Source organism: Flavobacterium sp. IB48 (assembly GCF_016405855.1).
Taxonomy (GTDB): Bacteria; Bacteroidota; Bacteroidia; order Flavobacteriales; family Flavobacteriaceae; genus Flavobacterium; species Flavobacterium ginsengisoli.
In genome coordinates, this window is sequence record NZ_JAEFCA010000006.1 from 173015 (window position 1) to 230685 (window position 57671).

The 57671-nt window shown below is 36.1% G+C and carries 50 protein-coding genes (2 of these 50 running past the window's edge); 13 read left to right on the forward strand and 37 right to left on the reverse strand.

Features of this window, described 5'->3' with window-relative positions; all coding sequences use genetic code 11:
• The 9 genes from JC605_RS18480 to JC605_RS18520 all read right to left on the reverse strand — a co-directional run.
• On the reverse strand, positions 1-1771 hold the 5' portion of the coding sequence (locus tag JC605_RS18480; RefSeq protein ID WP_198857604.1) for a type I restriction endonuclease subunit R. Its footprint begins 1454 nt before the window's first position; 1771 of the gene's 3225 nt are visible here — the first part of the coding sequence; the start codon lies at positions 1769-1771; its stop codon lies off the left edge, out of view.
• Positions 1771-3045, reverse strand: coding sequence for a phospholipase D family protein (locus JC605_RS18485; RefSeq protein WP_198857605.1), 1275 nt, complete (start codon positions 3043-3045; stop codon positions 1771-1773). Before JC605_RS18485 ends, JC605_RS18480 begins: the two co-directional genes overlap by 1 nt.
• Positions 3046-3158: 113 nt before the next feature.
• On the reverse strand, positions 3159-4763 hold the full coding sequence (locus JC605_RS18490; protein ID WP_198857606.1) for a DUF6119 family protein: 1605 nt from the start codon (positions 4761-4763) through the stop codon (positions 3159-3161).
• A 148-nt stretch (positions 4764-4911) separates the two neighbouring features.
• Positions 4912-6240 (reverse strand): hypothetical protein, encoded by a 1329-nt coding sequence (locus tag JC605_RS18495; protein ID WP_198857607.1) that lies wholly within the window; start codon positions 6238-6240, stop codon positions 4912-4914.
• Positions 6227-6742 (reverse strand): hypothetical protein, encoded by a 516-nt coding sequence (locus JC605_RS18500; protein WP_198857608.1) that lies wholly within the window; start codon positions 6740-6742, stop codon positions 6227-6229. Before JC605_RS18500 ends, JC605_RS18495 begins: the two co-directional genes overlap by 14 nt.
• A gap of 8 nt (positions 6743-6750) precedes the next feature.
• Positions 6751-7914: a restriction endonuclease subunit S gene (locus tag JC605_RS18505; RefSeq protein WP_198857609.1), complete on the reverse strand. Its 1164-nt coding sequence runs from the start codon at positions 7912-7914 to the stop codon at positions 6751-6753.
• A gap of 1 nt (position 7915) precedes the next feature.
• Positions 7916-9448 (reverse strand): class I SAM-dependent DNA methyltransferase, encoded by a 1533-nt coding sequence (locus JC605_RS18510; protein WP_198857610.1) that lies wholly within the window; start codon positions 9446-9448, stop codon positions 7916-7918.
• Between the two features lie 21 nt (positions 9449-9469).
• The gene (locus JC605_RS18515; RefSeq protein WP_198857611.1) at positions 9470-9688 is read right to left on the reverse strand and encodes a hypothetical protein; all 219 of its coding nucleotides are present in this window, start codon (positions 9686-9688) and stop codon (positions 9470-9472) included.
• A 7-nt stretch (positions 9689-9695) separates the two neighbouring features.
• The gene (locus JC605_RS18520) at positions 9696-10253 is read right to left on the reverse strand and encodes a restriction endonuclease subunit S (protein WP_198857612.1); all 558 of its coding nucleotides are present in this window, start codon (positions 10251-10253) and stop codon (positions 9696-9698) included.
• A 519-nt stretch (positions 10254-10772) separates the two neighbouring features.
• Here JC605_RS18520 and JC605_RS18525 point away from each other — a divergent pair.
• The 8 genes from JC605_RS18525 to JC605_RS18560 are packed head-to-tail and all read left to right on the forward strand — an operon-like array spanning position 10773 to position 16252.
• A complete protein-coding gene (locus JC605_RS18525) occupies positions 10773-11150 on the forward strand; it encodes a single-stranded DNA-binding protein (protein ID WP_198857613.1) in 378 nt (125 codons plus the stop codon).
• A 45-nt stretch (positions 11151-11195) separates the two neighbouring features.
• A complete protein-coding gene (locus JC605_RS18530; RefSeq protein ID WP_198857614.1) occupies positions 11196-12269 on the forward strand; it encodes a DUF932 domain-containing protein in 1074 nt (357 codons plus the stop codon).
• 51 nt (positions 12270-12320) lie between these two features.
• A complete protein-coding gene (locus JC605_RS18535; protein ID WP_198857615.1) occupies positions 12321-12719 on the forward strand; it encodes a hypothetical protein in 399 nt (132 codons plus the stop codon).
• A 44-nt stretch (positions 12720-12763) separates the two neighbouring features.
• A complete protein-coding gene (locus JC605_RS18540; RefSeq protein ID WP_198857616.1) occupies positions 12764-13291 on the forward strand; it encodes a PRTRC system protein E in 528 nt (175 codons plus the stop codon).
• A 25-nt stretch (positions 13292-13316) separates the two neighbouring features.
• Positions 13317-13535: a PRTRC system protein C gene (locus JC605_RS18545; RefSeq protein ID WP_198857617.1), complete on the forward strand. Its 219-nt coding sequence runs from the start codon at positions 13317-13319 to the stop codon at positions 13533-13535.
• Positions 13536-13551: 16 nt separating this feature from the next.
• The gene (locus JC605_RS18550; RefSeq protein ID WP_198857618.1) at positions 13552-14724 is read left to right on the forward strand and encodes a hypothetical protein; all 1173 of its coding nucleotides are present in this window, start codon (positions 13552-13554) and stop codon (positions 14722-14724) included.
• Positions 14721-15449, forward strand: coding sequence for a PRTRC system protein B (locus tag JC605_RS18555; protein WP_198857619.1), 729 nt, complete (start codon positions 14721-14723; stop codon positions 15447-15449). Before JC605_RS18550 ends, JC605_RS18555 begins: the two co-directional genes overlap by 4 nt.
• Complete coding sequence (locus tag JC605_RS18560; RefSeq protein WP_198857620.1) at positions 15446-16252, forward strand: PRTRC system ThiF family protein; 807 nt, start codon at positions 15446-15448, stop codon at positions 16250-16252. The genes JC605_RS18555 and JC605_RS18560 overlap by 4 nt, the downstream gene beginning before the upstream one ends.
• 246 nt (positions 16253-16498) lie before the next feature.
• Here the strand turns inward: JC605_RS18560 and JC605_RS18565 are convergent, their stop codons facing one another.
• The 12 genes from JC605_RS18565 to JC605_RS18620 all read right to left on the reverse strand — a co-directional run bounded on the left by JC605_RS18565 (position 16499) and on the right by JC605_RS18620 (position 26755).
• Positions 16499-17065 (reverse strand): sigma factor-like helix-turn-helix DNA-binding protein, encoded by a 567-nt coding sequence (locus tag JC605_RS18565; RefSeq protein WP_198857621.1) that lies wholly within the window; start codon positions 17063-17065, stop codon positions 16499-16501.
• A gap of 215 nt (positions 17066-17280) precedes the next feature.
• Positions 17281-17721, reverse strand: a complete 441-nt coding sequence (locus tag JC605_RS18570) for a DUF3872 domain-containing protein (RefSeq protein WP_198857622.1) — start codon at positions 17719-17721, stop codon at positions 17281-17283.
• A gap of 11 nt (positions 17722-17732) precedes the next feature.
• A complete protein-coding gene (locus tag JC605_RS18575; RefSeq protein ID WP_198857623.1) occupies positions 17733-18293 on the reverse strand; it encodes a conjugal transfer protein TraO in 561 nt (186 codons plus the stop codon).
• 27 nt (positions 18294-18320) lie between these two features.
• On the reverse strand, positions 18321-19214 hold the full coding sequence (traN, locus tag JC605_RS18580; protein ID WP_198857624.1) for a conjugative transposon protein TraN: 894 nt from the start codon (positions 19212-19214) through the stop codon (positions 18321-18323).
• A 21-nt stretch (positions 19215-19235) separates the two neighbouring features.
• On the reverse strand, positions 19236-20561 hold the full coding sequence (gene traM, locus JC605_RS18585; protein ID WP_198857625.1) for a conjugative transposon protein TraM: 1326 nt from the start codon (positions 20559-20561) through the stop codon (positions 19236-19238).
• A 291-nt stretch (positions 20562-20852) separates the two neighbouring features.
• Complete coding sequence (locus JC605_RS18590; protein WP_198857626.1) at positions 20853-21290, reverse strand: hypothetical protein; 438 nt, start codon at positions 21288-21290, stop codon at positions 20853-20855.
• Between the two features lie 12 nt (positions 21291-21302).
• Entirely contained in the window at positions 21303-21926 is a 624-nt protein-coding gene (gene traK / locus JC605_RS18595; protein ID WP_198857627.1) for a conjugative transposon protein TraK, read from the reverse strand.
• 23 nt (positions 21927-21949) lie between these two features.
• Entirely contained in the window at positions 21950-22945 is a 996-nt protein-coding gene (traJ, locus tag JC605_RS18600; RefSeq protein ID WP_198857628.1) for a conjugative transposon protein TraJ, read from the reverse strand.
• A 3-nt stretch (positions 22946-22948) separates the two neighbouring features.
• Entirely contained in the window at positions 22949-23578 is a 630-nt protein-coding gene (locus tag JC605_RS18605) for a DUF4141 domain-containing protein (RefSeq protein WP_198857629.1), read from the reverse strand.
• A gap of 29 nt (positions 23579-23607) precedes the next feature.
• Positions 23608-26112 carry a TraG family conjugative transposon ATPase gene (locus JC605_RS18610; RefSeq protein WP_198857630.1) on the reverse strand — a complete coding sequence of 835 codons (2505 nt, stop codon included), beginning with the start codon at positions 26110-26112 and terminating at the stop codon, positions 23608-23610.
• On the reverse strand, positions 26109-26438 hold the full coding sequence (locus JC605_RS18615; RefSeq protein ID WP_198857631.1) for a DUF4133 domain-containing protein: 330 nt from the start codon (positions 26436-26438) through the stop codon (positions 26109-26111). The genes JC605_RS18610 and JC605_RS18615 overlap by 4 nt, the downstream gene beginning before the upstream one ends.
• A gap of 11 nt (positions 26439-26449) precedes the next feature.
• A complete protein-coding gene (locus JC605_RS18620) occupies positions 26450-26755 on the reverse strand; it encodes a DUF4134 domain-containing protein (protein ID WP_198857632.1) in 306 nt (101 codons plus the stop codon).
• Positions 26756-27029: 274 nt separating this feature from the next.
• Here JC605_RS18620 and JC605_RS18625 point away from each other — a divergent pair, with 274 nt between their 5' ends.
• Positions 27030-30188, forward strand: a complete 3159-nt coding sequence (locus JC605_RS18625; protein WP_198857633.1) for an SIR2 family protein — start codon at positions 27030-27032, stop codon at positions 30186-30188.
• Positions 30189-30485: 297 nt separating this feature from the next.
• On the opposite strand, the gene qatD is transcribed toward JC605_RS18625, so the two are convergent.
• The 8 genes from qatD to JC605_RS18665 form a co-directional block, all read right to left on the reverse strand.
• Positions 30486-31220 carry a Qat anti-phage system TatD family nuclease QatD gene (qatD, locus tag JC605_RS18630; protein ID WP_198857634.1) on the reverse strand — a complete coding sequence of 245 codons (735 nt, stop codon included), beginning with the start codon at positions 31218-31220 and terminating at the stop codon, positions 30486-30488.
• The gene (qatC, locus tag JC605_RS18635) at positions 31221-32543 is read right to left on the reverse strand and encodes a Qat anti-phage system QueC-like protein QatC (RefSeq protein ID WP_198857635.1); all 1323 of its coding nucleotides are present in this window, start codon (positions 32541-32543) and stop codon (positions 31221-31223) included. It abuts the gene before it with no gap.
• Positions 32530-33402 (reverse strand): hypothetical protein, encoded by an 873-nt coding sequence (locus tag JC605_RS18640; protein WP_198857636.1) that lies wholly within the window; start codon positions 33400-33402, stop codon positions 32530-32532. Before JC605_RS18640 ends, qatC begins: the two co-directional genes overlap by 14 nt.
• Positions 33402-35282: a P-loop NTPase fold protein gene (locus JC605_RS18645; protein ID WP_198857637.1), complete on the reverse strand. Its 1881-nt coding sequence runs from the start codon at positions 35280-35282 to the stop codon at positions 33402-33404. Before JC605_RS18645 ends, JC605_RS18640 begins: the two co-directional genes overlap by 1 nt.
• A gap of 293 nt (positions 35283-35575) precedes the next feature.
• Positions 35576-36211, reverse strand: a complete 636-nt coding sequence (locus JC605_RS18650) for a conjugal transfer protein TraD (RefSeq protein WP_198857638.1) — start codon at positions 36209-36211, stop codon at positions 35576-35578.
• A gap of 2 nt (positions 36212-36213) precedes the next feature.
• Positions 36214-36567: a DUF3408 domain-containing protein gene (locus JC605_RS23775; protein WP_198857639.1), complete on the reverse strand. Its 354-nt coding sequence runs from the start codon at positions 36565-36567 to the stop codon at positions 36214-36216.
• A complete protein-coding gene (locus JC605_RS18660) occupies positions 36488-36901 on the reverse strand; it encodes a DUF3408 domain-containing protein (RefSeq protein WP_198857640.1) in 414 nt (137 codons plus the stop codon). The genes JC605_RS23775 and JC605_RS18660 overlap by 80 nt, the downstream gene beginning before the upstream one ends.
• Positions 36902-36905: 4 nt before the next feature.
• Positions 36906-37673 (reverse strand): ParA family protein, encoded by a 768-nt coding sequence (locus tag JC605_RS18665; RefSeq protein ID WP_198857641.1) that lies wholly within the window; start codon positions 37671-37673, stop codon positions 36906-36908.
• 754 nt (positions 37674-38427) lie between these two features.
• On the opposite strand from JC605_RS18665, the gene mobA reads away from it, so the two are divergent.
• The 4 genes from mobA to JC605_RS18685 all read left to right on the forward strand — a co-directional run bounded on the left by mobA (position 38428) and on the right by JC605_RS18685 (position 42677).
• Positions 38428-38865 (forward strand): conjugal transfer protein MobA, encoded by a 438-nt coding sequence (mobA, locus tag JC605_RS18670; protein WP_198857689.1) that lies wholly within the window; start codon positions 38428-38430, stop codon positions 38863-38865.
• A gap of 1 nt (position 38866) precedes the next feature.
• Positions 38867-40156 carry a conjugal transfer protein MobB gene (mobB, locus tag JC605_RS18675; protein WP_198857642.1) on the forward strand — a complete coding sequence of 430 codons (1290 nt, stop codon included), beginning with the start codon at positions 38867-38869 and terminating at the stop codon, positions 40154-40156.
• Positions 40157-40257: 101 nt separating this feature from the next.
• Complete coding sequence (gene mobC, locus JC605_RS18680; protein ID WP_198857643.1) at positions 40258-42276, forward strand: conjugal transfer protein MobC; 2019 nt, start codon at positions 40258-40260, stop codon at positions 42274-42276.
• Between the two features lie 116 nt (positions 42277-42392).
• The gene (locus JC605_RS18685; RefSeq protein ID WP_198857644.1) at positions 42393-42677 is read left to right on the forward strand and encodes a hypothetical protein; all 285 of its coding nucleotides are present in this window, start codon (positions 42393-42395) and stop codon (positions 42675-42677) included.
• A gap of 131 nt (positions 42678-42808) precedes the next feature.
• On the opposite strand, the gene JC605_RS18690 is transcribed toward JC605_RS18685, so the two are convergent.
• From JC605_RS18690 to JC605_RS18725, 8 genes are all read right to left on the reverse strand, one after another.
• Positions 42809-45868: an ATP-binding protein gene (locus JC605_RS18690; protein ID WP_198857645.1), complete on the reverse strand. Its 3060-nt coding sequence runs from the start codon at positions 45866-45868 to the stop codon at positions 42809-42811.
• Between the two features lie 274 nt (positions 45869-46142).
• Positions 46143-51536: a helicase-related protein gene (locus JC605_RS18695; protein WP_198857646.1), complete on the reverse strand. Its 5394-nt coding sequence runs from the start codon at positions 51534-51536 to the stop codon at positions 46143-46145.
• Entirely contained in the window at positions 51523-51960 is a 438-nt protein-coding gene (locus tag JC605_RS18700; RefSeq protein ID WP_198857647.1) for a DUF1896 domain-containing protein, read from the reverse strand. Before JC605_RS18700 ends, JC605_RS18695 begins: the two co-directional genes overlap by 14 nt.
• A 155-nt stretch (positions 51961-52115) precedes the next feature.
• On the reverse strand, positions 52116-54188 hold the full coding sequence (locus JC605_RS18705) for a type IA DNA topoisomerase (protein WP_198857648.1): 2073 nt from the start codon (positions 54186-54188) through the stop codon (positions 52116-52118).
• A gap of 6 nt (positions 54189-54194) precedes the next feature.
• Positions 54195-55649 carry a DUF3945 domain-containing protein gene (locus tag JC605_RS18710; RefSeq protein ID WP_198857649.1) on the reverse strand — a complete coding sequence of 485 codons (1455 nt, stop codon included), beginning with the start codon at positions 55647-55649 and terminating at the stop codon, positions 54195-54197.
• A gap of 82 nt (positions 55650-55731) precedes the next feature.
• Positions 55732-56040: a helix-turn-helix domain-containing protein gene (locus JC605_RS18715; protein ID WP_198857650.1), complete on the reverse strand. Its 309-nt coding sequence runs from the start codon at positions 56038-56040 to the stop codon at positions 55732-55734.
• 246 nt (positions 56041-56286) lie between these two features.
• Positions 56287-57129, reverse strand: a complete 843-nt coding sequence (locus tag JC605_RS18720; protein WP_198857651.1) for an RteC domain-containing protein — start codon at positions 57127-57129, stop codon at positions 56287-56289.
• A gap of 174 nt (positions 57130-57303) precedes the next feature.
• A protein-coding gene (locus JC605_RS18725) for an AraC family transcriptional regulator (protein WP_198857652.1) crosses the window boundary here: on the reverse strand, positions 57304-57671 show its final stretch. Its footprint extends 484 nt past the window's final position; only the last 368 of its 852 coding nucleotides appear in the window; its start codon lies off the right edge, out of view; the stop codon is at positions 57304-57306.

The following is a 57671-nucleotide window of genomic DNA, read 5'->3' on the forward strand; positions in this document are numbered from 1 at the left end:
TGTTGGGTGCTACTAATTGTCCTTTGAAACCAGTCCCTTGAATGTTTGCTTCAAAATGCTCGCTAATATCCCAAGCTCTTGCATAAATCACTTGGTCGGCTTTATTAATTTGATTGGTTGAACTGAATTTTCTTTTTAATGCAACCTTTCCATAAGTTGTAGCAGGTTCCGAAATTTTATCGAAATAAGTGTCTAATGGTTTATCATTTACCTCAATTAGATTGTGTCTTCCCTCATAAAGCAACGGTACTACAGCCTTGTCTTCAACAGCATCCGTTATAGAATAAACATCAATTAGACCTCCAAATTTATTGGCAGTACTTTTTTCTTTTTTCATTAATGGAGTTCCTGTAAATGCGACAAAACAGGCATTAGGGAAAACCTTTTGCATTTTTACATTAAATGTACCATACTGGCTTCGATGTCCTTCGTCAATCAATACAAAAATATTAGGCGAAGTAAAACCTTCTTTTGATTGGTTTATAGCGGCTTCAAATTTGTGTATCAATGTTGTAATTACTGCATCGGTTGGGCTATTGATTAGTTCTACTAAATGTTTTCCGGTTTGTGCTTCTTCTACATCAACGTGACATTTTTGAAATGTTTCTGTAATTTGGGTATTTAAATCTATTCTATCGGTAACGAGAATTATTTTTGGATTTTTTAGCTTTTTTTGGGTTGCAATTAATTGCGCCAACATTACCATTGTCAACGATTTTCCACTTCCTTGTGTATGCCAAATCACACCACCAGTTCGCTTTCCATTAGCATCTGCAATACTGATTTTTTTTAGTGTTTCTTTGATTGCAAAATATTGCTGGTATCGGGTTATTTTCTTAATGCCATCATCATAAATTATGTAATTAAAAATCAAATCCAATATTCTTGATTTCTGACATAAACTGAATATTAATTTATCTTGTTCGGTTACAATTACTTCTTCTTTTTCCAGTTGATTGAAATAATGTAATACACTACTAAATCGCTGTTTGAAAATGGCTGTTCGTTCCGTATTAGGTAATTCGCTGTTTTTTAGTTGTCTAATTGCATCACCATACTGTATTCCTTCTTCCTTGGTACGGAATACTTCTTTCCATACACTCCAAAACTCTTTTTGTGTAGCTGTTGTAGCATATCTTGCCTCGTTTACGGCTAATGACAACACCATATTAGTGTATTGGTATAATCCTCTTATTCCGTCATCTAATTGGTTTCTTAAATGTTGCGATATACCTTGTGTTACGGGGTCTTTTATCACATTGCTTTTGCATTCAATTACTATCATTGGAATTCCATTTATGAACAAAACAATATCTGGGCGATAAGTGTCGTTTCTTTCGCTGCGTAATACTGCATATTCTTCGGTAACGTGGAATACATTATTCTCTATGTTTTTCCAATCGATATATTGAAAAGAGAAACTTTTTTTATCGTTTAGAATAGTTTGTTCCAAACTTTTTCCCAAAGTTATTAAGTCGTAAAATGCTTGATTTGCCTTTATAAAGCCATCTTGTATTGGTAATTCTCGCAAAGCGATAATTGCTGCATTGATATTACTCTCTGAAAAAGAAAACTCTTTGTCTTTGTATTGAATACTATTTATTTTTTCGAGTTGTTTTTTCAAAATTGGTTCCAGCAATACATTACTGGTTCTACCGCCACGTAATTCCATTGCTTCGTCTGGCGACACATATTGATATCCCATTTTTATGAGTAACTGCAATGCTGGAATTTGACTAATATGGTCTTCTATATATGATGGTAGCTGCATTAAATAACTGTTTTTATAAGTTCATAAATTGGATACAATAATTCATATTCTTTAATTACAGTATCCACTATATTGATTTCCGATAGAAATTCAGAATTGGGTAAGTATTCCTTTCCAATAATAAAATAGTGTTTACTTATGTTGTCTTTCTTTACAAAATCTGAAAGTTCTTCACTATCATTAAATGTTGTTACACCTCTTCTTTCATTATTTATAGAGATAAAATAATCATCTGATAATTTATTGATTAGTGTGTAAAACTTATTTTGATAATTTTTTTCTTTTATTCTACTTTTAAAATTTTCTCTATCAACAACACTTCCATTGTTTTTTCCGACACGCAACCAAATTGAAACATCGTAAAGATGCACCAGAACCTGTAAACGCATTTGATACATACTTGTTTGATTATCACCGTACAGCTGCTTAAATCTTAATAAATCTTTTTCGCTTCTACCATAATGTAGCCACAAGGCTCCTAAATCAGTACTAGTAAACTCCCCATGTTGGTGTGAAGATACAATGTGATTGTTCATGTGGTGCGGATGAATATCCCAGCCCTTATTTATAATTAAGGGATATACTAATTCATGTAAATCCTCTAGTCTTTTTTTAACTTTTAATCGTTCTTTATCATATTGAGGAAAACTTTTTTTAACTTTATTATCCTCAAAAGCTATGTGATGATACAGTTTGAAAAATTGATTTGTAAAATCAATTTGGTTTATATCTATAACTGTTTTATTTACTGTTAACTGTTTTTTAAATTCTTTTATTTTTACTCTTTCTGTTGCATCTTGTACTTCTCTTTCCGAAAAAAATGTGGCATATTGAGTTAACCATTCTTCTCTGATTTCAGTGCCTAACTTGAAATAAGTATCAAACCACGATTTGTATTCACTATACATTTCATCTTCTGAAATTTTATGAAATAATTCTATATGATTTTCTAAACCACCTATAGTACAGTTGCCAGAACCAATGAATCCTACCTTCTTTTTACCATTTGTCAAATAGAGCTTTGGATGAAAAAAAGATGCCTTTAAAAACACTTTTGCTTCAATATTTTCATTATTTAATTCAAAAAGTCTTTGAAATACAGATATTGGTGTTGGTAAATCAATGCCTATAAGTAATTTTAATTTACAGCTTGGCGGGATATTATCTAACAGTATTTGTAATCCGCTATCAGAAACTATTGCGGAAGCAACATAAACTTCATTTGCTTTGTTGAGTTCATTTATTAAATGTGATTGAAGTTTTAGTATTTTCATCTTTCTTTATTCTTCAGTTTGATTACCCTCTCTTTGATTGTATAACTCTCCTAATTCGTGCAATTTGGCTTGGAGTAGTTTTTTATCAATTAATTTTGTGGTTATTCATTGTCTTAATCTTCTTCTTGATTTAAGTTTTTTCTATCAACATTATCCAAAATATAATATACTGAAACTGGTATATTCATTGTTTTTAGCTCGTTTACAGTCCTCAACAAACTTATACGAGAGAAAATAGGTAAGCTTTTAGATTTCTTTGCTTTGTCGTTTTTGGTAATAATTCCATAAGTTACACTATATTTTCCCTCGTCAATGAAAGGTAATATTATTGCTTCATCTGCTATCAACTCTTTTAACTTATCTTTTGCCTGATCATTACTTCTTAATAGCTGTACTGAATTTACACCTTGATTAAAGAGATGACTCAAAGTAGAAGAACGTGTTGATATTTTAATGTGGGCAAGTTCTAGATAATTGTTATTTAAATAAATTAAATCACAAGGTTCTACCTGATATTGACCGTTAGGTGATATACTTTTTTTATCTAAACAAATAATATTGGCATTTGAATTTTTAACGGAAACATTGTAATCATCTTCTCTTTTATCCTCACATTGATGTAAAAAGGAATGATTGTCAATGAAAATTGGATCTAATTCCGTGGATAAATTTATAATAAAATCTGTTTCTATTAAATACCATTCACCTTCACATAAATGATATGTTTTTCCTTGTATTTCACAATCGAACAAAAAACTTTTATAGATAGAATATTCTTTGATGAGGATTTCATTATCATCTAATATTCTTAATTTATGAGTATTAAATTCTTCAACATCTTCTACTTCTTCAATACCTTTATCTAATAAATATTCTCTATATCCTTTAATATAGACATCAGTAAATTCTAAATTTGATCTGCCCTCTCCAGAAAACTTTATTTTATAATCAGTAGAATAATCAAATAAATCAGGAATAGCTAACACTAATTCTACAGGAGCAGGATTACGATTAAAAGCTTCTTTAAGATTATTTTTCAATAAGTCTAAAAGTGCAGGATCCTTAACAGGTACGATATTTTGCAACTCAGGAAAAGTGGTTTTGTAATCATCTTTTTCATAAATCTCAACTAAATTTATACAAAGATCTGATATTTCATCAGCTTGCAGGTTTGAAGAAACTTTTAAGCTATTTCCTCCTGTGATATTTTTAAATAAATCTGCATATTCATCTTTTACCGCACCTGTCATTTTTTTTAATATTGTTTCATCACTTCTAAGATCGAAGAAATTTAACTCTGATGCTGTCGGACTTTGAACTCTTTGTCTTTTAGCATTTTCTGGTTGCAGAATATCTGTAGATTTTATTTTTTTAGGATCTAGGGCGTTTAATGTAGTTCTCAATCCAAAATCATATTCATAACAATTATCATTTAATTGATGATAAGTCATTCCAAAAGTCAACACAACCCAGCGGTTATTTATTGGCAAAAATACTAAAGCTCCTTTTTGCATTTGATACAAATCTTTTTGTACTCCCCAATAATTTTTCCACCAAGGAACACTACTGGGCCTATCTGCTATATACATAAAAGCTCCATCAGGCAAATTGATTACTCCTTCAGATAACAATTCTAAACTATGATCTTCCTTAAGTGCATTTTCATTTGAAAATGTACTCTTCAATAAATAGATTGAAAACCCTCTGCTTTTTGCCATAATCGTCTAAATTAGTTATTTGTTTTAACTCTAGTTTTCAGGCTAATAACTATTGCATTATCCATTTTTCTGTAGCTCTGTTTTTTATTTATCAACTAATCAACATCTTAGTCTTAATTTTACTTATCAAAGTATCTGTTAGCGAATATTATTGTCTAACAATCACCTCTATATTATCTTTTGCAACACAAACATTACCTTTAATTGAATAACATTCAACAAAGTGTTTTCCTACGTAAGCAGTGCTCTCTGGACGGCAGTATGTATGATAATCTGTAATTTCACCTCTAAGGTCTTTCGAAAGATTATCATTTTTAACTTTCCATTTTAGAATATCGTGATTTGTTGTGTTTGTAATTACTTTAAAATCAATTTTGTTTTTTGTATCAACAACTCCTCTAACAAGTTTTAAATTTGCCTTGTAATCTCTAAATCCACTTAAATCTTTTACAAAACCATCAATTTTCAATTGTACCGTATCATCAATTAAAACAGGTATTTTCTGGTCGAATAAGAATTTTTCAGATACTGAAACTCTTTTGTAAAAACCGCTTTTAACAATTAGATTTACATTATTTGTTGCATCAATATTTTCAAATGAGATTAAAATAGCATCTACAGCTTCGTGAATTGAATTCCTTTCTTCATCAGTTAATTCAGAAACATAACTGTCGATAAATTTACTATTATCACCTCTGTCTCTCAAAATAGGCATTTCAATTTTTTCTTTCAACTCGGATAGACATTTAAAAATACTATCAAAAACATCTAAATGAATATTTTGATTATAGTTTTCTGTTATCAATTGTTCTAAATGAAAAGATTTAAGTTTAAAATTTTCATTTTTCTCTTTGCAGTCATGCTTCCATCCTTTGATAAATTTAACACTTCTTCTAAAGTCTTTATTTTGCTTATTAATACCAGACGCGACTTCTATATAACCTAATGGATCCGTTTTTATCCATATTATATTTTCTTTACTTTGGCTTTTTCTTTCATAATACTCAGTTCTTTTCTTTCCTCTATGTATTTTTATAATTTCGGGTACACGAAATGTATTTCTTCCAAATTCATTCTTCCCATCAGTTAAAGAAGGAACTAAATCAACAGCAAATACTTCGTTATCCTTATCTAAATATCTAAATGAAATAGAGTGTGTTTGGACAACGATCTCTATCTTGAAGCGGGTTGGGTTTTTATATTCTTTTGAAAATTTTTCAGCGATAGTTTTCAAATCAAATTTTGGATCATTATAATTTGGATTCCAATCACCCATAATATATAAAATATCTAAATCGTGAAATGGCTTTATAGCTGTATATCTAGGATAAGAGCCTATTTGAACACAATTATTTATACCTAGTAAATCATTAAAAGATTGATAAATATTAGATACAAACTGAATATCCTCCATAGTTGGAGTAAGATTTTCCTTTATATAACTTCTAAGAAGTGAATTTATATTACTTTTTTTCATATGCAGTTGTAATTAGTGATGTAACAATATCATTCAATAATCGTCCTCTAAAGGTTACTACAATAGAATTTCTATGATTATTTATACCATCCATGGTATTTTGAGGTACTCTAACACCATTTGAAACATAAACAATCAAAGCATCACTATCTTTTTTAAACCTGAGTATGTCTTCAATTCTATCAGCAAACTCATTAAAATTAACTAACATCATAGTGTGTGTTTCACCTTTACTGAGAGATGACTTTGTTATTTTTTCAATATTTTTTTCTTTGAAAAGTCCTGAATCAATTAATAAATTTTTAAAATCATCAAATTCACTTTCTGCGTAAACTGCAATTTTTTTATTTGACAATCCTTTTCCTAGTCTTATCCATACTGGAAGAACACCTCTTATGATTGTAAGTATACCATATCCAAAACCTACTATCGCTACAACAGTACTAATACCTCCCACAATAACGAAAAAGGGATGGTTAAAAAAATTAATTAATTCATTCATATTTTCATTTAGTTTAAATTTTTTACTCTAATTTTTCCAGTTAATAACTGTTGCATCAATCCTTTTTTCTGCAACTGTAAGGTTTGTAGTTTTTGTTGATATTGATTTAGTTCTTCAGTGGCTGTATCTAATATTTTAACGATTTCATTTTGCTTATCAATAGTAGATGGTATTTTTATATAAATTTTATAAAGCTCTCGAGGTTGTATTCTTTTTGAACCAGTACCAGTAGAGATACTTTCAAGTTTTTCAAAAAAATGCACTCTTGAAAAATAATAAAAAATATAGTTTATATTGAAATTTTCATTTACATCAAAAGCAGGTATATCTGAACTACTTTCAAATCCATCCAACTCATTTGGAACAATTCCAAATGCTCCTTTATGCAAATTTTGTTTACCATAAATAAATTGCCCAGCTTTTCTTAAATAATATGCAGTTGCTTCATCCATTTCACTTCCTCTTACACCTCTTTTCTCAATTCCTTTTAGATTCAACTTTACTGTAATTCTTTTATTTACATTTGGATTTATGGCAGGAATTTTACTTTCAATAAATATGTTTCCTAGTTTTACTTTTAATTCTTCATTTTCTATTATCAATTTATTTAAAAGTCCTTTATTTCTAACTTTTAAATTATGAATAATCGCTTTGCAATTATCAATAGCATTATCCCAAGTGGAAAGAATTTCTACTATTTTTTGTTGTTCTTTAATTGGAGGTAATAAACAAGGGATTTTACTCAAAGAATCCTTTGTAAGTTTATACCTACCTACACCTTGTCTAGTTAAGTGAGGCGTTAATTCTTTATGATTGAAATAATAGAAAAACCATTCTGTTAAATTATCAACACCTTGTATTATATGAGCATGGTTATTTACATTAAATTTACCTTCAACTAATAAAGTCATTTGGAGGTCTTTCCATTTTAAAAAGTGATCCCCATCTTCTCCAATAAGTGCATATTTTCCGTTAATTCTGTAATTATCTATGTACCCTTGAATCTTTGTAGGTCCATAATATGGATACTCACCTTTTATTTTATTTCTTTCATCCTGACTAATGGGTAATCTAAGATTATTACAAATCCTAAATGCTTCTCCTACAGGTTTTATATCCCAAGAACTTGGAATTAAGCCAATAGAAGTATTCTTATATTTAGTAATATCCATATTATATAAGATTTAACTCTTTCAAGTAGTTTTCCATTTGATTTTCCACTTCGGTCAGTTGTTTTTTAAGTTCAATGATGTTGGAATGCGTGGCTTTAATATCTACTTCTTCCTCTTCTTCAAATGTATCTACATAGCGAGGAATATTAAGGTTGTAATCGTTTTCTATAATGTCAGCAATAGTAGCACGGTAACTGTATTTGTCTTCTACAATAGCCCCTTTTTCGGTTGTTAGTGGTGTAGCAGTTTTAAATGTCTTAAATGCCGTTACTATATGGGCGATATCAATTTCTCTTAACTTATTTTGGTTTTTACCATTTTCGAATTCACGGCTGGCATCAATAAATAAAATATCTTTGTTGCTTCCTTTTCCTCTATTAAAAATTAATATTGCTGCTGGAATTCCTGTGCCAAAAAATAAGTTAGCAGGTAAACCAATTACAGCTTCTAATAAATTTTCGTCAATTAGTTTTTTACGAATTTGTCCTTCGCTACTGCTACGAAACAATACACCGTGTGGGACAATTACACCCACTTTACCAACATCTTCGTATGTAGTTTCTATCATGTGACTGATAAAAGCATAATCTCCTTTGCTCTTTGGAGGAACACCTCTGTGAAAACGGTTGAACTGGTCGGAAGCTGCTGTGTCGGCTCCCCATTTGTCAAGTGAAAATGGTGGATTAGCTCCCACAATATGGAATTTCATCAATTTGTCATTTTCCAACAATTTTGGATTATTGATAGTATCTCCCCATTCTATGGTAGCACTGTCTTGTTCGTGCAAAAACATATTCATACGACATAATGCCCAAGTACTACCGTTGTTTTCTTGTCCGTATAAGGAATAATTTTTACCCTCAATTTCATCGGCCATTTTAATCAACAGTGAGCCCGACCCTGCGGTGGGATCACACATTCTGTTACCGGGTTGTGGATCTAGTAGTTTCGCTAATAGTGTACTGACTTCACTAGGAGTATAAAATTCTCCCGATTTTTTTCCACTTTCTCCAGCAAATTTTGATATTAGAAATTCATAACTATCTCCAATGACATCGTTGTCTTTTAAATGTGATGGTTGTAAATCTAATTCTGAAAAATCAACCAATAAGTTTTTCATAATAGCATTACGCTGTTTGGTTTGACCAAAAACCGTTTCAGAATTGAAAGAAATACTACGGAAAACCATCGCTAATTTGGAACGGTTGGCATCCTCTAACGCGGTTAGTCCTATATCAATAATTTCGCCAATGTTTGGTTCGTTTCGATTTTGGAATAGGTAATCAAAATTGCTTGTTTCGGGTAATATAAAACGTTCTCTTTGTAATTGACGTTTTACCATTTCTTCATTATCTGGATACTTAATACGATATTGTTCTACCTTATCTTTCCAAACATCAGATAGATATTTTATAAACAATAGTGTAAGTATATAATCTTTGTATTGTTCACTTCCCATTACTGGACGTAAAGTATCACAAGCTTTCCAAACAATATTATTGATTTCCTTTTGAGTGATTTTATTCTCTGCCATAGTGGTTATTTTTTGGAGCAATTATTTTTTATTGTTATTTACTAAATCATTTAAAGAAGCAATATCGTTTTTTTCTAAATATGCACCTAAATGCATATCGCTTCTTACATTCAGATCAATGTTATACTTTTGTTCGATAGTTCCTATGTGTGTGTCACTTCTTTTTTGTCTTAATTCTCCGTTATCATTTCTGCTTCTGTCGCCTCTCATTCCTGGAGCATCATTTTTTATTTTTGCCATCTTGTGATTATTTTATAATTGTTGAAATTGTTGTTTGAAATAATTTTTGTTTCTCTTTGATTAAGGAATTTGTTAGCTCAATATCTTTTAGATACAGTTCTTGTAATGCTACAATTTTTTGTTGTTCTTCTAATGGTATTAAATTAAAGGTAAAATCTGCCAACTCGTTTTTACGAATAGAAGGAATAGTACTTCCTGCACCTGACTGCTGAAAGTGCAGTAAATTTTTTGGAAGATTGAGTACTGAAACCAAATAAGCCGGAATAATTCTAGTTTTATCAGTGCGTAAAATAAAGAATATTGAAGAGGCCACGGCTTTGCCATGTTCTTCTTTATATAATGTTGCGAAAAATCGAAATCCTTTTGCTACAAAAAGAATATCCTCATTTTGTAATAGATTTTCTATTGATTTTAAGTCTTCTTCTAAAAAAGTATCATTCTCTCCAATATATAGACCAAATTCATTGAAATGTTTGGCTTGTAAATAGGAAAGAGTACCTTTTACGCTAGGCTTCCCATAATATCCAAACTGAATATTTGCTATATCTTTTACTTTAACTTCCATACATTTTTTTTGTAATGTTATTCGTTTACAGTACAAAGATACAAAAATAAACGAAATAAGCAAATTTATTTTATTGTACAAATATTCAAAAACAACATGATTACTGTTTTTTATCACTATGACGGTTATGTTGTATTGATTTATAAAACCTTTTCTCTATCATTTAGCTCATTCTTCCCATTACTTTTTTACCCAATAACCAGCATGCTTTTGTCTCATTTCAGCAGCAAAGGTATTTCCGTGTCCTTAACGCAAAAGCAAGGCCAAGCCTTTCAGATTTTACAAAAAATCTCCACCCATTCGGGTCGTATTTTTTGTAAAAGCCTTGCTATTGCTAAACACTAACCTTTTTATGCTCCTGAAACGAAACATAGCATACTCCGGCTCTTTAGACGAATAAAAAAAATGTCAGCAATGAGAAATAAAATATTAAAAATGGATTTGATGAAACAAAACAGCACCTCCTCTCATTGCCAAATAAAATTTCAAAAAAAATAAATCAAAAAAATCGTAGGAATTATGAACATCACAGGAAGACTGACAGCGGATGCGCAGGTACGCAACGTGTCAAACAGTAAAACAGTAGTAAACTTTTCGGTAGCCATCAACGACAGCTACAGAAACAAAGCGGGTGAACGCATAGAGCAGACAACGTATTTCGACTGCGCCTACTGGCTTAGTCCTAAAGTAGCGCAGATACTCACAAAAGGTACGGTGGTAGAACTGACAGGTAAAGTGAGCGCAAGAGCGTGGACAGGCAGTGACGGACAAGCACATGCAGGACTGAACTTCAATACATCGCAAATCAAACTGCACGGGGGCGGTAAAAAATCGGAAACGGTACAAGCTCCTACAGTAAACAATAATGACAAAACAGGAGATGACCTCCCATTTTAACAACGAACATCTAAACAATTTTTAACAATTTAAAATTTCAAAATCATGGCACATAATATCAATTTTAACAGCGAAACAGGACGTTATTCATTCTTTAGCGTAAAGGAAAAAGCATGGCACGGCTTAGGACAAATCGTGGAGCAATATCCAACTAGTGAAGAAGCTATAAAGCATGCAGGATTAGACTACGAAGTCTCTAAAAGTCCATTATACACAAGAGGATCAGGCATTATCCAAACTTCTAACAGTATTGAAATAGGCAGTAGCGAATTGGAAGTACCTAACTATTACGCCAATATCCGTACAGATAACAATGTAGTATTGGGCGTTGTGGGCAAAGACTATCACATTGTACAAAATCGTGAAGCGTTCAATTTCTTTGATGAGATTGTAGGCGGTGACCAGGGAATTTTGTACGAAACCGCAGGAGCACTTGGACAGGGAGAACGCATCTTTATCACAGCTAAACTGCCCGATTATATACGAGTAGGTAATGGCGACGATGTTACGGAAAAGTACATTTTCCTAACCACTTCGCACGATGGCAGTGGAAGTATTACAGCTGCTTTCACACCTATCCGCATCGTTTGCCAAAATACCCTTAACGCTTCACTCCGCTCTATGAGCAACGTGGTACGTATCAAACATACTTCGGGAGCAAAACAGCGTTTAGATGATGCTCACAAGGTTATGGGATTGGCGAATACATTAAGCAGTCAGTTAGAGGACATATTTAACCATTGGGCTAAAGTAAAGGTAACTGACCGAGAAGTAAAAAAACTAATTCAATTGGCACTCTGCCCGAATAAAGAAACATTGGATTTAATCAAAAAAGGTGCAGAAGATGAAGTGTCGACCCTATTCAAAAACACCGTGGACGATGCTTTTGCCTATGCTATGGCAAGCGACTCGCAACAGATGAATACTACAAAAGGCACATTATTCGGAGCCTACAATGCTGTGACAGGCTACTATCAGAATGTACGCAGTTACAAAGATAATGAAGCCAAGCTACAGAGTATTGTAATGGGCGGTACAGCACAGCTAAAGTCCCAAAAGGCTTTTGAACTGTGTACCTCTTTTGCAACAGATGGGGCGGAAATCTTAAACCTAAATTAAACAATCAAAGGCTACTGCCTTAAATGGTGGTAGCCTTTAAAAACAACAGCCATGAATATCGGAATTATAACATACAGGGAATACGAAGTAAAAAACATAGGGCTTAATTGGAATTTCAATTTATCAGAACTGCTCAACATTATGTTGAATAACAAAGATTTTGTCCGCTTTGAAATCTTTGACCCAAATAATAACCTCTTACTGTCAACATACTATCCGAATGTTGAACAAAAGGGTATATATATCGAAGTTGTCAAGATTAAAAAAGAGACTGAAATTACAGGAATTACCTATGATGCACTTAGAACACCATCCACTATTCGCAGGATGAAGGTGCGTTGGAACGTAAACGGCAGAAAATTCCGAACAAAGAAAAGAGCACTTGAGTATGTCTATTGGGAAAACAGAAGAGTAAGCTTAAAAATTGAGAGCTTCGTTGACCGTAGATAGCCTGAAAAAAGAACAATTAAACAACACTTTAAAATCTTAGAACGATGAATACAAATTTTTTCAATCAGATAGCACAATTGGGAGTTGCAGGTGATTTACATCTTACCATAGCAAAAGGAGCAGAAAACAACCTTATTGTTTCGATTATGCTTCAAAACGAACAATGCGGAGATAATGCAAAAAATATCATACCGCCCCTTAATCTTCGAGGAACAGCCGAAGAACTCGACAACGGTTTTTTCGAGAAGATAACCACTCCTATTCAAACCGCTTCGGGCTTAATGGTGGATATGGAAGTCTTTATGAAGCAGTTGGAAGAAACCAAAAAGCAGTCCGCTATGGAAAAAGATAAAGCCGACAGTCAGAAAAAAGAACAGGAAGCCAAAGACAAGAAGTTTAAGGATAGCATGACAAAAGCAGAGGAATTGGAAAAAGAAGGCAAATTCCGTGAAGCGTGGATAAAAGTCCCCGAAATAGCAGAGTTCCCCGAAAAGGCTGACGAGATACGCAAACGCAAAACGGAACTTTCAGACAAATTTTCTGCTCCAAGTCTTTTTGGAACAGAACAATAATGTATAACATCAAATTTCAGAAATTATGTTATTAGCAACACAATTAAAGCGAGTATTTGTACTTAAAGACAAGGGACAGGTCATTATGCTGACCGATCCGGAACCACATTGGAGCGTTGAAGCAGTACTTAATTTTTATGCCAACACCTACCCTATTTTAACTACCGCCAAAATCTCTGCGCCCGCCATCAAAGATGATGCAGTCGAATATCGATTTGAAAGTGTTATGGGCACTAAAGGTTAACCTAATTTTTAAAGCTATGAACTATGCGAACAACTATTATATCGGGAACAATCAAACCACCCAAAGAAAAACAACAAAAGCAGTTACACAAACAACTCAGCGAGTTCGCCCATTGGATGCAAAGCCCCAAAGATGCAAACGAAGTTCAGAAAGACAAACGCAAATCAGTACCTGCGGAGATGTTGCCAATGGTTTTCTAAAAACTTCTTTCTTACCTAGATTGCAAGAAACCAAAACGGTACTGGCTTGTCAGAAAACAGCAAAAATGGAAAAGGATTTTTATTGTTCCCTTTCCAGACTTGCCAAGCATTACGACATAGTGCCAATGCAAACAAGCCACTATGACTATCCCTACAATATGGCATTGGCTCTATGGGATGTCGAAGAAAAGCTAAAGGAACGTGTTTTGAATTGGCAGGAAATACGTTTGGTACAGGACAGAAAGAAAACTTACTTAATCAGCGAGGAGAAATACGACACAGGGACAACCCTGTATTATATTCCTATTGAACCGCTATATCAGATGTTGCACGACCGCAAGCGCAAAAAAAATGCTCAACTGCTTTTATCGGTGTGCTCTTACCTGTACCATATTGCAAACATTCCATATTTCAGACAGGAAGAAAGCTATCTGTATTGGATGTACCAAATGCACGAGGACTGGCTTGAGCAGGATGACGTAACAGACGAAACCGAGGTGTACAAACGTGAATTTGAAAAAGCAGAATTAATTGGAGACTGCATAGAACAAAAGATTTTTAATAACATTAATTTACAGGTATTTGAACAGCGTTTAAATTCTTTTAAAAACCGTGATGTATTTGATAACGATTGTTGGTACATAGCTTGTTCTGCTTTTTCCTTATATACAGAATACCCACATGCAACCATTTTCCGAAATGCGCCTGTAAAGGATGACCCCGAAAACGAGCAGGACGAAAACGAGACCATTGGTATGGAAAAGTATATTTCCTTTATATCGCACACCAAAGGATGTTTATATGAAAGTATTTCCGAGAGTATCAACAATGAGTTTAACGAGTACGGTTCAATGGAAGAACCAACCATTTATAAATGCTTTGACGGAAATGATATAATACAATCCAATCTCGATTTTGAAAGCAGGTTATTTCTCCTTTTAGACAATATATGCAGTCTATTGTATAACTATAAAACAACAAGGAAATGAATATTACAAACGATATGACGACAAGTTTTGGAACATTGTATCATCCAAAATCCGCCTTGGTTTTCTATAAAACCAAAGGAGTGGATACCGATATATATGTGGAACATTTTGATATGGATAAAAATGGGAACCCTATAAATGCTCATCCACTCACAGTAAGGGAAGCCGATGCACTGGCAAAGGCATTACAAATTGAAAAGAACAAGGATACAGCGTTTTTAAAATCCAATGGGATTCTACCGCCCAACATCCTGCATATTAATCCGAGTACTGATAAAGGAGGGGTATTATGGTACACTAAAGCGCAAAAACGACAGCTGTATTTTGTAAATAGTTTAGACATTCCAAGCGGTACGGCTTATGTACCTTCAATGATTTGGTATGCGAGCAAAAATAGCCTTACGGTATTTGCACTTTCAAGCGACAGAAGACCGACAGAGAAAACGTCTTTGTATTTCACTCCCTTTTTTAATATTTATAAAGACGGTAAAGTATGTATGGGTTCTGTTAGTATTGACATCAAAAATTCCGCTTCGGTAGAAGAATTTACAAGTGCATGGGAAGACTATTTTTTTAACAGTTATTTCAGTCATTTACTCGGAAGTAACAGCCCCGTAAAAGTGAATTGTGCAAATCTTTGGAAAGACCTTATCCAAACAGGAAAACCCTTTCCTAAAGAAGTATTAAAAAAAAATAATACAACAATTAAAAATCTACTGCGATGAACAACGAGAAAACAAAAATACATTTTACGGATAACTATTTAATGAATCCGACTAATCCTATTAGCGTAAACCTAATCGGTGCAGGCGGTACAGGTTCCAAAGTATTTACTGCCCTTATGGAAATGAACCACAGTTTAATTGAACTCGGACACGCAGGGCTGTCCGTACGTCTTTGGGACGATGATATTATAACGAGCGCTAATTTGGGCAGACAGCGTTTTGCAGAGTGTGAGGTCGGGTTGCACAAATCCATTGCACTAATAAATCGGGCAAATCGTTTTTCGGGAACAAATTGGAAAGCGGAAACTAGAAAATTTGAAAAAAAACCTTTGGGTGGATTGCCCGATAATGCACAGGCAACTATTTATATTTCCTGCGTAGATAGTGTAAAAGCCCGTTTTAATATTGCGGATATTCTAAACCTGCAAAAAAACCGAAGACACCATCGGGATGACCCAAAATATTGGTTCGACTTCGGCAACAGTCAACACACGGGACAGGTTATATTGTCCACCATCGGAGAGATCAAACAGCCTAATTCTGAAAAGTACAAAACAGTGGCAAGCCTGCCATTTGTTACTGAAGAATTTGGAGATTTATTAAAACAGTCCGAAGAGCATGACAACACACCAAGTTGTTCCTTAGCAGAAGCACTGGAAAAACAGGAATTATTTATCAATTCTACACTTGCTCAAATGGGATGTTCGCTTTTATGGAGCTTGTTCCGCTATGGGATGACGGAAAACAGAGGTTTTTTTCTTAATCTGAAAGATTTCCGTACCCATCCTCTAAAAGTTGCCTGACCCGAAAACCGGGCGGCAAAAAGACACTCCCTTCCGATGGTCGGGACAGTCTTTTTGCATTTAAGCGGTACAGCCAGTTTAATAAAGAGGCACAACTGCGCCACTTTATTAAACTGGCTGTGAAAATTTTGTGAGGGATATTCATCATCCCTTTCTTTATTTCACGCAACTTCTTTTCTTTCCGGTTAAGCGGTCAAAGAAAAGAAGCAAAAGAAGACCGCAATATTACAAGTGAATTTTCTGCAATTACTCTATTGGCTCTGTTTTCCAAACAGAAAAGCCTTCAAAAAGGTATTCAATGTTTTCAAACTCTATAAATGTGATCAATTCTTTTTTGCACTGGTTTCCAAATCCCCTGTAACGATGAAAATCTTTCAAAGGTATCTCACAGAGCTGGCCTATGGTATGAACATCCAAAATCTCGAACATGCTGTACATTCTTTTGCTAAACGGAAAATGGCTTTCATACAATGTTTTCTGAAGACAGGAATCAGGGGCAAATTCAGGTTCAGGTTTCTTTTTTCTTTTTTTGATTTGCCGGGTCTCAAATTTACAGTCGGACTTTAACTGTTTCAATTTATGCTTATAGTTATCAATTTCACCAAGCAGATCTGTTACGCTCTTTACTTTCTTATAAGTTCTTTCGTAAATTTGGCGAACACTTTCACTTGTGACCCCATAAATAACTGCCGCTTCCCGCAATGTCATTTTTTCTATCAGCAGTTTCTGCAATACATCATATTCTTTTTCAGAGAGTACTTTTCGGGACATTTCGATATAAAATCTATTGGTACGTGCGATAACATCTTTCATAAGAATGCAGTTAAAGTTTCATTACTAAAATATTTTTGGGTACAGTTAATTTGAACATTTAAAGAGTTCTATATTTTATTTAAAGATAGTAAGGTTTAGGAAGTTATCCAATGTTTCTATCGAAGATCAGTATTTTAAACACAAAACAACCCGAATCTTCGGGTTGTCATAAAATGCGAATTTTCTAACGGAAACTTAAACTAATTAATTGCTTATTAATCGCTGCTGTTAAACTCAAAGCTTAATTTTTTTTCATTTCCTAAATTATCCGAAATCCATACGTCAAAAGTTTGGGAAACCGTAGAATGTGAAGTATAATACAACCGGAATTGTTCTGCTGGCAATGAGTACAAGTCATTGGGCTGATAAGGCAGCTGATCATAATACTGCAAGGTTCCAAAGCCGTCAAATTGAAAATATCGAATGAAATATCTAGTACCTTTATAATGGCCCTCCGGTAGTATTGTCAACCTTATTTCTACGGTTTTGCCACTGGCAACTTCTTTTGGCACAGGCATTACTTTTACCTCAAAAGGAAAATCATTCTGTATTTCCAGTTCATCTTTACTACAAGATACCAAAGTAATGGAAAATAACAGGACTGCCACGAGTACCGGCAGTACTCCTATTCTGAATTTATTTAAAATTGCTGTCATTATTTTACGTTTTAAAAATTAAACCTTAATCCTACACCTGCCGATGGTCGGAACTGTTCCAGATCTGTACCCCACAAAGCTTTTATGCGCCCTTGAAGGAGCAGCACAAAACGGTCGGACAGATATGTTTCGATAGACAGCCATGCACCCCCGCCATAGATAAAGTTATCTTCACTTACTATTTTTGCCCCGTCATACAGCAAAACTTCTCCGCGGTCGATGCTTTCATATCCGACCACTCCTGTTATAACTGTATTCAGCGTAATGTTCTTACGGGCATCACCCAGGAGAAAAAAACTGTACCCGCCTTCGGCTGTATAGGTTTCCTGCGGAATGCGCAGATCCTTATACTGGGAATACTGGCGAGAGTATTCCAAAGCCCAAAGCTGGTAATTGCCCTTTTTACCGTTTACAGTCATACCGATATTAAGGTAATAGTTTCTGCCTGGGTTTTCATCTGACAAGGTTCCTGTGCTTATTTGCAGTCCTTTTTGTTTAGGCAGCATGCGTTGTGCCTGTGCCATTGCGATGCCCACCAAAATAAGCATCGCGGTATAGATATACTTTTTCATTTCTGTATTGCTATTTTTAAAAGGTTACTAGAATTTTAGGTTCATATCGGTGATCAGGCGGGCTTTTATCAAATCCGAATTTTCTACCTGAAGCGTTTGATGCCTGCCGCCATTCTTCTCGAAAATCTCAATCAGCAGTACCTTGTCATCGGCAATGGTAAACTGATCTAACAGGAAAACATTCTGGTCTGCTGTTGTCCCGCCAATCTCATCCAGCGGCTTGTAAGTTCGCAGCGGTATCATTGGTCTTTCTTGTACTACAGTACGCTTGGCCAGCTTTTTGTCCACAACCTTGAAACTCATAAAATCAATCCCGAAAGGAACATTGGTGCGGTTTGTAAGCTGTGTATGAAAATAGTATTTGCCATTATGGATGTAAATGCCTTTCAGGGTAAACTCTATGCCGAAACTTTTAGCCCCGATATGCTTTACAATGCGTTTGTCCGTTTTGTAAATGGTTTCCAGCAGTAGGCCCGCCAGTGATGGCAGGGTGTTTCCCAACTCTTCAAAAAGCACATCGTTTCCTTTTTCTTTATCTACCGATTTCTGCATTGTCTGAAGATCGTAGCTAAGTGCCTCTGGAAAAGGACTATATAATACATTGAAGCTGTAAAAGCGGCCGTCATCGGTAATCACCGAAAAATTGGTTTCCAGTTCAAACTCCTTTACCGATGCTTTTACTCGCAGTACATTTTCCGCATCTTCTGCCTTTGCGGCAATCAGGTACGAACTTCCCAGATCTACATAACGTATAGCGGTCGGGAAAATAAGGTGGGAAGTTTTGTCGTAAGTAACTTCCATTTCGTACGGTTCTATCTTACCCAAAGCTAGGCGTGTTTTTACACTATCCTGTGCAAAAGATGCAGTGGCAGAGCCGATCATAATGGCAATTGTCCAAAAGGTTTTTATATGATTTTTCATTGTTAATTTATTTTTAGTTTACTATAATTTGTTAGAGACAAGAAGTACCTGAAGCCCTGCTTTTAGGGTAACTTTCGGTGTCCTTACTTTTTTGGAGAAATAGCCTGAAATGCCCTGAACTACTCCTTTACTCAAATCTGCTGCAACCTGCTGTCCTGCTGATTGGGTTAACATCAAGCTCGTTCCTGAAGTCTGGCTCATATTACCGGCCATCTCCGTAAGGGCATTCATTTCAGGAGAATACGGGACGTACAAACCCTGTTGCCCATCAAGGTCATAAATGGTTATGTCCACCTGGATAATATTGCCATCGAGTTCTATGGAAGTAACTTTCAACTGCAGGCGACCACCCTGAAATTTAGCAATTGCCGTTAAGAGCGTCCCCTGCGGGATGGTACCGTTAGGTGTTTGGGCAGATTCCAATAAACGCAAGCGTATTTCGCTTTCACCAATAATGGTCTGGGTTTCCTGTATGCAGGCTTTTACACTGTTTTTGGGCTGTGCAATATTCTGTACAGATCCCGCAGTATAAAAGCTCCTGTTCCTCTTTGCGTTCCAATCCGCTAAAAAAGCACTATCCAAAGGTTCTCTGTACAAAGCCGAAACGGCGCTCTTTGCTGCAGGGGCGAATGCCACAAAATATTCCTTTTGTGTACTGGCAGAAGCTGTACTAACTTTGTTGCTGGACGGATCACCGGTATTTGTGGCTGTCGGAAGATATTTTGCCACCATCTGATAGGACTTTTCCATAAGTGCCAGCTGATCATCAACTGTCACGATTTTGGGAACATCTTTATCAGCCAGCTTTTCTTTCAGCTCGTCAAGCTGTCTGCGGAGCTCGCGAGTTTCACTATTGTCATCCTTATAAAAGGAACCAATCGCACTTTGAGAATTGCGGTAACTGTTTAGTGCCGGATTACCTGATCTTCCCGGATTATTGGCGTAGCCCATGCTTTGCTCTTCGTGGTCAGCGAGTGTATCCTGTTTGTCACTGAACGATTTGTCCTCATTCCAGTAATCGGACAGCGTGGTCAGGGCATTGCTCTTTTCCTGGTCTTTCTGCTCCTGCATTTCCTGCTCATACGCCTTCTGCTTATCCGATTGCATCGCAGCTTCGCTGGCCTGTGGAACAGTATCGTTCAGCCCGATATTTTCGATTCCTTTTTTACCCGAAGAAGGTTTAAATATCAAGCACATACATCCGAGAAACACGATTCCCATAAGTATGAATATTACCGGTTTTTTAAGCCGTTCTTTACTGCTCTTTTTATCATCAAGCAGATTGGATGCTCTGGACCCGTCAGCTTCTTCAACCCGAACGCTGACCCTTTTTTCATTTTCTTTCATAAATCTTTTCTTTTAATATTGTTCATAATGTGTCCAATTAGGAGGCAGGACTTTCTTATTTACTGACAGGATTGTCAATATGCTCGATGACCATCCTGTTATCGGATTTTGCCATGTCGTACCACATTTTAAAAATTACCCCAGCGGTCAACAACAGATACCCCACAAAAAAATACAGCATGAACTTGTGTTGTTTATGTACTGGTAAAGACCGCCAGCGCTTGTCCATCTTATCAAACCACTTGTCTATATTTGTTCTTAATTTTTTCATACTTTAATGAATATGGGTTATCACATTCTAAACCCTCTTTTTCGGGGAGCAATCTCAACATTGGGTTTTTCTGACACTTGGGCAATAGCCTGCATTATTGACGGAACCGAACTTGCTGTAAGGTTTGTCAGTTTAGATTGCTTCATTAATTGCCCGTAGCGGTCTGTTCTTGTTATATGCATTTCTATATCCCTTAAATCGAATTTCCCGTTCTCATATCTTACCCACATATCGCACTCAACCTTTGGTTTGTCTTGGTCATTCCATTCGAGGTAGGTAGATAAATGGAGATAATTTGCTACTAATGGAGCATCATTACCATTTTCCCAAGTCTGTAAAAATTCACTAATGCTGTCCTTTAGTTTGCCTGCACAACAGCTCTCCGTATGGAAATAACCGTCATATCCCTTATCTGTTAGGGTTTTTACCAGTGCGTCTAAATCAAGTAAAAGTTTCATAGCCTTTAATTTTTAGCGTTCAATGACTTCTATATCCTTATTCTCCACTACGGAGAACTTTTCGATATTGAAACCCTGCGGGTTATTGTCCGAACGGACGGAGTTAACAAGGAAACAGGAGGTAACAAGGTTACGTTTTGTAACATTGCTCGAACGGATGATAAACTGCTTAGCATAGGTGCGCACGGCATACGGATAATTCTCGAAATTGCAGGTCACACTGTCTATTTCAATGCGCTGCTGTACATTACCGGATATGATTCGGTTGTAATATCCTTTTTCCGAAAGATCTTTGTAATAATCAAAGGCACTTTTATCGGCAAGATTAAATGCCCTTTTCATGTTGCTTTCAATAGCGTTCTTGTCGGGGGCGAGCGTAAAGAAGAGTTCGTGGAACCGTCTTACGTGTTCCCTTGCTTCCACAGGACGGTTAATCGACGCATCCTGAGCGAGTGCCAGCATCAGTGATTTGCCATTGTCCAGTACATAAATTTTCTCTCGTTGTTGCTGCACAAAACTGTATGATTTCCATACAGCATATCCTGCAACACCTGTACAGAGTACAGCAAACACAATTGCGTAAAGTCTTATCTGGCGGAAACTATTTTCGATATTTCTTAGTGTTTTAAATTCCATTTTCTTAAATGATTAATTATTTTTTACTTGTTCATTAGCCTGCCACCAATATTTCCTACTGTAGAACCTGCTCCAGCTCCGGCTATATTTCCTGATTTCATTGCTGTTTGGTTGATATTTCGGGTAAAATTTCCTGCCCCGCCAGCCTGAATAATCCACCCTGTTACCGTTGGAATGGTAAAATACCCTACAATGCCTATAATCATAAAAATGATATACACGGTATTTGAGGTATCAGGAATAAAAGTCGGGTCAGCCAGCATCTGAATATCCCTTTCCAATATCAGGGATTGTATCCTTGCCAGCATGGAACTAAACAGATCTGAAACAGGAAGCCAGAGATAAACACTTACATACCTTGTAAACCACTGAGTGAGCGTGGACTGAAAACCGTCCCATACGGAAATGGCAAAGGCTATTGGCCCGAGTATGGACAAGACTATCAGAAAAAATGTCCGTATGGTATCTATGACCAGCGCCGCCGCCTGAAAAAGTATTTCCAGCAGATTGCGAAACCACTCCTTCATTGCTTTCTCTATCTTGTATTCCTGCCTGTCCATATACATCCCCGCCATCGTTCCAACATCAGAAGGGGACCAACCCAATTCATCGAGTTTCTTGTCGAATTCCTCGTCAGATGCCATAAAGGCCGTTTCGGGATTTCTAACCATTGCTTCATATTCCAATTGGTCTTTCTGCTGCTGTAATTTGTTCAGGTCAAGCACCTGGTCATCAAGTATGGCATGGGTTCCTGTAACCAAAGGACTGAGTACCGCATTGACTGTTCCAAGCACGATGGTCGGGAAGAACATAATACAAAGCCCCAAAGCAAATGGGCGCAGCAGCGGAAACACATCAATAGGCTCGGCGCGGCTGAGCGCCTCCCAAACCTTGAATGCCACATAAAATAAGGCGCCCAATCCCGCCAGTCCTTTGGCCACTGCCGCCATATCGCCGGCAAGTGGCATCATATCATCATATAATGAGCGCAGGACTTCATGAAGATTATTCCATTCCATAACTTACCAGTATTTTTGGTTGGGGGTTCCATAAAGCTCAAACACACGTTTGGCATCATTTTTCTTTTTCGCCCTCAAATAACTAACTGAAATGTTTTTATTGGTATAATAGCGGACAAGGCTATGATACTCCTTAACCTCTTTGTACACACGGTCAATTATATCCATACGCTCTTTGTCATTCAGGGAAAGATTGGTGGAACTTACTATCTGCTTGAGTTCTTTCAGAAGTTCGGTACTCTCACCCAGCAGTGCAGAATAACCGTTAGCAATAGCTGCCAATTCCTGCGGGGAAAAGTTGGGGTCATTCAGCATCTTGCCGAAATTCTGCACGTACATCTGCGAAACATCTCCAACCAATAAGACTGTCTGCTGTACTTTACGCGCATCTTTCACGAGATTATTTACAGCCTGCAGCTTGTCATAATATTCCTTGCCCTGTTTATATACCTTTTCCACTTCCTTGAAATTTTTAACAACATTGGATACCGTGGATGAAGTCTGCACAATTTCATTGGCACTGTTAAGAATACCTGAAGCCAGGTTGGCGGGATCTGTTACTACAAATTGTGCTTTCGCTGAAGGTGCAGCTGTAAGTATTACAGCACACACCAGATACATGATCTTTTTCATTTTTTTTCTGATTTTTAAATTGTTACTAATTATTTATTTTCGTCCTCTCGCCGCTCCATCGCGATGTGTTTAATGGCGAGTTCTACATTGCCGCCGAGTTCTTCGGCAAGCCGCATCACTTCCATCTTCTCGGTTTCTTCGGTGGTATATGCCATATATTCCTCTGCCGACACTTCTGTGGCATATACCGCAGAGTGCGTACCGCCCAGACCTATCCATACTTCCTTATAAAGGCGCGCAGGATCATTGTTCATGTTGATGGAAAGTACCTGTGCTTTTTCTTTGTCGGTAAGTCCCAGCATTGCCTGTATATCATCAAACTTGTTCATGTACTTGCGCTGGTCGAGCAGAATTTTACAATCGGAATTGTTGATAATGCTTTCCTTTACAATGGGCGACTGAATGATATCATCCACTTCCTGGGTTACCACAATTGCTTCACCAAAAAATTTCCTGACAGTCTTGAATAAATAGCGTAGATATTCTGCCATTCCTTCTTTAGCAATGGCTTTCCATGCCTCTTCAATTAATATGAGTTTACGGATCCCTTTTAGCCTGCGCATCTTGTTGATGAACACCTCCATAATGATAATGGTCACAATGGGAAAGAGGATTTTGTGGTCTTTGATTGCATCGATTTCAAAGACGATAAAGCGTTTGGACAGCAGGTCTAATTGCTTATCGGAATTGAGCAGGTAATCGTACTCACCACCTTTATAGTAAGGCTCCAGTACATTCAGAAAATTGGCAATGTCAAAGTCTTTTTCCCTGACCTGTTTTTCTTCCAATACCTTTCGGTAATCACCCTGCACATATTCATAAAAACCATTGAAAGAGGGATAGGCACCATCTTGTTGTATACGCTGGATATAACCACTCACAGCATTGGAAAGTGCCACTTCTTCCGAACGGGTTGGCGGCTCGTCATCACGTTTCCACAAAGTCAGGATCAAGGTTTTGATACTTTCTCGCTTTTCAATATCAAATACGCCATCATCGGTATAGAAAGGATTGAAAGCAATGGGATTATCTTCGGTGTAAGTGAAATACACGCCATCTTCACCTTTGGTTTTGCCTTTGATGAGCTCACACAACCCCTGATAAGAATTACCGGTGTCCACCAGCAATACGTGGGCACCTTGCTCATAGTACTGTCTTACCATATGGTTGGTAAAAAAAGATTTACCACTTCCCGAAGGGCCAAGTATAAACTTGTTCCTGTTGGTGATGATTCCACGTTTCATAGGTAGGTCGGAAATATCCAGATGAATTGGCTTGCCCGTGAGCCTGTCCGCCATCTTAATACCGAAAGGTGATGGTGAATTATGATAGTTGGTCTCTTCAGTGAAAAAACATAAAGCCGGTTCAATAAACGTGTAAAAACTTTCCTCGCTTGGGAAATCACCTGCATTGCCAGGCATCCCTGCCCAATACAGTGTAGCAGTATCCGTAGTGTTATGACGTGGTTTGCATTCCATTAGTGCCAGTGCACTCCCACTGTCATTCTTTAGCTGCTTAAGTTCACCGGGATCATCCGACCATGCCATGATGTTGAAATGTGCCCTGATAGAAGATAACCCAAAAGAATGTGCTTCGTTCAGGTAGCGCTCGATCCATTCTTTGTTGATCTGATTGGCACGACTGTAACGTGCCAGTGAGTGCATGTTTCTTGCGGACTTCTCAAACTTTTGCAGGTTTTCTTCACTGTTATCCAAAAATAGATATTGGTTATAGATATGGTTGCAATTTAGGAGCAATCCCACAGGCGCGGCAAATGACAAACGGCAATCGCTGCGATCGGTTGATAATTTTTCATAACGGGTATCTGCCGATACCGCTGAAGGCAGGTCATCTGTATCAGATAAGGTGTGCAGGCACAACCTTTTGTTTCCGATACGTACCTCTTCCCCACCCAGAACTATATCCTGCATTGGGGTCCCGGCCTCTTTTGACAATGTCAGGTACTGTTCCAATAATCCCTGTTTTCCTTCCGCTCCAATAATATCTTCTTCATTGAGGCGAACAAGACTTACAAATCCGCTGTCATTTACAATACGTTCAAATTGCGCAACGGATTCCATAAAACGGTGAATCGTTTCCTTGTCCCTGATTTCTTTTGGTATTAGTGTACCTTTGCATAATGAAGAGAAATTGCTCTGGGAGCGCATGCGTTCTTTGGCGGTCTTGGTCAGGAACAGGTAACAGTAATGGTTCAAAAATGGACGCTCGTTAAAATGGCGCTGATAAGACTTTGCTAAAAAACTTTGGTCTTCCTTTGTCATATCAGGGTTATAATTCTCCCTGATATACCAATCCTGTTTGTGGATCACCGTAAAATCAGGCAAAGTCTTGATAGCCTTGTGCCATGCTGAATGAATCGCTTCATATTCCGCAGAAGCCACTGTAAAAAGTTCCGGCAAATGCACTTCAAAACAGGCAGTAATGTCAGCCTCTTTTGACAGGATACAATTGTTCTCTACTGCCAGCAGTGGAAATTTACTCTCCAGTGTTGCGACCTTTGCTGCATTTCTCATACGGCACTGGCTTTAGGTGTGAACTTTAGATAGCGGTGGATCGCTTTGCGACAGATGATATAGCGGGGATGCCTTTTATTGGCTGCTATCTTCATTAGTCCATGTTCCCCATACTTTTTATTCAGGGAAAAGGTTTGCCAGACAATAAGTGAAGCACCACCTGCTCCGAGAAACAGGCAGATATAAGAATTAATTCCAGCCATGTAAAGGATCATGACCAGGATAAGCGTTCCTAGCAATCCACCAGCGAAGATGAAGAGATATTGTGCTTTCAACCCCTTAAATTCTACGGTTCTCCCAATTCCTTTGTTGATATTGTAATTCATAACACCTCGTATTAAAGGAAGAATGAGCGCAGGATGGTAGCCGCTACGATTAGGAAGATACACGCACCAAACCAGCTTGCAGCGGTTTTCGAGGTGTCGGGATCTCCGCTGCTAAATTTGTTATACACCTTTACTCCACCGATTAATCCAACTACCGCTCCAATGGCGTAAATTAGTTGGGTTGCCGGGTCGAAATAGGAAGTTACCATTTGAGTGGCTTCATTGATACCTGCCGTGCCGTTTCCTTGTGCCAGCGCACTGAAACCTGTCAGCATTGTTACTGTTGCCAACAGGATTTTTTTTCTTTGTTTTTCCATTATTAAACACTTTAAATTATTGCTATTTCCCGCACTTTTCGGGCTTTAGCAACAAAGGTGTTATGGAAACCGAGTGGTTATATAAATGTGGCAGTCAGTGGAATTATTTGGTTCAGAGTGGCATTCCAAATATTAAAAAACACTATATTAGCAAGTCAATACTTACCGATTCTTTAAAATCATTTCTGGTTTAGGCAGATCTTGTATTGGAAGAAATTTATTACAGAATAATTTAACTGGTTTAACGACGTAAGAGTTGGATTTATTAAAAATTATGATAGAAAATTTACAACTTGATTATGATGCTTTATTGAGATCCTTCAAAAGGAATGTTGATGTTCCTCATTCGTTTTTGCTTGGAGCTGGAAGTTCAATAAGTTCTGGAATTCAATCAGCATATGATTGTATTTGGGAATGGAAAAAAGACATATATCTTTCCAAAAATATCAATTCAGCAGAATTTTATAAAAATTATAAAAATGAATCAGTACGTATAAGTATACAAAATTGGCTAGATAATCAAGGCGAATATCCCATTCTTGATTCTGCAGAAGAATATACTTTCTATGCTGAGAAAGCATACCCAATTGCTGATGACAGAAGAAAATATTTTTTCAGCCTTATCGAAAACAAAGAACCCTATATAGGTTATAAATTACTTTGCCTTTTAGCAGAACATAACATTGTAAAGTCAGTTTGGACAACCAATTTTGATGGATTGATTGTTCGTTCTGCGCATCAAAACAGATTGACTCCAATAGAAATCACATTAGATAATTCCGATAGGATTTACAGAAATCAAAGCAGCAAAGAATTACTAACTATAGCGTTACATGGAGATTACAAATTCTCAACTTTAAAGAATACAGAGAAAGAATTAGACAGCCAAAACGACAATTTTAAAGAACAATTTTCTCGCTATCACAATGATAAAAATCTTGTGGTTATAGGGTACAGTGGCAGGGACAAGTCTTTAATGGATACTATTCTATCGGCATTTTCAAATAAAGGATCTGGGCGCTTGTACTGGTGCGGATATGGAGATAACATTATTAAGGAAGTCTATGATTTGATTTTGAAAGTTAGAGAAGCAGGAAGGGAGGCTTACTATATTTCAACTGACGGCTTCGATAAAACGATAATTCATTTATGTAAATCTGCATTTGAAGGAAATATAAATATTGAGAAACAAATTCAGGAAGCCCTAGAAATTTCTAAAGATGAAGATTATTTAAAAACAGATTTTAGTCTTCCTTTTAATAAGACAGATAAATACATAAAAAGCAACTTACATCCTGTTACATTTCCTAAAGAAATATTTCAATTTGAAATAGACTATGGTAATGAAAGACCTTGGAGGTTCATAAAAGAAAAAATAAAGGACACAAATATATGTGCAGTACCTTTTAAAGGTAAGGTGTTTGCTATAGGCACATTAACCGAAATTGATAAAGTTTTCAAACATCAACTAAAATCTGATATTAAAAGAGAGCCTATTTCAAAATATGACATTGAAAACGTCTCTGTTTTTAAATCATTAATGCTGACAGTGATTCTTAAATATTTTGCATCCAAGTATGAAATAGATACAAATTTTAAAGATAAAATTTGGCTTAAAAAATTTGACAGCAGTTTCAATAATATTAATATTCATAAAGCTTTAAACCTTTCTTTCTATTTTGATAGCAACCAACAGTTTGCTTATTTGTCATTTATTCCTGCAATACATCTCACATCAATCGATGAAATTTCAAAGCAGCAAAAGCAATTGATTAGTAAAAGCAGATTAGAAAAGCTATATAATGATAAATACGATGAATTATTAATTTTTTGGAATGGTATTCTATTTAAAAGTCCAAAAATAAAATTTGAATATCCTGAATATACTGGAACCGGATTTGAGTTTCAAATATCTGGCAATACAGCTTTTGGCGAAATAAATGTCCTTGATCCAAGCTTTAAATCATATAATGCAAATAACTATAACAAAAAACAAACACAGTTTAAAGGAGTTCAATTTTTAGAACCTCAATTAATATTCAAAAACATCGCATCAAATGTTGAGTTCAAAGACTATCATCCGATGCGTGGCTTGGTAAACAATAGACCTTTTGATGTCAATCTCAATGGAGTTATTCATTCAAACGAAGTTAATCTTTCTGCAATTTGTGGAAGCAGATATTCGTCCGCATTTTATGACTTTCTTTCAAAACTTCACCTAAAGCATTCTTCTGATAACATTAATCCAGACTATCTAATTGACTATCCTGGTTTTTCAGCTGCTTTCAATTTACCTATAAACATACCAGCATATGAAAATAATGATAAATGGTTAGATGTAGATTTTAAGGGGGAGAATGATTTATATAATCACGAAAACGCCTTAAAATTAGCAAGACTTCTAACGTCCAAAATCGAAAAAATTGCAAATACTCAAAGCCAAAGCACCGTAGTAATTTTTATTCCTAACGAATGGCAGCCTTTTGAAAGCTATATTAACGAAAATGAAAGTTTTGATCTCCATGATTATATAAAGGCATTTTCTGCTTCTAGAGGTGTTTCAACACAATTAATTAGAGAAGATACATTAAATGATAAATTGAAGTGCCAGATTTATTGGTGGCTTTCCTTATCATTTTACGTCAAGTCATTACGAACACCTTGGATTTTGAATAGTCAGGAAAAAAACACTGCCTATGCTGGAATTGGTTACAGTCTCTCCCGTATAAAAGATAAATCGGAAGTAGTTATAGGTTGCAGTCATATTTACGACTCGAATGGTCAGGGATTAAAATACAGGCTTTCAAAAATAGACAACTATATATTAGATAATAAGAATAATCCATATCTTTCTTTTAAGGATGCTTTTCAATTTGGAGTTTCTATTAGAGAACTTTTTTACCAATCTCTTGATAAATTGCCAGAAAGAGTTGTAATCCATAAAAGGACAAAGTTTACAGAAGATGAAATTAATGGAATAAAAGCAAGCCTTAACAAAGCAGGGATAAAGAAAATAGATTTGATAGAAATTAATTATGAGGCTGATGCTCGTTTTGTAGCAATGAGTATATACCAAAATAATTTGCAGGTTGATAAATTTCCTATTTCTAGAGGTACTTGTATAGTTACAAATAAGCATACTGCGCTTTTGTGGACACATGGTATAGTTCCCTCTGTTAGACAACCTAACTATAAATTTTATCACGGAGGCAGAAGTATTCCATCTCCGATCAAAATCATTAAGCATTATGGTGATTCAAACATTAATACGATTGCAACAGAAATTTTAGGCCTAACAAAAATGAATTGGAATTCTCTAGACTTATATTCTAAACTTCCTTCAACTATCGATTCTTCAAATCAAATTGCACGTATAGGTAAGTTATTATCAAGATTTGAAGGTAAATCTTATGATTATAGACTATTTATATAACCATATTTAAAAATGAGATTAGGGAGTTTCCTTAAACAAACTCCCCAATATCAAAATCACTCAAATCATTTTTTCTCATAGTGGAAGAGCTAGCTCCTACTTCGATACTGTAATATGAACTCTGTCAAAAGAATAATCGTTTAAATATTTATATTCAATTATTAAAAAGACAGGGTCATGAATTAAAAGACCCAATTTGATTTTGGACGTTTCAAAGGAGAAACGATGCAAGATCTTTAGAAAGGTAAAAATTTATCTCCCACCGAAAGTATAATTGTAGACTTCCTAAAGTTTGAGTTACACTTCCTTCAAATTACTTATTAATCTTCTGAAATTCATTTTAATATTATTTTGAACTTCATGAATAGGCATATTCCAGATTTTTGATAGATACTCAAATACTTCTTCAACTTCACCAGGAAATAAAGGCTGATCACCTTTATTAATAAAGGGTCCGTCAGTTTCCGTCAATATATTTTCCTTTGGTATTTTAGATACTATTTTTTGACCAGATATAGACTTTACCATGGCAGGATTAATAGAGAAATAATAACCTGCATCTGATATATTTCTAATTAAATTAAGCCCTCCTGAATACCAATGAAAAATTGCATTTTGAATTTTGTATTTAATTAATAATTCTAAAACTTCCTTTTCAGCCTTTCTCGAATGTATACTAAGTATTTTCTTTTTATCAAAAACCAACTTTAAAATTCGATTAAATGAAACTAGTTGAATATCTTTTGTTTCAATACCTTCTTTAGAAAAGTCTAATCCAATTTCACCTATATAAGAAGTTTTAGACAGGTATAATTCAAATTTTGAAAATTCATTTTTATGAAGAGTAGCATATAGAGGGTGCATCCCTAACGCTATTCTTACATGTTTTTTTGATTGAAAAAAAGGTAACCCCATCTCAAAGTGACTAGGTAAATTTGTCATCGAAAAAACAGTAATACCTTTATTTTCGCATATATCTAAAATGAGTTTAGGATTTTTATATAAATCAATATGACAATGAGTATCTAACATTTATAAACCGGATTTTGTTTTTATCAATGGGTTACCATTTTTGCTAATCCATTTAGATAATTCGATTCTTGTTTGCGTTACTACATCAACATATTTATTTAATTTATTGATATTCTTTATCCCATTAACTATTAATTCTGTTTTAATATCATCTTTGGTAATATTTTTTTTAAGAAAATCTAGACATATACCTACATCCTGTGATTTTTTTGTATTAAAAGGAATTAGAGAATTAATAGTATTTCCATAGTTAGTAAAGTCTTTTTGGTTAATTAATGATGCTTGTCTGTAAATACAGGGCATACAAACACCACAATGACTTGCAGTCAAATCTTGCCAGTGAGCTCTATGTCCTCTTTTTCCACATGAATTTGAAAATCCAATTATCTGTTTTAAAAATTTTAAGTCTTTGCAATTATCTACCATTTCACCTTTTGTCATAAATTCATAAGGGTTAGAAATGTTACTTATAATATTTAGTTTCTTTAAAACCAAATTGGTTTTGTCTAATACAAATGAATGGGTGGTTCTAGTACTACAAGAAGTTCGCCTTGAAGGACTCAAAGGATAATTTAGAGATACCGAACCATTTTCAGGTACAATAATTTCATTAACTTCCTTGCCTTGGGAAACTAAAAGAGCAATACCAATAAATAAAATTGAACGGCTTCTGAAGGTCGTTTCCCGTTTTGTGGTTGTTTGAGATAAAGTTACTTTAATAGAAGGCACGTGTTCAAAGAGCCCTGTGTATTTATCTTTTAATTTTTCTAACAAAACATTTTGATCACTTAAAGGACCTTTCATTTGAGGGTCATAGTGGGATGCTAAGAGGATTTTATCTTTAGGGTGTGTGCTTAAAAAATCAACTGCTCCTATCAAAGAATCTAAGCCTCCAGAAAAAAGATTTAATTGCTTATATTTTTCATCAAAATTAAGCGATAATGGAAACGCCGTATTTGTAAAATCAGATTTATAAAAATCAATATTCCAATAATCCCCTGTCAAAAAAGAAAAAAGTTCTTCCAAATCATTCTTGACATTATTCCAAACCTTAATTTCTGAAACAGGAAATGAGATATTTAGCTCTCTTGACCAACCATCAACCGAATGTTGTTTTCGATTTACAAACCGATCAATGCCATAAACTGAGCATGTTATAAAGAAGAAATCTCTAATTTCTGAATTCACAGAAATGGCGAATGGCAATAATGTTTTATAATCAACACTAACAGTAGAAGAGTCTCCTTTATCTTCTGTAAGTTTTATATTTAGAATTCCACTTTTCAAATCATACTTAGGAATTTCAACATTAATTTTTTTCATTGCAGATGACTTTAATTATGGAATCAAATATTTTCTCAATTTCTTTTTTCCCTTCAGCTTTATTCCAATCTATTTTTGATACAGCTCTTTGCATATTTAAAACTTTTACACGACCTAATATGTCATCTTTTATAATTTTAAAAGTTTCTTTGCTGACTTCCTCTCCTTTTTGCTGTTGTATTTTTTCTTCAAAACGTTGTGATAAATGTTCGAAAATGTAAAGTCCCCAAAATCTGCATAACGTATCCGCTAACCCCTGACCATCAACCAATTCCTTTATTAAATCCTGGTATTTTTTAACATCGTTATCCGATTGAGCTGCAATTTCTTTCATGATTTCACATGAAGCTTTATTAGCTGCAGTCTCATCCATTCCTTGGTTGGAGTCTGAACAATAAATTAATAAATAGTCAATTACATCATTAAACGATTTCCCTTGAAGTGAACCAAAACCAATTTCGGTTAAGGCTTTATCAAGACCATTATTTGCTACACTTGTAAAAAATCCAGTAAGTTTGCCCGCAGATTTTAATCCCGCCTTACCGATAGAAGATGATTTACCAGATGCAATAGCTTTGCGACCACCACCTGTTTTTACCAAATTTTTAAATACCGATCTAACATGTTCAGTTCTCCTTTCTAATATTTTTTTATACTGTTTAGAGTTATCACTTACTACGGGGTTTTTACTATCATCCTTTTCATCCTCGTTTTTATCCTTTTCATTATCTTTAGCTCCTTCATCATCAAGTTTTTTTTCCTGTTCTAAAGTTTTAGCTATTTGAGTAATTGAATTTGACAAATCCCCCCAATTGGGTTGATTAGTCACTCCTGGATTAATTCTTTGTGTAGTACCCATTACTTATCATTATTTATTGCTTTATAAATCTGACTTTCTTTTGTGAAAATCTTATATAATGTTTTAATCTCTGGATTTCTTGATTCGACTAGCTTATAATCATTGTGTAAATTAAACGGAATCTTATTATTATCAACCTTTTTGATAGTTCTTTTGTAAGCTTCAATAATGTTAGGACAATTTCCAGCAATCAACTCAATAAAGGCTTGATGTATTTCTGTTTTTTCAGGTGCTTTGGTAAGTTCTTTTTCGAGTAACGAAATCAGTGTCTCATAATCTCCTTCACTTAATTTGTCTTTAATTTCATTAGTAACAGTTCTTGTTAAAGCGGTACCAGAAACTGGTTCCATTAGTTTTTTGATTAACGACCTAATATGTGGGGATATTAATGAGCTGCCACTAATCGAGGTTGTTAATTGATCTCTGGTTATCCAATAGTAATCACGTAAATCTACATTTGTTAGTTTCGGTTCTGAATTTAACCATCTTAAAACTTTATCCGTACCCCATGCAGAAGTATATTCATCTTTAATTTCTTTTACTTTATTTTCACTTACTAAAACTTCTAAATCAATAATTTCTGCTGGTTCTCCTTTTTGAGATGACTGCCATTCATAAATTTGCCGAAATAAACTTTGTGATGAATATTCGAGTACCATTAACTTAGCTAAAATATCCATTTTAAAATCTGATATTTTAGCAACTCTGACAAGCCTATCCCTTAATGAATAGGTGTTTAAAAATCTTTTAATTTGTCGAGGATTTCCCTTTAAGCCTTCAGTTATAATAGGTGCTAAGGACGCTATAATTGATACACTCTTTGTCAGTTTATCCTTTTCATTAGGTTCTAAAATTGATTCCATATCTCCTAAACCAAATACGCCGTATCTATTATTCTCTCTTGATAGATAAAAAGCATCTAAGACTTTATTGAAATCGCTACCAAGCTCTTTTTGACAGAACAATAATGATAAATAGGTTTCCACTTCATTATCAGTTAATTTAGGCAGATAGTAAGGAACCTGTATTAGTTTCTCTAAATAATCACTAACAATCCTCTCATTTCGGCTTTCTATATCGGGAGAGTTTTCAATACCATCTGTTTTGTAACGTAGCTCTATTGCGTGTCTTACAATTCTTGGGTCTGCTCCAATAACGAAAGCAGTCTTATCAACATTTAAAAAGAGTTTAATAGCTTCTAGGTTTTCTATTAATCTATCAGGAGTACAACGATCTAAATCATCAATAATCACAACAAGCTTTTCTATCTTGGATTTATCAAGCATTTTTTTAAAATCGTCTCTGAATTCACGAACCATGGTAATTTCATCATCTTCATTTTTCTTGATGATACTGCTCAAAAAATTTTCTGCTTCATCGCCTTTTAACTTATTAGCTAATTCTGTAGGCTCTATTTGTGAAAACTCATTTAATAAATATGGTATTAATGAAACTCCTCCTGTAAGATATGCTGTTGCAGCAGGGATCGCAATTTTTTTAAAACCTAAACCCATTAAACGCATCCATTTAACAGACTTTAAAAGTTTTATGGTTTCATCCTTAACTTTTGAGCCTATGTTTTTATGCTTAGCAAATTTTTCAATAATTGATTCTAATAAAGCAGCTTTCGCATCATCATAACCTTCGAAAACCCAGCCATTAAAATACAAAACTAGAGTACCGTCATTAAATCCATCTTCACCATCTCCTATGAGCTCTTTTTCTACTATTTTAAGTATGCTAGATTTTCCACTTCCCCAATCTCCGAAAACGCCAATCGTTACAGGTAGTACATCATTGTCATTGATTACATCTACAATTAAATCTGCATGAATTTTAAAACCGAGTAAATCATCAGAGGTTTCATTATCTGCCCACATATATTAAAGAATATTAGTTGTTAAAAAATTATTCTAATCGTTTTTTTTTGTTTTGTAACAAATTCTGTCAGCTTAAAAAAAACAATTAAAAGTTTATAGAATAGTAAATATATAAATTTAACGGTTCTTATATTCTTTTGATTTAAGATAATTTAGTAAGTTTTTTCAGGATTTTGGAAAATAAAGTAAATATATTTTAAAAGTTGTTTTTGTAATTTACCGAGAAGTCAAAATTATTTTAAAACGAAGAAAAGAGCCAAAAGAGCTTGCCCCAAAAGCAGACAATCACTTTTTTACACAAAATCCCCAATGTCAAAATCATTCAAATCATTTTTCCGCAAAATGGAAGAACCGGAATTAGTTTCAAAAGAAAGGCTCCCGTCCAATAGCTCGGCTATCTTACGGGAAGCACTCTCCATGGAATTTTCCAGCAGGCTGAATAATTCGGTTCCTTGTATTTTCTGAACTATGCCAACTGCTGTTTCTTTTTGAGATGGCTCCAATTTTTCTTTTTGCAGCAACATCCCCACAGAGCTTAGTTCTTCAAAGGTCACTCCTTGGGCAAAACCGTCATTCGCACTGGATATTCCATAATTATTCCATTCTTCTTCCTCTTCCTCAAAATTAGGTATGTTACTGAAAACTTCGTCCAGCTCTTCTTTGCGGATTTGGATACTGACGTTTTCATTTTCGTCGTATTTAATGTCTAAATTATCAGGATTAATCTCTGTTTCTTGTATGTGGCTTTTAGTGGTGTTGATTGGCACGTAAAGACTTCTCATAGGGTTGGGTTGGCCCATAATATCAGGAAATGTTGGATTATTTTTTTTCTGTGGAGGCTTTCGCGCCATCCTTTTCTTGATAACAATTTTATCCTGTAATAACAGCGCAATAATTATTAGCAGGCATATCACAATTATTGTTTCCATAACTAAAGAATTGGTTTGTTGTGTTCATTGTAATAATCTATGATGTCTTCGCCAAATTCCCGGAAGTGATGTTCCATTATGTTGTCAATATAAGAATATAGCGTAATTTTTCCTTCTCTTGATAATTGGACAATGCGGAGCAGACGCTCGTGATACTCAGGACGCAGGTATACTACTTTTCCAGTTCGTCCTGCCGGAAATCGATTGACCATAAACAATCTTTGAAATTGTTCTTTACGGTTCTCATGGATTTTAATTTTTATCTTCATGGTTAGTTTATAAAATAGGTTTATATTTCTCATTAAAACTTTTGGTGATCTGTTCTCCAAATTCCTGAAAATGATGCTCCAGTACATTGTTTAGATAGGCATAAATCGCTATCTTATCCCCACCGATAACCTGAACGATCCGAGATAATTTTTCATGAAAATCTGGCTGGATATACACGGTTTTACCATCTCGGGCATTGGTATCAGTTTTCTTAAAAAAAATGGCCTCATAATCTGTGTCAGTTCCTCTTTTAATTTTTATACGTTCCTTTATAATCTTCTCGTGTACCGACTCTGGTAAAGGTTTATGTTCTTCAACCGGGGGCGTTAGTCCCTCTTTTTTAACGCCATCCGCCATTATATCCATCATTAGCGCTTCGTCAATATCAGGAGTGATTTTTTTCTTGTTATCTTTTTCCATAACTTTATAATTGAACAATGTTTAGAAATTCTGTCATAAACTGATCTAACCGGCAAGCCTTCATCAAGTGTTTGTCAGGAGGCATCAAAGTGGAGCGGAAAACAGACTTTGTATCGAGTTCGTTTTCTTTTCGGAAGCGCGTGCTGTTCATGATGCTGCACTGCATAAGACTAAATCCTAAATCATCGATAAGTTTGTTATAGATGTCATATAAAGATGAACGTTCCCTGCCATCTACCTCGTTCCAGAATAGATTAATGCTTTTAATGGACGTTTCTCCTTTTTTCATAATAACATCCCGCATTAACTGTGTAAAAATCAGGGTGCTTTCCATCACAAAACGATCAGCAGTAATAGGGGTAAAAATGTGATGCATCCCTGCCAAGGCTTTTAAAATTCCAGGTGTATTTACCGTTCCGGGAAGGTCAAAAAAGATAAAGTCTATTGGAACTTTTGAAGATTCTAAAAAATCATTTGCTGCCTCCAAAACGCCATCTGCTTTATGCTGGATGATTGGATAGGCTCTTTTGTTGATCGTGGTAAACTGTGCATATGCCATCCTTTTTAAAACCTCATTTTCCATGACCATTGCCAGGTCCCGGGTTTTCATTTTCATTAAGCTAAGTTGCGGAAAATCGGCATCGAATACTGCAACATTAAAACCCAAACGATAATGAAGTGTACTGGCAGCAAGTGTCGTGAACGTGCTTTTGCCAACACCTCCTTTTTGTGAAGAAAAGGCAATGAATACGGGTTTGTTTTCTGTTTTCATTTTTTACTGTTTTTAATTATTTATACTTATTTAACTATCTAGGTAATCAGACAGGTAATTTTCTATCTATTCCAGTACACGGGTAGTTTTGTGTCGACCTTAATACCTGATTACATTTATATTATTCTAATCAACTAACTTGATATAATAATACTGCTTCAGATAACGAGACGCCTAGTGAGATACTAATTCAATTACATCTGAGTATATATAGCCCAATCTGTAAGTGTGCAATTAGCGGGCTACTTTTCCTTATACTCATAGACACAGTTAGCAGCTTATATATATTTAAATCTCGGTATCTGTGTTGCTCTGTAACTAAATAGAGAAGTAATTCTGAAACTACTTGGCTATATTACTACCTACCTACATCTGCTTACTTGTACAAAGGAATATAGATATTTATGTGTTTTTATTACTGCGGTAGTCCTTGGCATTCAAAGTCAGTTTTTGGCACTGTAACATATTGCATTACTCTACTAAAGAGCACTTTACTTTGCAAAATGATTTTTATTAACTGACTTATGCAAAAGCAATATGACATAACTGGTAAAAAAGTGAACAGCCTGAAGCTGTTTTTCTCTGCTTCATTTAATCCATCCCGAAGGGTGGATTTTTGTGTTCACCAGAACACGGCAAGTTGTGTTTTGAGCATCTCGAAACGATTTCCGATGCTCAAAACAACTTGCCCTGCCGGGGGCTGGAAAACGCTCTCCGAAGTCGAGGTTTTTGCGTAGATTAAAATGGATTTATGATGAACGAGAATAACAGAAAACAGTCTAGAAAGATAGGACGCCGGCCTAAGAAAGACCCAGCGAAAATCCGATATACGATTTCTTTTAATGAACAGGACAATGCCCGTTTTCTTGCCCTATTTGATAATTCGGGCATGAAAGTAAAGGCCCATTTTATAACATCCTGCATCTTTGAAAAGACAATCAGAACTATGCAAATTGATAAAGGAACGGTTGATTTCTATATGCGACTGACTTCATTTCACAGCCAATTTCGCTCCGTAGGCGTAAACTATAATCAGATTGTAAAGATGCTGTACAAGAATTTTTCCGAGAAAAAAGCTGCGACGTTCCTGTACAAACTTGAAAAACAAACAGCTGAAATGGCCGTACTATGCCAAAAAATCATTCAGATAACCGAAGAGTTTGAAGCAAAATACCTGAAAAAGCACCTTTGAAATGATAGCAAAAATCGGAAGAAGTGGAAATTTATATGGAGCATTGGCATACAATCAGCTCAAAGTGGAGAATGAAAACGGGCAGATTTTATTTGGTAATAAGATGATTGAAACCGCGAGCGGTCATTATTCCGTTGCACAATTAGCGCAATCTTTTGCTCCTTATCTCATTGCTAACCGCAATACAGAGAAACATACCTTGCATATCTCACTCAATCCCGATCCGAAAGATAAGGTAAGTGATGACAGGTACAGGGAAATGGCAGAAGCATATATGCAGGAGATGGGTTACGGACAGCAACCCTTTGTGGTGTTCAAACATACTGATATTGACCGTAGCCATATTCATATTGTATCGGTTTGTGTTAATGAAGACGGCAAAAAGATTTCGGATAGTTTTGAGAAAATGCGCTCTATGAATGTGTGCCGTGAACTGGAAAGAAAACATGGATTGATACCCGCAACGGATAAAGAGCATAAACACGTCGAAAAGGTTCTCCGTCCAGTAGATTATCGGGCAGGCGATGTTAAAACTCAGATAGCTTCAGTAGTGCGTCACCTGCCAAACTATTATCAATACCAAACTCTTGGAGAATATAACGCTTTGCTTTCTCTTTTTAACATTACCACCGAAAAAGTGCAAGGAGAGCTGAAGGGAAAAATGCAACAGGGTTTATTATATATTCCTTTAAATGCAAAAGGCGAAAGAGCCGGACATCCGTTCAAGGCTTCTTTATTCGGAAAGAATGCCGGACTGCCTACTTTGGGATTTCATTATGCGAAATGCAAAGAAACTTTAAAAGACCACCCTGCAAAGCCAAACATTAAAGCTGCCGTTAACATTGCCCTAAAATCAACAAGGGATGAGCAGTCTTTTAAAAAACAGCTAGGCGAACAAGGAATTAATGTCGTAGTACTTAGAAACGATACAGGGCGTATTTACGGAATCACCTTTATAGATCATAATTCTAAAACCGTGTGGAATGGTTCACGATTGGGGAAAGAGCTTTCTGCCAATACTTTTAATGATTACTGGAACAATAATATAGCTCCTGAAATTAAAGAGCCAATTAAACTACAATCGAAAATATCCGCACCAAATGATGCAGATCTTCCTGCGGAAGAACCTCATCATTTGTTCGACTTTCTGCATACTTCTGATAAACACCAAGGCGGTTTAATTGAAGCTTTAGGCGGATTATTGCCCGAAACCAACGGCGAAGATTACCAGGAACAGGATTTCGCCAACAGAATGAAGAAGAAAAGAAACCGCCAAAGAGGTCAGAAATAGAAATCAGCCAAACACTACCTTGCGCAGCCATTGACCTTAAGATTCTTATAGCCAAGCTGCACAGCCTTTAAATTCACGCCCGAACATTAAAAATTAAAATAATGCAGGGAGAAGATGATTTAAGAGGACTTGCCAAAATTATGGCTTTTATGCGGGCAGTAAGTATTCTTTTGGTACTGATGCACCTTTATTGGTTTTGCTACGGTTACTTTATAGATCATGGCTGGACTTTAGAGGTAATCAACAAAATATTAGACAATTTTCAGCGTACCGCAGGATTGTTTTCGCGTACTTTTTATACAAAAGCATTTGCCTTGGTATTATTGGCGTTAAGCTGCTTGGGTTCAAAGGGAGTTAAACACCAGAAGATTACCTGGACTAAAATTTATATTGCTTTGGCGATTGGGTTTGTCCTTTTTTTCCTGAACACACCTTTATTAAAGCTATCAGTAACTACCGCAACAATTCTTTATATCCTCACCACTGGTTTAGGATATATTGCTTTAATGGTTGCCGGAGTCTGGATGAGCCGATTGCTTTGTAACAATCTCATGGACGATGTTTTCAACAACGAGAACGAAAGTTTTATGCAGGAAACTACATTGATGGAAAACGAATATTCTGTCAATCTTCCCACGAAGTTTTATTACAAGGGAAAATGGAACAAAGGCTGGATTAATATAGTCAATCCTTTTCGGGCAACGATTGTCTTAGGTACACCCGGTTCGGGAAAATCGTATGCAATCGTAAACAATTACATCAAACAGCAGATTGAGAAAGGTTTTAGTATGTACATCTACGATTTCAAATTTGATGATCTTTCTACAATTGCCTACAATCATTTATTGAAGCATCGGGACAAGTACAAAGTACAGCCCAAATTCTACGTGATAAACTTTGACGACCCACGCAGGAGCCATCGTTGCAATCCTCTTAATCCCGATTTCATGACAGATATCTCGGATGCTTATGAAGCGGCATATACGATAATGCTGAACCTCAACAGGTCGTGGATACAGAAGCAAGGCGATTTCTTCGTCGAAAGCCCGATTATCCTTTTGGCAGCCATAATATGGTATCTGAAAATCTATGATGACGGTAAGTACTGTACATTCCCACACGCTATAGAACTCTTGAATAAAAAATATTCAGACGTATTTACCATTTTAACCTCATATCCCGATTTGGAAAACTATTTGTCGCCTTTTATGGATGCATGGCAGGGAGGCGCACAAGACCAATTACAGGGGCAGATTGCATCTGCAAAAATTCCTCTTTCAAGAATGATTTCACCACAGCTTTATTGGGTGATGACCGGAGATGATTTTTCATTGGACATCAATAATCCAAAAGAACCAAAGATACTCTGTGTAGGTAATAATCCTGACCGACAGAACATTTATTCTGCTGCATTGGGTTTATATAATTCGCGTATTGTGAAACTCATCAATAAAAAAGGGCAATTAAAAAGTTCAGTTATCATAGATGAGCTACCTACAATATACTTTAGAGGATTGGATAATCTCATTGCCACTGCCCGAAGCAATAAGGTTGCGGTATGTTTGGGATTTCAGGATTTTTCACAATTGAACCGAGATTATGGGGACAAGGAAAGCAAGGTCATCCAAAATACGGTGGGTAATATTTTCAGCGGTCAGGTTGTTGGTGAAACGGCCAAAAATCTTTCGGAACGTTTTGGAAAAATACTGCAGAAAAGACAGAGTTTATCGATCAACCGTAATGATACTTCTACCTCAATTTCCACGCAATTGGACAGTCTCATTCCTGCATCTAAAATCTCTACATTGACCCAAGGTATTTTTGTGGGTGCAGTATCTGATAATTTTGATGAACGCATCCAGCAGAAAATCTTTCATGCTGAAATTGTTGTAGACAATGATAAGGTTGTATCTGAAACTAAATCTTATCAAAAGATACCTGATATTTTATCCTTTACAGATGCAAAAGGCGAAAACACAATGAAGCAGGAAATTGAAGCCAATTACAAACAGATAAAGCAGGACATTGTTTTGGTTATCGAATCCGAATTGGAACGAATCAAAAATGACCCCGACCTACAACATTTAGTACAAAAAGATAATCGCAAAAAAGATGCATAAATTTTAAATATTGCAATTTTTCATTTGAATAAACTTAGCTAATTATGGTTTTCCGTAATAACATGACAATTTTATTGACTTAATTTGATTATAAACTAATATTAAATTTAATAAAAATGGGATTAATTACAAAAAATGAACTTGTTTACACTGACTATTCGTGGACTGTCCTGAACGGAGACAACCCTAAAATTACAGGAGCGCCCGACAGTACTTTATTAAACAGAAGCGAAGGATACGAAATGTTATATTTCGTAAATGCTTTTTCTGAGATTCACAACTTTAAAAATAAGGTTTCGGCATTAAAAGCTGAAAGATTAATCAAAGAAAAAGTACCGGCAAATATTCATAGTCAAGAAAACATTAAACTTTGGCTTGAACAAAACTGGAGTGAAAATTAATTTTAAAAGCCATAAAAGCAAAACGCATTTTGTGAATAGTACAAAATGCGTTTTTAAATTACATGATTTTCTGTCTTTTCTTAATCCTGCTAGAGAAGATGTTTTTTCATGATATTGTTTTCAAGAAATTACTATTTTAATATTTTAGCCATTGTACTAAAATAATTACAGGAAGACCAAAGTTTTTTATTTCCGATGACATAAAATCTTTTTTTAGCCCTTGTGAGCGCCACATTCAGCATATTCGGTTTTTGTGACGCCCAATTTCTTGCACCCAATGATTTTGGGTCACTGCCTAAAATAAGAAACACAATGTCAGCTTCTTTTCCTTGGAAAGTGTGGATAGTTCCACAGGATACTTTCAGTTGTTTTCTAAATAGGTCACTACAATATGAAGCTACTGATTTAAAAGGTGAAATCACATAAATTTCTCCTTCATATCCTGTATTTCTTAATTCTGCAATCTTTAGATTTAAAAGCTCAACTTCTTCTATTATGACATGCTTATTGATTAATGTAGGGGCTGTGCTGACATCAAACCACCCAGATGGGCCAATGTATGTTCCTGCAGAGTTTCCAGCAACCGCTTTTACCATTTGATTGCTGTACGCTATTTCGTTTGCAATAGAAAACATAGGATCATCGCAACGCCTATGGGTTCTTAAAGGAAATCCTGTCCAAATTTTTTGATCAGTATCACCTATGTTCATATAAGTTCCGGAAAGAGAAATCCTATCGGCTAATTGCTGTACTGATGTTCTGTAGGGAGACCAATCAACCGAAACAGAATGTTCTTTTCTTAATTTTGTTACTAATTTTTCAGGCATTGTTACTACAGGCTCAACCTGTAAAGGATCCCCGACAATAACACAGCGTTTGGCACGATAAATTAATCCTGCTGCCGATTGTGGCGTGGCTTGTCCTGCTTCATCTATAAGTAGCCATCCTACTTGCTGAGGACTGGTATTTGGGAAAAGTCGGCTAGCTGATGCTAAGGTGGTGGAAGCTACGGGCACGCATAGAAAGAAGGTATCCCATAAATTCTGTGCAATTGACACGTCTACTTTGACACGTCCAGATGTCATATCAAAATAGGCTTTTAAGTTGTTTTTAATATTCTTGGCATTGGCTAAAATAGCATCATGATGCAAACGTAAAGCGGCTATAAATATATCGCTTCTGAGTTTGGCTATTTTAGGAGAATGATAAGGATTTAAAAGGTGGACACTTGTCAATCCTTTTTGATAAAACACAGTATCAAGGAGATTTTCTGGATCAATTTCGTACTTATCTGTTAATTTATCTTGAAGTTTTTTATATTGCGCAAAAAATTTAATCAATAATAATATAGCATCCTGAGATTCAAGCTGTTCAGTCACAAGAAGCTGAGTCTCTTTTTTATTTTTATCTATTTGTCTCCTTATTTCTTCTAATTCAGCATTAATAGATTTAAGATCAGTCATAATCTTTTCTGCTTCGATTTTCCATTTTTTAAAATCATTAGTTCTAAATAATTTTTGAAAGAAGAAAAAAGAAGGTTTGCATTGGGTATGCAAATGCAATATTGATGAAACCCTTTCTGCATCCTTTTTGATTTCATTTTCTTTTTCAGCAAAAGTTTGTTTTTCTTCAGATAATAGAGATAATTTTTTTTCTATTTTTTTTAATTGGACTCTTAAAAGTGTATCTTTTTTTTCGTTTTGAATAAAGGTCGGAAACTGGTTATGAAATGTGCTGGCCATTTTTTTGAATTCTTCAAAATCATGGAGCAGGGATTTAAATTTTTCATTTTGATGCTCAAATGATATGCGATGAATATCCGTTTGATCGTTTTTATCATCTTTATAAACTTCATAGAGCAAGTCTTCAAATCCTATAATGCCCTTGTCTTTTTCCGACAGCCAGAAAGCATTTCTAAAAGTGTTTCTGTTCTTTGAATTTCCCAAAGCGGCACCAAGTACTCCCCAACTCTCATTGTCAATAAGTGTTGTGGCACACTGAGAAAAATAATCTGCATCAGGAAAAGAAACAGTGTCTATTTTGCCTTTCAAGGGTAATTCTTTACTGATATTTTCAACCGCTGCATTATTATTGCTCGCTACTACGATACCGAAATTTTTCTGGAGCGAAGGCACGAGATTGTAAGTATGGTATGTGAATTTTTCTTCTTCAATCCTTACATACCTTTCCCTTCCTTTTAGAAATAAATTGTCACAGCCTAACTCAGAGATTATCTTAGCCCTATCTACAATAATTTCTGCAATTACATCCAACAACAGGGTTGTTTTTCCAGTACCAGGCGGGCCATTTACCCCTTGGAGTCCATCGGCATTTCGTAAATTGGAAAATATAGTGTTTACCGCTCCTGTTTGTGCAGCATACAATCCATATTCTATATTAGACGGCCATCTTCCCGCTGTTAAGTGAGTTGGATTAAATGTATCGAAAAAATAATCTTTGTTTTGAATTAAATCCTTGCGTTTAGTTAGCACCGGTTCTAATGTGAGATATTGCTGCAGTGTGGTACTAATTTCTTTTTCTTTAATATCAGATAAATAATTTAAGTCATCCAAATAAAAACTATTTAAAAAACTGGAATTTGGTTCACTGTCTTTTGGAACTTCTTCTTTTAATACATAAATTTTAATATCCTCTTTCCACCATTTGCTGAGTTGCTTCAGATAACTGATTTCGCTATTCAAATAGTTCCAATACACTACATCTCCTTTGACTGGCAGATCGTTCTCAGGAATATCATCAGGTATATTATATCGCTCTAAAAAATCTGTTCTTGCCTGTTCTAGATATTGAGTAACCAGAGAAAGATTCTTTTTGTTTTCTAAAGCCTTAATGCCAAATGTATAGCTTGCTGTAACATAACTGTCTTGATAAGGACGACCTTCTTCATCTAAAATCAATGCAGAAAGACAGGTAAACCCTTGTATTGGTTCTTCCCAATCATTTGCATTTTCAATTTTGAGTAAAGTATTAAGATGGTTAAGAATTAACTTCTTCTCGATTTTTCCAAAAATCAATGTGTAACGCCATTTGTAATTTTTCTTAAATGGACTTGCTTTATGCTGCCAAGGCAGTATATCTCCATCGTTTATCAGTGCGGCATCCTTATTAAAATCAGGAAGGTTAAATATTTCGACATCCCTCCAGAATTGCAGTATATCTTGTTTTTTCAATTTTATTTCTGTTATTTAATCTTTATTTCCAATATTACTTGCCATATTTAATTTTGCATTAGTAATAAGGCTTAATCATTTCTTGGTCCTATTCAATTTAGAACTGAATATGAATTTGACTAATATACATTTTTTATAATAAAAAAACTACAAGCACAAATAATTCATTTCTACCCTTAAGCTAATCAACTTAAGTTCTTGAAATTATAAAAATAAATTTAAAATAGATGATGGGCAATGGTTGGGAAAATGCTAAATAAAAAAACCGTAAACATTAACTGGTAATATTGTTACGGTTTTTTAAAGTACACGGAGCCGGATCATTATTGATTTGGATAGCTTCTTTTTGCTTATCAGTAATATGCTCTTTATTCTCGGGAGTAATAGATAATTGTATTTTCCTGTCTATAGCAGCCAGTTCCGTTTTGAGTTCGCTCAGCCTGTTTTCTTTTGTCCACGTACTGTTGACCAATTCTTCAAGAACAGGCAGGTCTTTTTTTAGTTCTGAAATTTTCTTGTGTTCCTGGTCGATATAGCCCGGCAGCTTTTCCAATGCATTCAGGAAATTGACAGCCGCTGTTTGCGGATCTTTAGCTATTATACCGTTATTATAAGTGTACTTAATATTGCCTTCTCCCTGCACCAAAAAACGATTGACTTTTAAATCCACACCCTCTTTTTCAGATATTTCGGTTTTAACTAGTAATATAAAACCATACAGGTTACCAATCTCTTCATACTGACCACCGGTTCTTGCTTTATCTGCAATTTGATTTAGTTTGGTTCCAATCTGTTTTACATCTGCATTGGGTGATAAACCGTCAAGATGTACAGGATTGACAATAGTACCGTCTGAGTGTTTCTGTAAACGTTGTTGTAAATTTTTCCAATCAAGAGTCATACGTTCCAGACGGGACCCGGCAGCTTCCAGTGTAGCGGTAATATCTTCCAGCTTGTATTTAGAACTGAACTTGGAGCGGTTAAAAGCCTGCTTTTCACTTTCCAGTCCGGCAACCTGTTTTTCCAGTTTTGCCTTTTCCAAAAGATCTGTATTCCCGGATAATATGGCTACATATTCAGAGAAATTCATGCCTGATTTTTCATCCATACTGCCTTCATCTATGATACGCTTACCCAGGCTGTTGTTTTTCAATTGGTCTATGAAAAGCTGTTTATTGTACAGCAAGTTGAATTTATAGCTGTCAAGCGATTTCTCTACGGCGTAAATAATTACATCTACTTTGTTATCGGCAAAGAATTTAGCAATTTCATTGCCTTTTCGAACGGCCCTTCCATCTCGTTGGGCAAGATCACTCGGTCGCCATGGCGTATCAAGATGATGAACGGTAACAGCTCTTTTTTGTGCATTTACTCCCGTTCCCAGCATATCGGTAGAACCGAACAGTACACGTATTTTACCTTCATTCATGCCACTGATAAGCTCCTTACGTTGCTTGTCATTTTTTGCTTCCTGTATAAAACGGATTTCATGAGCAGGGATACCGTGGTCCTCTACAAGCTTGCGTTTGATTTCTGAGCACACATTCCATTCTCCAGGCTTGTAAGTACCTAAGTCAGAAAAAACAAACTGTGTTCCTTTCTGCGCATTAAATTTTTGATAGTATTTAGCTATATTAGCTGCGCAATGGGAAGCCTTGTTATCGGGATGGTCTGCATATTTACCGCTTATCATACGCATATCAAGTGACATTTTACGGGCATAGTCCGTTGCAATGAGCATCTTGGCTTTTTCCTCACTTTGCGATAATGGAGCTCTTCCAAGTAATGTGGCATTACCCGATTTGGCAAATTCCATCAGCTTTTTGATAAAAACTTCCTGCTCTGGTGTGGGTGGTATGTTGTATAGTACCTCATTTTTTTCAGGGCGATCGATGCCAATATCCTTGGCTGTCCTGTAATCTGTGATTTCAGAATAGAATTGTGCCAGTTCCGGCACTTTGATAAAATATCGGAAACGTTCTTTCTGAACAATATTATTGGCTACTGAAAACTCATAATCGGTTGTTTTTCTTGCATAAATTGCTGCCCAGGCATCAAAACAATTAATACCTTGTTTTTCCAAAGCTAGGGGGCGCAAATATTTAAACAAAAGATACAGTTCCGTCAAAGAGTTGCTAATGGTGGTACCTGAAAGAAAAGTTGCTCCTAAATCTTTCCCAGTACGCTGCTGTATGGTACGAATAGCAAAAAGCAGGTTCATTGCTTTTTGGCTTCCCTGCATATTGCCCAATCCGGCAACCCGCTCATGACGGGTATTGAACATGAGGTTTTTAAAGCGATGACTCTCGTCCACCAGCAAATGGTCAATGCCCATCATTTTGAAATCAACCGTATCGTCTTTTCGGTTTTCGATATCATGTTCCAATGTTTTGAGTTTGACTTCAAGATTTTGTTTCCTGATGATTACCCCTTTGAGCATTCCCCTGGAAATCTCATTGCCCTGTGCTTTCAAAGCGGCAAGATTATCTTCCACGCTATTCAGTTCAGTTTGCAATATTTCCTTTTGCATTTCGGGTGATTGTGGAATCATTCCAAACTGGTCATGCGTGAGTATCACACAATCCCAATCGTTGTTCTTGATGTCACCAAAAATTCGTTGTCGTTTCGCTGGAGTAAAATCTTCTTTGCCAGGATACAGAATCTTGGCGTATGGATAAGCAGTTCTGTAAGTTTCAGCAATCTCATGAACGTTGGCTTTCAATCCCACTATCATCGGTTTGTGTACCATTGCCAAACGTTTCATTTCCTGGGCAGCTATGCACATGATGAGTGTTTTACCTGCACCAACTTCATGATCGCAAATTGCCCCTCCATTTAGTTTTATCATCCAGACTGCATCTTTTTGACTTGAATAGAGGTCTTCAATACCCAATGCTTTTCGGTCCAATCCGGGAAACTCCTGATGGCTTCCATCGTATTGAGGACGCAAAAAACAGTTAAAAGTGTCATTGTATTGATTGGTCAACCTGTTTTTAAACTCATCGTTTTGAGCGTGAAGCCAATCGGTAAAAGCTGTACGTATCTCATCAATCTTGGTATTGGCCATCTGTATGGCTTCCATATCACGAACCTTTACTTCCTTATCATCTATCCAGATTTTTTTGGTAATATCAGGTGTAGTATTGACAAGGGCGTGTTTGAGCAGGGCAATTCCGTCATAGGTACGGCTCTGCGATTTTACCGCATATTTATCCCATATATGTACGTTTTTCTGGTCGCATTTTATATTGAAATCATCACTACTTTCGGAATAATGAACACGTACATCTGTATCGAAAATATGCGAGGCGAAACGGGCATAAATCCCCGTGGGTATCCAGCGCTCACCAAGGTTGAAATCCAATTCTTCAAATTCAATACGTCTTGGACGTGATTCTTCAAGAGCTACCAGGCTTTTTTTGGCATCGGAATCATTAGGGTTTCTTTCGAGATAGCTACTTACCTCATGGGCTTTCTCAACTACATTTCCTGCTATCCATCTCTCTGATATTTCATATTCCTTTTGGAGTGGATTATAAAAAATTCTTCGCTGTAATGCTTCTTTTAGAGCATCTGAGGTTATATTACTAATCTGTGACATATAATCCAGATCAACATTACCGTATTTGTTAAGTGATGCCGCTAACGCTTCATTAGGATTATCTGTTGCCAGTATGGTGATAGAAAAACTTACCGGACGCTGAAATATATCCGCTTTGTGAACCACACTGCCAACAATACGTTCCAAGTATGGGATCTCCTTTCCGGCACTGTCAGTTTTGATGAGTTTAATATTTTCTGCACCATTCAGATTACCATATCTTTTTACAAAAACATCGTAAAGCCGATTGAGGTTTTCCCTCTCTTCTGTATGTTCTGTTTGCAGTTGGGATTCTTTTTTATAGAGATCGAGGTAGCTATCCCGCAGAGAAATATAAACCTCAGCTCTTGCTTTCTGCAATAAAGGCAACTGTAATGGATGGAAGATTGCCCGCTCCCTATCACTTTCAACATCTTTGAGATATCCCACCCATCCCCTATCCATTACAAGGCAGTCAGTACGGTGAAAAGATTGTATTTTCTGGGTATAAATTGCAGGTTCGGGAATAATATCACTGAGAAAAGTCATCCCTTTCTGATCATTTTCATTTATACCGGAAAAGAGGTCACCGACAGCTTCCTCTTTATCAATTGGTGTAGTACTTTGATTGTTAGGTATGGAAGAAACTGAAGGCGTATAAGTTTGTTGTATCAGACCACTGAACAGGTCTGGCGGATTTCCCCTAACCTTTGTATTTTTTCCAGCAGGTGTTTTTTTAGTTTTAACAGGAGCATTAACGGTTACCGTTTCTCCCATTTCTTCAAACAAATCGAAAATACTTAACTGCCTATCTTTTTTTTCTGCATTATTGTTCTTTGTTGCAAAAAGCGCCTGAGTTTCTGGTTGGATCCTTACTGTTTCTATAAGTGAAGATATTAACGTTATAGGAGTTTGCTTTATAGGTTTATCCTTGCTTTCACCTTTGTATAATCCTATATCAAAATGCAGGGAAAAATCTTCACTCAGCATTTGTTTCAGGTCTTTGGCTATGCCTTCAACACCCGCGCGATGGGTATATATAAGTGTAGGCTGTCCATACGGATCAGTACCCAACATACTATCAGTATGAATAATTCTTGTGTTATCTTGAAACAAAGCATTGCATGGAGTATTGTACTGCGTCAAACTGCTTTGACAAAATAATTCTTCCGCTTCGGTCAGGCTTTGCTTATTTATTCCCTTTTGTAAAATAATCAGGTCACTGCCAGCTTCCGTACCGGCATAGTCGGTAAATAAATTATTGGGAAGCCGAACGGCTGAAACCAGATTATTATTCTGCATTAATGCCCTGCGAATAATTTCATTTTTCGGACTGTTGAGCACGCCCTGCGAAGTGATGAAGGCCAGTATGCCGCCATCGCGGAGCATATCGGTTCCCTTTAGAAAAAAATAATTGTGTAGGCTTCGGGCAGCCTGCAATCTTGCCGGATCTTTGCCTCTGGAATAAGAAAGATCAAATACGGAGGTATCACCGAAAGGAATATTGCTCGCTACTATATCATAGCTATTTTGTTCTCTTTCGGGTATTTCTTCAAAACCTTTTATTCTAATAGTACTCTCTGGATAAAGCTGCTTTAAGATTTTACCGGTAAGCAGGTCTTTTTCGTAAGCGGTAACTTGTGCTGCGTTTTTATCGGCAAAGGATTGGATAAAAGAACCGATACCGGCAGAGGGTTCCAGAAATTTTTGAATGTTTACACCGCTGTCTTTGAGTGAAGTCGAAATAGCATCAATGACCAAAGGCGGTGTATAAAATGCAGTAAGTACGGAACTACGCATACTATCCACGTAACTGCGATATTGTTTTTCATCGGCACTGTTTTCTTTTAAAAGCCGATGGAGTTCTTTTGTGAGCGGAAAAAGTTCATGTTCCGTTTTTCTCCAATTGTTGATGTCTGTCGGGTTTTGCGTGGGATTCAAAACAAATTTAAGACCGCCAAATCCGCTGTATTGCATCATTAGCAGTCTTTCACTTGCAGAAGCTTTTCGGTTTTCCTGTTCTAATTTAAAAGCAATTCGCAGCGCATCAATATTCTTTTGCAGATGCTGGCGTTTACTGAAGCCCATTTTCTTCTACCCAAATGGCGATGATTCCTGTTAGTTCTGTATAAAGCAGATCAAACTCCCTAGTAGAACCAAAGTCCTCCGTTAATTTGTAATGTGCAAAAACAGGCTCACAAACCGGAAGCATTCTCAGTGCGAACGGTCGTAATTCTTCGTCAGCCATTCTCGTATCAAACTCATTACATACTACCTGAAATACAGTATCGAATTTGGAGAAATACAACCCTTCAAAAAGAATGTATTCTGCAATATGGTCACATTGGCTGATGGGATTTCCTAAGCGGAAAGCACCTTCATAGGCATTGGCAGCCCAATTTGAACGCTGGTCTATAAATTTAGCGTCATGCATTTTTTCAGGAAAGCTGGCATTCAATAACTCTTTTAGGCGTAACCTGAAATACGACAGGTCTTTTTGTGGTGTATCCATACTATATCTTGTTTATTTTTTTTTTAAATGATTAATATTTGGAGTATCCTTCGTAAGATTACCGTCCATCAATATCTGGTTTCCCTTTACATTGTAAATCTGGTTTTCTATTTCCTTTGGGTAATGATAGAATTGCCTATTATTTCTTTGAAGGTTTATTTTTTTTCAAATTCAAAGGAAGTTTCCGCCTTATCTTTAAGTACGATATAGGCATCGAATTTCTTCCCTGCTTTACTTTTCATTCCTTTAATAAGGGAAGTTTTGCCTATATTCACAAGACTTTCAATATCGGCTATACCTAACTGTACGCCACAAACATTTCGGAACTGTAACCAGTTACAGACGGCATCAGGACATTTGACAATTTTATCCCTTATAATCAGTTGTTGGCTTTTACATTTCGGGCAAAGAAGCTCAGGAAGATTTTCTTTTGCAATAGACGTTTGCAGTAATTCGTTGGTGATAGTTGTTGCATATATTTCCATCTCCTTTTGGAAAGTTTCGGCATCAGCCTTATTATTTTCAATTTTCTGTAAGGCCACCTCCCACTCGGCCGTCATAGCAACATCGGCAATCTTCTTGTCTTTGACCAGTTCGGATACCTGCAAACCTTTTGCGGTAGGTATCAGGGATTTTAATTCCCTTTGAATATAATTGCGATCTAACAAGGTTTCAATGATAGCTGCCCTTGTGGCGGGAGTGCCGATACCTATACCTTGCAATGCCTTGCGTTCTTCCTTATTCTCTATTTCCTTTCCGGCAGTTTCCATAGCCGATAAAAGTCCTGCTTCGGTGTAAAGCACAGGCGGTTTGGTTTTCTTTTCCAAAACCAAAGCTTCTTTTATTTTAAGCTGGTCACCTGTTTTCATCGGGGGCAATTCCTGCAAAGGCTCAGTATTATCATCAAAAAAACTGCCTTTAATTAAGCGCCAACCTGATTCCACTATCCTGCATCCTTTTATCTCAAAATCATGATGCAAAACCTGTAAAGTAATATTGGTTATCTCTCGGGTACAGGATTGTGAAATTGCCTCTAATAACCGCAAAGCAATCATGTTGTAAACAGCATTTTCCTTTGCCGGTAATGCCGAAGGGATTTTGCCTGTGACGAGTAAACCATGATGATCGGTAACACGAAGGTCATTCACAATTCGTTTGTTTAAATATCCCCATTTCACATTAGTTACAGCCTGCTTCCAGATTTCCCTCTCCTGCAGGCCCCTGATAAGGCTGGGAATTTCTTCCCACATATCTTCAGGGATATATTTGCTTCCGGTACGCGGATAAGTAATAAATTTCTTTTCATACAAGTTTTGGGCAATATTCAAAGTTTCCTCTGCTGACAAATTCAATTTCTTGTTGGCTTCTTTTTGCAAACCTGTCAGATCAAACAGCAAAGGCGGTTGTTCGGTCACATTTTTAGTTTCAACCAATGTAACGGCAGCAATATTGCCATTTCTTTCAATAGATTTTAATGCATCTTCTGCCCCCTTTTTATCTTCCCACTTATTTTGAGAAAGGCTTTTAAAACCTGTAAACTCCTTTGTATGTGAGAATTGTAATTGCCAGTATTGCTGTGCTGTAAAGTTTTTATTTTCCAGATAGCGCCTGCATATTAGTGCCAGTGTAGGTGTCTGCACTCTTCCCAAGGAATAAATACCATTACCTGCAGCAATGGAGAGTGCCTGTGAAGCATTTATACCTACCAGCCAGTCGGCTCGGCTTCTGCCCTTAGCTGCCTTATATAATCCCTCAAAATCACTCCCAGGTTTTAGATTATCAAAACCCTGCCTGATTACTTTTTCAGTAAGAGAACTGATCCAAAGGCGTTCAAAAGGCTTATTGCATTTCAGGTATTCATAGATGTAACGGAATATCAGCTCACCCTCGCGTCCGGCATCCGTTGCAACAATAATACTTTCGCTGCTGTCAATAATTTGTTTAATTATTTTCAATTGCTTTAATGCACCTGTATCAGGTATATAAGCCTTATCTTTTTTTACTTTCCGTAGGATCAGTACAAAAGGATTGGGCAATATTGGTAATGAATTTTTCTGAAAACCGTAAACTCCATAATCTTCCGGCATGCCAAGTCCGATTAAATGTCCAAAAGCCCATGTAACACAATAGCCGTTACCTGTCAAATAACCATCCTTCTTTTCAGTGACTCCCAGCACACCGGCTATTTCCCTTGCTACACTTGGTTTTTCTGCAATAACTACTTTCATAACACCTTACATTTTACGTCCTTTGGATTTGGCTGGTGTTTCGATTCCCTCCTGTTGCTCCTGCTGTTTCTCACTGTCAGGATTTTTTTGCCCTGATTTTAAAGGCTCTTTGATGTTCTTGGTAGCTTCATTGGTTTTACCTTCCGAATTGACCGCAGTCTGCGTTTTATGAGCCTCAGTTGGTTTTGCCTGTTCTTTGATTTTATTCGGATTTTGAAAAGAAAAATCTATTTTATGGGTTTCTTTATTGAAAGTGATGTAACCATTGTATTCCTTGCCTTTCTTATCTATAAGTCCGCTAACATAAACAGTCTGTCCATCCTTGAATTTTTGGTACTGCTCATTATCGAGTTCCTTATCCCTAAAGATTTTCGGAGCCTCCTGTGATTGATTTTGCTCACTACCCTGCATTTGTTTATTGCTATTTCCTCTGTCAAAGAGAAATTCCACAAAGCGCTTGTCGGCATTATATTGTACTGTAGCGTCAAACGCAGCTCCTTTCTTGGAAATCATCCCCTCTATATAAAGCGGCTTACCTTCCGTTAAAGTTTGTTTTTGTTCTTCGCTTAGTTTTACACCTTTGATTTGCTCAGGCATTTTTATAAAATCGGTTCGCAGTGCCACCAGCTCATTGGTCAGCCTGTCTACACTAATAATGGACGGTAGGGTTTCGTTTGTTTTGGGGTTGGTCAGATTCACCACACGACCCATATTACCTGTCTGCAACAAGTTGTCTTTATCTTCTTTACTGAACTCATGTCCAAAAAAAGCATAATTCAGGTTCGGTTCTTTTCGAATACCATGAATGGCTACCACAACCTGTCCCTCATCCCCTTGCTGCAGAGACAATCGGGCATCCATACGGGTAACGGCTGTTCCCAGGTTAAGGCTCACCGGTACAAGTTCATTGGTCTTGTAACCTCTGAGTAACGGATCAAGCAGGTTCAATTTTTCGAGCTTTTCTTTGCTCAAACCAAGGTTATTCATGGTTTCCCAATCGATCTGTTCAGGTTTGTAACGGTACTCACCTGTTTCCGGTGTTGTTTGTGTTGTTTCCATACTGTTTTTATTTTCTTGTTTATTATTATTTTCGTTAGGTTCCGCTTTCACTTCGTGTTGCGCCATTTGTTTCTCTCCTTCAGGTGTCGGATTATCTACCTGTTTTTGCATTTCTTTTGCCATGTTGATAGCCAATGGTGCTGGAACTTTAAAGAATGAGAAATTGGTAGGGTTCTTCAACTGGCTAAAAAAATTGGAAAAGAAGTTGGAAAAAAAATCACCCTGTTTATCCACGCGCATAAACTGATTCTGATTTTTCTTTGTAGGATCTATGGTTTTCAAATTGCCATTTTCATCAATACCCGTTACAGCCTGAATTTTCTTTTTCGCTTTATCCATTACCAGTAATATCTCGGATAATTGTTCGGGAGATTGTGGTTTATCTAAAATTTGTTCGCTCATGATTTGAAATTTAAAGTTCGACATCGAAAGTAAAAGAGACTTTTACCCTTTTATATAAATTGGCATCTGTTGGCAATATTTGTCAACTGTTGGCTTTTGTTCTGGGCACCGAAGCGGTAAAACTTTCCCTGACGAACTGATGTATGTCTGACTGTTTGTAATAAATTTTTCCGCTGATGGTATAATAAGGCAACCGTCCGGAGGAGCGGTAACGCTGCAGGGAGCGCGTACTTATCTTAAGCATCTGCAAAATATCCTGATTGTCCAGCAGCTCTTCCCCATCAATACTGGTATGCCCGTTTTTAGCTTTGCTAACTAATTCCATCACGATGTCGAACCTCTCCATGATTCGCTCCATCCAGGCCATAAATTCCATTCTGTCAACATTCATAATCCAGTCTTTTTAAGTTCAACAGCACAAAATTGAAACATAAAAAAAGTTTTTTCTGCCAAGTCCTGCCCATGGGCAGAAAGGTTTTATTTTACAAAATCACAACTAAACAATTGAAATAATGAAACTTACAATAAATCAAATATTGAAATTTATATAGTTTCAACTTTTGCCAATTGGCAAGTATGGGTAAAAAAAAGCAGTGCTGACAGCACTGCTCAAAACCGACGCATATGTAAATAAATCTTACAGTCCCTTGTCCATATATTGCTCCAATGACAATTTAAGATGGTCCAAAAAGGAAGTCCTGCTTCCAGCCCTGTCTTTCATACGGTGGAACGAATGATGTATATCACCAAGCGGTATGCGAAAAAGTATTTGAAAAACCAGTGTAATTTTACGAATGCCAATCTTACCATGTGATATTACTCCCGCAGCATACAGCGCATAGATTAATTCAATAAGCGCATTTTTAGAATCTGTCCAGAAAATATCTTTTGTCGACTCCCCACTATGTAATAAAGTGCTCGACGGCTCCTCTGGATTTATTTTGGTTATCAGATAAGCGTAAATCAGCTCATTAGCCATTATCCGTGCTACTTTAGAATCATAATAGGTAGAAAACTGATGATCTATTTCAAAGACATAACTATTTAGCCCATCCCTATAGTTAATCTTTCCACGTGTAAAATATTCCTGGTCGCGGTCACTTCTTCCTGACCTGTAGTAGCGATAAAAATGAGGAACACAAATATGTTCTTTAAATTCCTGCTTAAGCTCCTGAAGCTGGCTCATAAAAAATTTCTGATACATCTTGCCTTCCTTTACAGGGCATACGGTTTCTATTTTGAATACCTTATTATAATAGATCAGTTGTCCCAAAATCTGAGGCTTAATATCACGGAAAAATTCTATTTCCTCTGTCTCATTTTTAAATCCTTCCTTTAGAACATATTCCCTTGTAGTATGGAGCAGTTCTTTTAGGTATAGTGTCATTTGGTAAGCCTCATCAATAAGATGTGAAGTTTCCCGGGATACTTTATCTTCTTTAATACGGATTTCGGAAATAATTGAATTCAGTGATTTCATAGCGCATGGGTTTAATGCAATATCTTTTGACATGGCTTCCTGTGCATTAGCTGCAATACCTTCGCATTATAGATGAGCTTCAGGAAAAAACGGGTCGATTGTACCAACATAAACAGCCATAAAAAGATACTAAAATTCTATATAGTCGTATTATATGATTTATTCCAGGAAAAACTAAGGTTTAAGGTTCTGGCGATATTGGGTTGGTGAGACTTTAGTGTACTTTTTAAAAAAACCGCTAAATGACGATAGAGCACTAAAGTTCAACTGCTCACTTATCTCTGTAATAGAAAGATTACTGTCCGCAAGCAACAGATACGCTTCCGAAACAACAGCCATTTCTATGAAATATTTGGCAGGCATTCCTGTAACCCAATACACAGCTTTACGCAGATGGCCCTTGCTGACAAATAAGGAATCAGCATAAAATTTCACATCGTGATGCCCTTTGCTATGTTCTTGTATCAGCTCAATGAAACCTATAACAATTTTTTCCTTGCGGTTATGGACTGCTGATACATTTTCGCCTTTTTTATAACATA

Excerpts from the sequence above, each read along its gene's own strand:
- JC605_RS18485 (WP_198857605.1), bottom strand. The coding sequence starts at position 3,045 with ATGAAAATACTAAAACTTCAATCACATTTAATAAATGAACTCAACAAA.
- JC605_RS18490 (WP_198857606.1), bottom strand. The coding sequence starts at position 4,763 with ATGGCAAAAAGCAGAGGGTTTTCAATCTATTTATTGAAGAGTACATTT.
- JC605_RS18495 (WP_198857607.1), bottom strand. The coding sequence starts at position 6,240 with ATGAAAAAAAGTAATATAAATTCACTTCTTAGAAGTTATATAAAGGAA.
- JC605_RS18500 (WP_198857608.1), bottom strand. The coding sequence starts at position 6,742 with ATGAATGAATTAATTAATTTTTTTAACCATCCCTTTTTCGTTATTGTG.
- JC605_RS18505 (WP_198857609.1), bottom strand. The coding sequence starts at position 7,914 with ATGGATATTACTAAATATAAGAATACTTCTATTGGCTTAATTCCAAGT.
- JC605_RS18510 (WP_198857610.1), bottom strand. The coding sequence starts at position 9,448 with ATGGCAGAGAATAAAATCACTCAAAAGGAAATCAATAATATTGTTTGG.
- JC605_RS18515 (WP_198857611.1), bottom strand. The coding sequence starts at position 9,688 with ATGGCAAAAATAAAAAATGATGCTCCAGGAATGAGAGGCGACAGAAGC.
- JC605_RS18520 (WP_198857612.1), bottom strand. The coding sequence starts at position 10,253 with ATGGAAGTTAAAGTAAAAGATATAGCAAATATTCAGTTTGGATATTAT.
- JC605_RS18525 (WP_198857613.1), top strand. The coding sequence starts at position 10,773 with ATGAACATCACAGGAAGACTGACAGCGGATGCGCAGGTACGCAACGTG.
- JC605_RS18530 (WP_198857614.1), top strand. The coding sequence starts at position 11,196 with ATGGCACATAATATCAATTTTAACAGCGAAACAGGACGTTATTCATTC.
- JC605_RS18535 (WP_198857615.1), top strand. The coding sequence starts at position 12,321 with ATGAATATCGGAATTATAACATACAGGGAATACGAAGTAAAAAACATA.
- JC605_RS18540 (WP_198857616.1), top strand. The coding sequence starts at position 12,764 with ATGAATACAAATTTTTTCAATCAGATAGCACAATTGGGAGTTGCAGGT.
- JC605_RS18545 (WP_198857617.1), top strand. The coding sequence starts at position 13,317 with ATGTTATTAGCAACACAATTAAAGCGAGTATTTGTACTTAAAGACAAG.
- JC605_RS18550 (WP_198857618.1), top strand. The coding sequence starts at position 13,552 with ATGAACTATGCGAACAACTATTATATCGGGAACAATCAAACCACCCAA.
- JC605_RS18555 (WP_198857619.1), top strand. The coding sequence starts at position 14,721 with ATGAATATTACAAACGATATGACGACAAGTTTTGGAACATTGTATCAT.
- JC605_RS18560 (WP_198857620.1), top strand. The coding sequence starts at position 15,446 with ATGAACAACGAGAAAACAAAAATACATTTTACGGATAACTATTTAATG.
- JC605_RS18565 (WP_198857621.1), bottom strand. The coding sequence starts at position 17,065 with ATGAAAGATGTTATCGCACGTACCAATAGATTTTATATCGAAATGTCC.
- JC605_RS18570 (WP_198857622.1), bottom strand. The coding sequence starts at position 17,721 with ATGACAGCAATTTTAAATAAATTCAGAATAGGAGTACTGCCGGTACTC.
- JC605_RS18575 (WP_198857623.1), bottom strand. The coding sequence starts at position 18,293 with ATGAAAAAGTATATCTATACCGCGATGCTTATTTTGGTGGGCATCGCA.
- traN (WP_198857624.1), bottom strand. The coding sequence starts at position 19,214 with ATGAAAAATCATATAAAAACCTTTTGGACAATTGCCATTATGATCGGC.
- traM (WP_198857625.1), bottom strand. The coding sequence starts at position 20,561 with ATGAAAGAAAATGAAAAAAGGGTCAGCGTTCGGGTTGAAGAAGCTGAC.
- JC605_RS18590 (WP_198857626.1), bottom strand. The coding sequence starts at position 21,290 with ATGAAACTTTTACTTGATTTAGACGCACTGGTAAAAACCCTAACAGAT.
- traK (WP_198857627.1), bottom strand. The coding sequence starts at position 21,926 with ATGGAATTTAAAACACTAAGAAATATCGAAAATAGTTTCCGCCAGATA.
- traJ (WP_198857628.1), bottom strand. The coding sequence starts at position 22,945 with ATGGAATGGAATAATCTTCATGAAGTCCTGCGCTCATTATATGATGAT.
- JC605_RS18605 (WP_198857629.1), bottom strand. The coding sequence starts at position 23,578 with ATGAAAAAGATCATGTATCTGGTGTGTGCTGTAATACTTACAGCTGCA.
- JC605_RS18610 (WP_198857630.1), bottom strand. The coding sequence starts at position 26,112 with ATGAGAAATGCAGCAAAGGTCGCAACACTGGAGAGTAAATTTCCACTG.
- JC605_RS18615 (WP_198857631.1), bottom strand. The coding sequence starts at position 26,438 with ATGAATTACAATATCAACAAAGGAATTGGGAGAACCGTAGAATTTAAG.
- JC605_RS18620 (WP_198857632.1), bottom strand. The coding sequence starts at position 26,755 with ATGGAAAAACAAAGAAAAAAAATCCTGTTGGCAACAGTAACAATGCTG.
- JC605_RS18625 (WP_198857633.1), top strand. The coding sequence starts at position 27,030 with ATGATAGAAAATTTACAACTTGATTATGATGCTTTATTGAGATCCTTC.
- qatD (WP_198857634.1), bottom strand. The coding sequence starts at position 31,220 with ATGTTAGATACTCATTGTCATATTGATTTATATAAAAATCCTAAACTC.
- qatC (WP_198857635.1), bottom strand. The coding sequence starts at position 32,543 with ATGAAAAAAATTAATGTTGAAATTCCTAAGTATGATTTGAAAAGTGGA.
- JC605_RS18640 (WP_198857636.1), bottom strand. The coding sequence starts at position 33,402 with ATGGGTACTACACAAAGAATTAATCCAGGAGTGACTAATCAACCCAAT.
- JC605_RS18645 (WP_198857637.1), bottom strand. The coding sequence starts at position 35,282 with ATGTGGGCAGATAATGAAACCTCTGATGATTTACTCGGTTTTAAAATT.
- JC605_RS18650 (WP_198857638.1), bottom strand. The coding sequence starts at position 36,211 with ATGGAAACAATAATTGTGATATGCCTGCTAATAATTATTGCGCTGTTA.
- JC605_RS23775 (WP_198857639.1), bottom strand. The coding sequence starts at position 36,567 with ATGTACTGGAGCATCATTTTCAGGAATTTGGAGAACAGATCACCAAAA.
- JC605_RS18660 (WP_198857640.1), bottom strand. The coding sequence starts at position 36,901 with ATGGAAAAAGATAACAAGAAAAAAATCACTCCTGATATTGACGAAGCG.
- JC605_RS18665 (WP_198857641.1), bottom strand. The coding sequence starts at position 37,673 with ATGAAAACAGAAAACAAACCCGTATTCATTGCCTTTTCTTCACAAAAA.
- mobA (WP_198857689.1), top strand. The coding sequence starts at position 38,428 with ATGAACGAGAATAACAGAAAACAGTCTAGAAAGATAGGACGCCGGCCT.
- mobB (WP_198857642.1), top strand. The coding sequence starts at position 38,867 with ATGATAGCAAAAATCGGAAGAAGTGGAAATTTATATGGAGCATTGGCA.
- mobC (WP_198857643.1), top strand. The coding sequence starts at position 40,258 with ATGCAGGGAGAAGATGATTTAAGAGGACTTGCCAAAATTATGGCTTTT.
- JC605_RS18685 (WP_198857644.1), top strand. The coding sequence starts at position 42,393 with ATGGGATTAATTACAAAAAATGAACTTGTTTACACTGACTATTCGTGG.
- JC605_RS18695 (WP_198857646.1), bottom strand. The coding sequence starts at position 51,536 with ATGGGCTTCAGTAAACGCCAGCATCTGCAAAAGAATATTGATGCGCTG.
- JC605_RS18700 (WP_198857647.1), bottom strand. The coding sequence starts at position 51,960 with ATGGATACACCACAAAAAGACCTGTCGTATTTCAGGTTACGCCTAAAA.
- JC605_RS18705 (WP_198857648.1), bottom strand. The coding sequence starts at position 54,188 with ATGAAAGTAGTTATTGCAGAAAAACCAAGTGTAGCAAGGGAAATAGCC.
- JC605_RS18710 (WP_198857649.1), bottom strand. The coding sequence starts at position 55,649 with ATGAGCGAACAAATTTTAGATAAACCACAATCTCCCGAACAATTATCC.
- JC605_RS18715 (WP_198857650.1), bottom strand. The coding sequence starts at position 56,040 with ATGAATGTTGACAGAATGGAATTTATGGCCTGGATGGAGCGAATCATG.
- JC605_RS18720 (WP_198857651.1), bottom strand. The coding sequence starts at position 57,129 with ATGAAATCACTGAATTCAATTATTTCCGAAATCCGTATTAAAGAAGAT.